Below are 57,671 nucleotides of genomic sequence, written 5' to 3'. Positions count from 1 at the left end.
CATCACCAGCACCTTTGAACTGGTGGAGATCATCAAGTCGGCACTGCCGGCAGCGGTGCTGCGCAAGCAGAAAAACCCCGCCAAGCAGAGCTTTCAGGCCATTCGTATCGAGGTCAACGGCGAACTCGACGCGCTGGCTCAGGGCCTGGCCGATATCTTCGATATGCTGGCCACCGGCGGCCGGCTGTGCGTCATCACCTTCCACTCGCTGGAGGACCGGCTGGTGAAAAAGCAGTTCGTGCAGTGGACGGTGGGCTGTACCTGCCCGCCGGATTTTCCCGTCTGCGTGTGCGGCGGCAAGCCAAAGGGCAAGCTGTGCCCCAAAAAGCCCATTTTGCCCAGCGAAGAGGAGCTGGCCCAAAACCGCCGCAGCCACAGCGCCAAGCTGCGGGTCATCGAAAAACTGTAAGCGGGGCAGAGGCCCCGGTATAGAATAGACGCTCTCCACCCGGAGACACAGATAGAAACAGCACCCCAAATACCCCACACAGAGAGGATGAAACCAGATGAAAAATGCAGGCCAGGCCTACGACTTATCCCTGTTTGAAAACCGGGAGCCCAAAATGCGGGTCATCAAAAATGAAAAGCCCCAACCCAAGAAAAAAGGAGCCCCGGCCGGTAAGGTGCTGCTGGCGGCCATTGCCATCTGCGTCACCGGGCTGATGATCTACAGCCGGGTGGTCCTCACCGAGCTGGGCGACCAGCTCAGCACCGCCAAAGACGATCTGGCTACCCTCACCTCCACCACCAAGCAGCTCGACATGCAGCTCGAGACCCGCATGAGCTTAAAAAATGTCGAGCAGTATGCCAGCACCCAGCTGGGCCTGGTGCGGGTCGACAGCAAGCAGGTGGAATACGTCGACCTCGAGCAGCAAAACAAGATCGAGGTGTCCGAGGAGAAGTCCCCGGTGGCCAGCTTTTTTGGTGGGCTGGCGGCCAAGATAAAGGAATACCTGGGCCTGTAGGGCCATACTCATATAACGTCACCAGCTGTCTGCGTACAGACGGCCGGTACGCCCGCAGCGGCAGTGGGCAGGGGCGGGCAGAGGTGTGCAGAGGGCTGCACCGCCGGGCCCCGCACCCGATACCGTGCACCCGAGATCTGGATGATTGGGCATAATGCAGAGGGTCAAGAACACAGATCTTGACCCTTTTTTTGGTAAAGGAGGCCATTTCACACCTATGAAACCGACCAAGAGGATGAGCACCCGCACCATCATCGTGCTGGCGCTGACAGTCGTCATCGGCTTTGGCACCGTCTTTGCCAATCTCATCAACGTGCAGATCGTCAAGGGCAAAAAGTACTCTGAGCTGGCTATGGAGCAGCAGCTGCGCGACACCCCCATCAGCTCGGTGCGTGGCGATATCACCGACTGCAACGGCAACATACTGGCCACCTCTTCCACCGTGTGGACGGTGTACATATCGCCGGCCGATATCAAAAACGACGAGCAGCGCGAGCTGATCGCCGAGAACCTGGCCTCTATCCTGGAACTGGACAAAGACGCCATTCTGGAAAAGACCAAAAAGAAAAACTACTACGAGATTATCAAGCGCCGGGTGGAAAAAGAGCCGGTGGACAAGGTACTGGCTTTTTCCAGCGAAAAAGAGATCGCCGCCATCCACGTGGAGGAGGACACCAAGCGCTATTACCCGCAGGGCAATTTCCTCTCGTCGGTGCTGGGCTTCGTCGGCAACGACAACCAGGGCCTGGAGGGGCTGGAGGCCTACTACGACAGCTATCTCAGCGGTACCCCCGGCCGGTCGGTGGCCATTAAAAACAGCTGGGGCCTCGACATGCCTTTCGACTACGAAAAAGAGTACGCCGCCAAAGACGGCGACACCTTGGTGCTCACCATCGACGAGGTGCTGCAACACTACCTGGAAAAGTACCTGCAGGAGGCGGTAGACGAGCACAACGCCACCAAGCGCGGCGCCGGCATCGTCATGAACGTCAAGACCGGCGAAATACTGGCCATGGCCACCAAACCCGACTACGACCCCAATGAGCCCTTCGAGATCTACGACCCCGAGGCCAAGGCCCGCATCGAGGCGCTCAGCGGTGAGGAGAAAGAGAAAGCTGAGGCCGAGGAGCTCTCGCTGCAGCGGCGCAACAAGGTCATCTCCGACCTGTACTACCCCGGCTCGGTATTCAAACCCATCACCGTATCGGCGGCGCTGGAGGAAGGCGTGGTCAACGCCAACAGCGGCTTTTACTGCCCCGGTTACGAGATTGTAGACGGCCAGCGCATCAACTGTGCCTCGGTCGGTTCGGGCGGTCACGGCCAGCAGAACCTGATGGAGATCCTCAAGAACTCCTGCAACCCCGGCCTTATGCAGACCGCCGCCAAACTGGGCAAAGAGAAGTTCTACCAGTACTTCCAGGGCTTTGGCCTCACCGAAAAGACCGGCATCGACCTGCCCGGCGAGGCACAGAGCATCTATGCCGGCCTCGACAAACTCTACCCGGTGGGCCTGGCCACCTCTTCTTTCGGCCAGACCAACAAGATCACCCCGCTGCAGATGGCCACCGCCTTTAGCGCCGTGGTCAACGGCGGCTACCTCTACCAGCCCCACATCGTCAAAAAGATCGTCGACGCCGACGGCAACGTGGTCGAGAACTTCCAGCCCAAGCTGGTGCGTCAGGTCATCTCTGAAGAGACCTCCAAAGAAGTGGCCGAGTTCCTGGAGCACGTGGTGGCCGACCCCGACGGTCAGGGCAAGCGCGCCTACGTCAAGGGCTACCGCATCGGCGGCAAGTCGGGCACCTCGCAGAAGATCGACGAGGAGGGCGGCGAGACCAGGTACATCGCCTCTTTCTGCGCCTTTGCCCCGGTGGACGACCCGCAGATCGTCTGCCTGATGTTCTTAGACGAGGCCGACAGTTACAGCATCTACGGCTCTACCCTCATGGGCCCGGCAGTGGGCAAATTCATGGCCGACGCGCTGCCGTACCTGGGCATCGAGCCCACCTACGAAAAGGGCGACGAGGGGATCGAGCAGTCGGTCCCGGCCCTGGCCGGGCAGGAGATCGGCACCGCCGAGAGCACGCTCATGTCCAGCGGCTTTAAGGTCAACCGGGTCGGCAGCGGCACCACCGTCGTCTCCCAGTACCCCAACAGCGGGCAGAAGGTGCCCACCGGCTCCACCATCACCCTGTACACCGAGTCCGACACCTCGCAGCAGATGGTGCAGGTGCCGAACTTCATCGGCTACACCCCGTCGGTGGTGCAGCAGATGGCGGCGAGCGCCAACCTGAACATAAAAGAGACCGGTGGCGGCAGCGACGCCTCGGCGGCCGCAGCCAACAAGCAGAGCATCCAGCCCGGTGAGATGGTGCCCGCCGGCACCGTCATCACGGTGGAATTTTACGACAACACAGTTTCCGGCGACTAGCGCGGTGCGCCCCCGGTGGGGCGCGCGGCGCTGTCCGCCGCGAGGAGGCTTTTGATGGACTTACAGACATTGCTGCGCGGGGCCGCACTGGAGCCCGACGGCCTGCAGGACCTGCAGGTGACGGTGAGCATGGTCACCTCCAACTCGCGCAAGGTGACCGAGGGCGCTGTGTTTTTGTGCCTGATGGGCCGCTCGTCCGACGGGCACGCATACGCCGCCCAGGCGCTGGAAAAAGGCGCGATCTGCGTCGTCGCCCAGCGCGATCTGGGCCTGGGCGCGCGCCAGCTGGTGGTAGGGGATACCCGCCTGGCCTACGGCCTTTTGTGCAGTGCCTTTTACGGCCACCCGTCTAAAAAACTCAAGCTGGTGGGGGTCACCGGCACCAACGGCAAGACCACCGTCACCACGCTGGCCAAGCAGGTGCTCGAGCAGGCCGGCCACAAGGTGGGCCTTATCGGCACCATCCAAAACCAGATCGATACCCTCAGCCTGCCGGCCAAGTTCACCACCCCCGAGCCGGAGGACCTGCACGCGCTGTTTGCCAGCATGGTAACTGCCGGCTGCGACTGCGCGGTGATGGAGGTCAGCTCCCAGGCGCTGGATCAGGGGCGGCTGTGCGGCGTCACCTTCGACGCGGCCATCTTTACCAACCTCACCCAGGACCACCTGGATTACCACGGCGATATGGAGCACTACTTCTCGGCCAAACGGCAGCTGTTTTTACAGGCCCGGTCGGCGGCGGTCAACGCCGACGACGCCTATGGTCGCCGGCTGCTGGCCGAGGCGGTCTGCCCCATGAGCGCCTACGGCACCGCCGCCGGCTGCGACTTTGCCGCCGCCGACATCCAGCAGCGGGTAGACGGGGTGTCGTTTACGCTGGTGCACGGTGAGCAGCGCATCCCGGTGCAGTTCGGCATGCCGGGCCTGTTCTCGGTATACAACATCTTGGCGGTCATCGCCGCCTGCCGGGCGCTGGGCTTAGAGCTGGACGCGATCTGTCGGGCGGTCGCCGGCTGCCACGGGGTATTTGGCCGGGCCGAGGTGCTCTACCGGGGGGCGTTCACCGTCATCTGCGACTTCGCCCACACCGCCGACGCGCTGGAAAACCTGCTCTCCACCCTGCGGCCCTTTGTGCCCGGCCGGCTGGTGGTGCTGTTTGGCTGCGCCGGTCAGCGCGACCGCACCAAACGCCCCAAAATGGCCGGCACCGTGGCCCAGTACGCCGATGTGATGGTCATCTCGTCCGATAACCCCCGCAACGAGGACCCGTACGTGATCCTGGAAGATACCGTCTCCACCATCCGCGACCGGGGCGTGCCCTACCACCTGGAGGTGGACCGCTACTATGCCATCCGCTGGGCCATCGAACAGGCCCGGCCCGACGATGTGGTGGTGCTGTGCGGCAAGGGGCACGAAAACTACCAGGTCATCGACACCTGCACCGTGTACTTCGACGAGCACGAGATCGTGGCCGAGGCGGTAAAAGAGTGGGAGCGCGCCCACCAGAACTAGGCGCCGCCCCGTACAGAGAAGACGAAAGGAAAGGCGTGAGCGTGATGATGAGATCTTTGCCACTGGGCGATATCGCACGGGCCATCGGCGCCCAGCTGCCGGGCGGCTGCGACCCCGCCCAGCAGATAACCGAGATATCCAGCGACACCCGGACCATCGTGCCGGGCAGCCTGTTCGTGGCCATCGAGGGTGAGCGTTTCGACGGCCACGCCTACGTGCAGGCGGCTTTTGACAAAGGTGCCGCGGCGGCGGTGGTGGCCCGCCCGGTAGAGCGAGCCGGCGGCCCGCAGCTGGTGTGCCAAAACACCAAAAATGCCCTGATCGCCATGGGCGGCCTGTACCGCGACCTGTTCGAGAGCTGCCGTTTTGTGGCGGTCACCGGCAGCGTGGGCAAAACCACCACCAAAGAGATGATCTACGCCGCGCTGCGCCGCTTTGGCAAGACCCTCAAGACAGAGGGCAACCAGAATAACGAGATCGGCATGCCCGCCACCCTGTTTCGCCTGCAAGACGATACCCGGCTGGCGGTCATCGAGATGGGCATGAGCGGCTTTGGCGAGATAGCCCCCATGACCCGCGCGGTGCGCCCCGAGGTGGCGGTGGTCACCAACATCGGCGTCTCCCACCTCGAGGCCATGGGCACCCGCGAGAACATCTTGCACGAAAAGCTGGATATCGCCCTGGGCCTGCAGGGCCCCAAAACGCTGGTGCTGTGCAGCGACAACGACCTGCTCTCCACCGTGACACAGGTGCCGGGGGCAGATCGCATCCTGCGCTATGCCATAGCGGACAAGTCGGCAGATTTTGTGGCCGGATCTATCCATTCCGACAGAGTCAGCACCTTTTTTACCGTACACTGTAAGGAGGGGGATTTCCCGGTGCAGATCCCCTGCCTGGGCCAGCACAACGTGCTCAACGCGCTGGCGGCCATCGCCGTCTCGGCGGCGCTGGGGCTCTCGGTGGCCACCGCCGCCGCCGGCTGCGCCGACTACCAGCCCGCCGGCATGCGCCAGCGGCTGGTGCAGTGCGGCGATATCACCTTTATCGAGGACTGCTACAACGCCAGCCCCGACTCGATGCGCGCCTCCATCACCCTGCTGGCGCAAAACTTCCCCGGCCGCCGCAAAATAGCGGTGCTGGCAGATATGCTGGAGCTGGGGGAGCACAGCCAGCAGATGCACCGCGACGTGGGGCAGATGCTCTGTGACAACGGCATCGACTGCGCCTTTTTGTACGGCCCGCAGATGCTGCGCTGTGCCGAGACCGCCACCGCCGGCGGGGTAGAGGTGCGGCACTTTGCCGACAAGCCGGCCCTCACCGCGGCGTTGATCGCGGCTTTGGCACCCGGCGACTGCGTGCTCGTCAAGGGCAGCCGGGGCATGAAGTTAGAAGAAGTTCTCGAGGAGATCTACCATACAAACGGGGGGACGTGCAGATGAGTCAAATACCGGTGATCCTGGCAGCGGTGCTGTCTTTTGCCATCACGGCCGTGGGGGGGCTGTTCATCATCCCCTTTTTAAAGCGGCTGCACTACGGCCAGACCATTAAAGAGATCGGCCCCACCTGGCATAAGGGAAAACAGGGCACCCCCACCATGGGCGGGCTGATGTTCATCATCGGCATCCCGGTGGCTACCCTCATCGCCTATTTCGCCATGCAGGGGCTGGATAAAAACACCTTTGCCACCATATTGCCCAGCCACCGGGCGCGGCTGTTCTACGGCCTGCTCATGGCGCTGGCCTTTGGCTTTCTGGGCTTTTTAGACGACTATATCAAGGTGGTCAAAAAGCGCAACCTGGGCCTGCGCGCCCGCGAGAAGATGCTGGGCCAGCTGCTCATCGCCGCGGCCTACATCGCCGCCTGCTACCTGTCCGGCGACCGCTCCACCTCGGTGAAGGTCCCCTTTGCAGGCGATATCGAGCTGGGGCTGTGGTATTTTCCGCTGGCGCTGTTTGTCATCGTGGGCACCGTCAACGCCGTCAACCTCACCGATGGGCTCGACGGGCTCTCCAGCTCGGTCACTTTCTGCGCCAGCCTGGGCTTCATCGTCATTTCCGGCATGCTCGGCTTTGCCGGTATGAACATCCTCTCGGCGGCGCTGGCCGGCGGCTGTATCGGCTTTTTGCTCTATAATTTCTACCCGGCCAAGGTGTTCATGGGCGATACCGGCTCGCTGTTTTTGGGGGGGCTGGTCACCGCGCTGGCCTTCGGCATCGGGCTGCCGGTGGCGCTGGTGCTGCTGGGCATCATCTACGTCATCGAGACGGTATCCGATATCCTGCAGATCGGCTTTTTCAAGCTCACCCACAAGCGCATCTTTAAAATGGCCCCCATCCACCACCACTTTGAGATGTGCGGATGGAGCGAGGTGAAGATCGTCACCGTGTTCTCGGTCATCACCCTGATCGGCGCGGTGCTGACAATCATCTGGGTCAGCGCCCTGTAGACATCGATATAAACTGTATAAATGCGGCGGGGCCCGGCCCCGCACCAAAATTTTTCCTGGCCGGCGCCGGGAGAGCGAGAGACGAGGTGAGGACCTTTTGAACAGAAAGGCGAGAAAAGTACGGGCACAAAATGTCGGTGGTCAGTCGCAGGCCGCTGTACAGAGCCGTCCGCCGCGCAAAAAGAACAGGCCCTTCGACGCCACGTTTTTGATACTGGTGCTCATCCTGGTGGCTTTTGGGCTGGTCATGCTGTTTTCGGCCAGCTACGCCTACGCCTATTATAACGAGGGCAACAGCTTCCACTACATCACCCGCCAGGCCATCTTTGCGGTGGCCGGCATCGCGGCTATGCTCATCATCTCCAAGATCGACTACCACATCTACGAGCGGTTTTGCTACGTCATCTGGATCGTGGCCGTGGCGCTGCTGGTGGTGGTGCTGTTCATGCCGCCCATCAACTTTGCCCGCCGCTGGATCATCATCGGCGGCATGACCTTCCAGCCCTCCGAGATCGCCAAGTTCGCCGTCATCGTGGTGTTCGCCCACCTCATCGACCGCAACTACAAGCAGCTGAAGACCTTCCGCTACGGGGTGCTGCCGTTTATGGCGGTGCTCAGCATCACCATCGGCCTCATGGTGCTCGAGCCCCATCTGTCGGGAACCATCCTCATCGTCACCATCGGCTTTGCCATGATGTTCGTGGGCGGTACCGGCACCAAGTGGTTTCTCATCGGCGGCGGTCTCATCGCCGGCGCGCTGGTCTGCCTGCTGCTCTTCACCGATGTGCTCGAGCACGCCATCCCCCGCCTGCAGATGTGGAAAGACCCCTTCATCGACGCCAAAGGCGACGGCTGGCAAACAGTGCAGTCGCTGCTGGCCATCGGCTCGGGTGGGTTCTTCGGGCTGGGCCTGGGCAACTCGCGGCAAAAGCACCTCTACGTGCCCGAGCCCCACAACGACTTTATTTTCTCTATCCTCTGCGAAGAGCTGGGGCTGGTGGGGGCGCTCATCGTCATCATCCTGTTCATCCTGCTGGTGGTGCGCGGCTTTGCCATCGCCATGAAGGCCAAAGACCGCTTTGGCAGCATGCTGGCCATGGGCCTCACTTTCCAGGTGGGCCTGCAGGCGCTCTTAAACATCGCCGTGGTCACCAACACACTGCCCAACACCGGTATCTCGCTGCCGTTTTTCAGTTACGGCGGCACCTCCCTGCTCATGCTGCTGGGGCAGATGGGAGTTGTGCTCTCGGTCTCGCGCTTTAGCCGGCTCGAGAAAAAATAGCCCGGCCGGGCCCCAGCAGCCCGGCGGGTGAGCAGCGGCCCGCGCCGGGGACATGAGCCCCGGTGCGGCCCCTCTCCAGCCACTGCCGCCGGCAGTGGCTGTACGAGGTTTTATACAACACAGAAAGCGAGGACAGCGACATGCGTTTACTACTGGCAGGCGGCGGCACAGCGGGGCATATAAACCCCGCTCTGGCCATCGCCGAAGCGGTGAAACGGGCCCGACCCGACGCCCAGATCGCCTTTGTGGGCAACCAGAACTCCATGGAGGAGCGGCTGGTGGGCCGGGCCGGCTACCCCTTTTATACCATGCGGGTGCGCGGCTTCTACCGCAGTTTTTCCCCCTCGGCCATGGCCCATAACTTCGATGCAGTGCGCTGCCTGGTGGGCGCGCCGAGCCGGGCCAAAAAGATCCTGCGCGAGTTCTCTCCCGATATCGTGGTGGGCACCGGCGGCTACGTCAGCGGCCCCATCGTGCAGCAGGCAGCCAAGATGGGCATCAAGACTGCTATTCACGAGCAAAACGCCTTTCCCGGGGTCACCAACAAGCTGCTGGCCAAAGAGGTGGACAAGGTGCTTTTGGCGGTCCCCGCCGCCGAGCAGTACCTGCACCCCAAGGGCCGCTGCGTCATCACCGGCAACCCGGTGCGTCAAAGCGTGCTGGCCGCCTCTAAAAAAGAGGCCCGGCGCGCGCTGGGCCTGGGCGAGTGGGAGACCTGTATCCTCTCTTTCGGCGGCAGCTTGGGGGCCCGCCCCATAAACGAGGTGGTGGCCGACCTGATGGCCTACACCCAGAAAAATTGTCCCCAGGTGCGCCACATCCACGCCTACGGCGGCAGCGGACGGGCGGCGTTTATGGAGCGGCTGCGCCAAAACGGGGTAGACGCGCAAAATGAGCGGCTGGATATCCGCGAGTACATCGAGGACATGGACCGCTGTATGGCCGCCGCCGACCTGGTCATCTGCCGGGCCGGGGCCATCACCCTCAGCGAGCTCGAGGCCGCGGGCAAAGCGGCCATCCTCATCCCGTCCCCCTATGTGGCCGAAAACCACCAGTATCACAACGCTATGGTTCTGCAAAAAGCCGGTGGCGCCGCCGTTATCGAGGAAAAAGACCTCACCGGCGAGCTGCTCATCAAAAAGGTGGCAGCCCTCATCGCCGACCCCGGCGAGCTGGCCCGCTGGGGCCACGCCAGCTCCCGTATCGCCATCATCGACGCCGCCCAGCGCATCTGCCGCGAACTGCTGGCCATGGTGTGATCCAAAGCGCCCATTTTCAGCGCACCCATTGCGGCATAGGAAAAAAGCGGCCCCCACCCCCAAGCGCCTGCCGTCTACCCAGCGTTCTGCACAGCAGTTGCCGGGCAAGGCCCGGCAAAGCGGCCGTTTTTCTGCCCACTTATAATCAGTGCGCGCACTGCCGTATAGAAAAAGAGCGAACCCCAATCTCAAAGCACCTGCTGTCTGACCCAGCGTTCTGCGCAGCAGTTGCCGGGCAAGGCCCGGCAAAGCGACCGTTCCCTGCTCACCTATTTTCGGCGCCCGCGCTGCCGCATAGGAAAAAAGCGGTGCCCGGCCTCCAAGTGCCTGCCGTCAAACCCAGCGTTCTGCGCAGCAGTTGCCGGGCAAAGCTCGGCAAAGCGGCCGTTCTTCTGTCCACTTATAATCAGTGCGCGCACTGCCGTATAGGAAAAGAGCGGTGCCCGATCTCCAAGTGCCTGCCGTCAAACCCAGCGTTCTGCGCGGCAGTTGCCGGGCAAAGCCCGGCAAAGCGGCCGTTCTTCTGAACGACCCTAGACAGCATGTATTCGACCCTATCTAAAAGGACCCCATACATAAGTAGGATCCTAGAGCGGGAGCAGAGAACGTAAAGAATGGCGGTGCCGCTTGCGGCTTGCAGGACGGTGTCCTGCAAAGCGATTCTTTACCGCTTTTGCGTAACATCCCCAGAGCCACACGCGTAAAAATTCCCAAAAACGTCAGTATTTTCTCACGCAAAGGAACGCTAGAGCGGGAGCAGAGACCGTAAAGAATGGCGGTGCCGCTTGCGGCTTGCAGGACGGTGTCCTGCAAAGCGATTCTTTACCGCTTTTGCGTAACATCCCCAGAGCCACACGCGTAAAAATTCCCAAAACGTCAGTATTTTCTCACGCAAAGGAACGCTAGAGCGGGAGCAGAGACCGTAAAGAATGGCGGTGCCGCTTGCGGCTTGCAGGGCAGTGCCCTGCAAAGCAATTCTTTACCGCTTTTGCGTAACATCCCCAGAGCCACACGCGTAAAAATTCCCAAAAACGTCAGTATTTTCTCACGCAAAAGCCCCTTCACGCAAAACTGCCCCCTTTCATACACTGGTGCATGACATGTATGAAAGGATGCGTTTTTATGGACAGCTATATCATAAGAGGGGGGCGGCCGCTGCGCGGTATCACCCGGGTGCAGGGCTCCAAAAACAGCTGCCTGCCCATCATGGCGGCGGCGCTGGCTACCGGCGCGCAGGTCGTGCTGCACAGCTGCCCCGACCTGACCGATGTGGCCTCGATGGCCCGTATACTGGTGTACCTGGGTTGCCGGGTAAAGCGTGAGGGCAGCACGCTCACCATCGATACCGCCCCCGCCGCCTACCGGCCGCTGCCAGAGGACCTGATGGGGGGCCTGCGCTCCTCCTCCATTTTTATGGGGGCCATGTTGGCCCGCTTTGGCCGGGTACAGCTCTGCTATCCCGGCGGGTGCGCGCTGGGCCGCCGTCCGCTCGACTACCACCTCAGCGGGTTCGAGGCGCTGGGCGCCGTCAGCGACTACGATCAAAAGCAGATCAGTCTGGAGGGCAGGCACCTGCAGGGGACCGATATCTTTTTGCCTTACCCCAGCGTGGGCGCCACCCAAAACCTGCTCATCGCCGCCGTCAGCGCCGACGGCCAAACCGTGCTGCACGGCGCCGCCCGCGAGCCGGAGGTGGTCGATCTCATCCAGTTCTTGACCGCCTGCGGGGCCGGCATCCAGGGTATGGGCACCGATACGGTCACCGTGTCCGGCGGCGGTGGGCTGCACGGCTGCGAGTACCGCATCATGCCCGACCGCATCGCCGCGGTCACCCTACTGTGTATGGGCCTCATCACCGGCGGTCAGGTCACGCTGCAGGGCATCACGCCCATGGGCCTCTACAACGTGCTGCCACTGCTCAAAAAAATGGGCGCCCAGCTCGATCTGCGCTACGACCGGGTGGGGGTATCCCCCTCCACCATACGGGGGCCGGGCCTCATCTGCACGGCGCCCCATCCCGGGGTCCCCACCGATATCCAGCCGCTGCTGTGCACGTTGCTGGCCACCGCCCGCGGCACCACCACAGTGGTAGACACCGTGTTTGAAAACCGCTTCGTCTACGTGCGGCAGCTGGAAAAGCTGGGGGCCGCCATCCAGCTGCCCCACCCCCAGGTCGCCTACATAGAGGGGGGCAGCCGCTACCGGCCAGCCAGTGTACGGGCCACCGATCTGCGGGGCGGGGCAGCGGTCTGTATGGCCGCGCTGGCCGCTCCGGGAGAGAGCAAGATCACCGATATCGACCACATCCTGCGGGGGTATGAAGACCTGGACGGCCAGGTCTCGGCCCTGGGCGGGGAGATGAAAAGGGTTTAGAAGATGAAAAAACAGGACAAAAAAAATCGGGCGCCCAGCCCGGCCGACCGGCTCGACCGGCTGGCCGGCAGCAGCCCACCTAAAAAGCGGCAGCCGGTGGTGCCTGCCGGCGCGCAAAAACGAAAGAGTGCCAAACCGCGCCCGGCCCCCGTTTTCGACGACACTCCCGGCCGCGACCGGGCCCGAGAAAAGAGCATGTCGCTGGAGCGTGAGAAGCGCAAGCGCGAGGCGGCCCAGCGCCGGCAGCAAAAGCGCAAAAAAAAGCTGGTGTTTCGCTTTGCGCTGCTGTTCGTGTTTGTTCTGGTGGTGGGGCTCACCATGTGCATCACCGTGTTTTTTAACATCGAAAAGCTGCAGTTTAAAGGCAGCATCACCGCCTACACCGCCGAGGAGGTGGTGGCCGCCAGCGGGGTCGAGGTGGGGGAGAACCTCTTCCGCCTGAACACCGACAAGATCGCCGAGACGCTGTACCGCCGCTTCCCGCTGCTCGACGATATCCAGGTAAAAAGAGTGCTCCCCAGCACTCTGCAGATCAGCGCCAAAGACGCCGCCGCCACCATGGCCGTACAGACCGAGAGCGGCTATATCCTGCTCAGTGCCTCCGGCCGCATCATCCAGATCGCGGCCCCGCAGGCGCCCGACGGGGTGCATGTGGTGGCCGGCGTCAAGGTGGCCGGGGTCGAGGTGGGGGCCAAGTTGTCCTTTGACAACGACGAGAAATACCAGCTGCTGCAAAAGCTGCAGCAGTCCATCAAAAAGTACCAGCTCGAGGACGTGCGGCTCATCGATCTGTCCGATACCGCCAACATCACCATCCAGGTGGGCGAGTTCTACAAGGTCAAGCTGGGGTCCGACTACCAGCTCGACTACAAGGTGCAGATGGTCAAAGAGGTGCTGGCCCAGAAAAATCTGGCCCTGCAGCGCACCATCCTCGATGCCTCCATTCCCGGCAAGGTGACCGCCAAGGCCGATACCACCCCGGTGGAAGAGGCGCCCGCCCCGGAGCAGCCGGCCGAAGACAGTGGCGATGGCGGCGATAGCGGCGACCAACAACCGGCCGCAGACGCCGGCGAGCAGCTGTCCACCGGCGGGGAACCCGCCGCCGACGGCAGCGCCGACACCGCCGCACAGACCCCGGCAGAGCAGCCGGGCGGGGAATAGCTGCCAAAAAGGTGAACAGAGCGTTAAAAATGGTGCAAAAACAGCACGTGGACCGGCAAAAGCTCTTGCTATTTTGGCCTGGTTCTGCTAAATTTAGAATAAGTGAAAATAAGTATGCTGGCCATAGAATACGCTTTTGCCGGCACGGCGGGTACTGCGCGGCCATACAGCGGCGGGTACCGGCTATAAAACTTTGTCAAATGACGTGCGAAAAAGGCGCCCTAGACCTTTTTTCGCTGCTATAGGGGGATTATCAAGTGAGCTTTATTCTGGATGACGATTTCGAGCAGGTTGCCTGCATCAAAGTAGTTGGCGTGGGCGGCGGCGGCGGCAACGCCGTCAACCGCATGATCGACGACGGCATGCGCGGGGTGGAATTCGTCTCGGTCAATACCGACCAGCAGGCCCTCAACCACTCCAAAGCCACCCACAAGATCCGCATCGGCGACAAGCTGACCCAGGGCCGTGGAGCCGGTGGTTTCCCCGAAAAGGGCCAGCGCGCCGCCGAGGAGAGCCGCGATGCCATCGTGGCCGCCCTCAAGGGCTCGCAGATGGTGTTCATCACCGCCGGCATGGGCGGCGGCACCGGTACCGGCGCTGCCCCAGTAGTGGCCGAGGTGGCCAAAGAGCTGGGCGTGCTCACCGTCGGCGTAGTGACCAAACCCTTTATCTTCGAGGGCAAACGCCGCATGGACCAGGCCGAGACCGGCATCGCCGCCCTGCGCGAGAATGTCGACTCGCTGGTGGTCATCCCCAACGAGCGCCTCAAGCTGTTGGCCGATACCCCCATCACCCTGATGAACGCCTTCCAGGCCGCCGACAACGTGCTCAAGCAGGGCGTGCAGTCCATCACCGACCTGATCAACGTCCCCGGCCTGGTCAACCTCGACTTTGCCGATGTCACCACCGTCATGAAAGACGCGGGTCTGGCCCACATGGGTATGGGCCGCGCCGGCGGCAAAGATAAGGCGGTCGACGCCGCTGCCGCCGCCATCTCCAGCCCGCTGCTCGAGACCTCGATCAACGGCGCCAAAGGTGTTATCATCAACATCACCGCCTCTACCGATATCAGCCTCGACGAGGTGTCCATTGCCTCCAGCGAGATCACCAAGGCCGCCGATCCCAACGCCACCATCATCTGGGGCGCGGCTTTCGACGAGTCCTTCCAGGACGAGATGCAGATCACCGTTATCGCCACCGGTTTCGACGAGAACACGCCCAACCAGTTCGGTATTCCCAACTACCAGTTCAAGTCGGGCGAAAAAGAGGGCGAGGAGAACGAGTACATCGACGATATCCTCAAGATCTTCAATACCAAAAACAACCTGTAAGTGGTAAAGTAAGGCAGCCGGCGCCCCTTTTGGGGGTGTGGGCTGTTTTGCGCACCACCAGCTAAACGATACGGCGCGCATGCCGAGAGAGGGGGGCTTTTCATGGACGGGCAGTTTCGCAGCGCGGTGATGGGCTTTCACAAAAAAGATGTCATCGCCTACCTGGAAAAACTCAACGATCAAAACGACGCCATGAAGGCCCAGCTGCTCGAGCGCATCGACGCGCTGGACGGCGAAAAGCAGCAGCTCGTCGAGGAGAACGCCGTCATCCACGACCGGCTCACCAGTCTCGACGACATGCTCACCCAGCAAAAGCAAAAGACCAAAGAGCTGGGCGACAAAGTCATTTTGCTCAGCTCGCAGGTCAACCAGCAGCGCGACAAGCTGGGCCAGCAAGATCGCGACCTGCAACAGGTCCAGGGCGAGCGGGACGAACTCACCGCCATGGTCCACCAGTACGAGGACAAGCTCAAAGACTACGAGGAAAAAGAGTTCGAGATCTCCACCGCGCTGGTCGACGCCAAGATCATGGCCGGCAACCTGGTGCGTCAGGGCCGTGAGCAGGCCGAGCAGCAGCGCCGGCAGATATTGGCGGGTATCGAGATGCTGGGCGGCGAGATGCTCTCTTTTCAGCAGGAGCTGGGGCAGATCAGCCAAACCGTCAGCGACACCGCCAGCGAGCTGCAGCGCCGGCTGGACGCAATGGGCGATACCATCCAGCTCTACCGCGATCGCCTGCAGCAGCTCGATGCCGCTACCGCTCCGCTGCCTGAATCAGCTCCTGCGCCCGCTGCCGCGCCGGCCCCCAGTCAGCCGTCAGCCGCGCCCCAGCCCAACCGCGAGAATGTCCGCCCCGCCGCGCCGTACGGCGGCCAGGTGCGGCACAACCGCATGTACACCTCGGTAAAAAAACAGCCGCCAGCCAGCGGGCTGCTGCGCTCCATCGGCCGTATGCTGCAAAAAAAGTAGCGGCCATTCCTCTTCCACTATAAAAGGGGCGTGTAACAGCGCCGGTACCCGCTTTTTTTCGCGCAAAACAGTGTGGTAAAGCCCCAAGTTTACAGTTTCGTTACAATTGGCTACTTCCAGCTCATGCGACAATAGGGCGCAGACGTCCAGAGGTCACACCGCAAGCAGGGTACATAAAACACGTCAAAATAGGTTTTGATTGCCCCCCAATACCCTCCAATTTACAGTTTCGTAACAATTTAAAAAGGCACCTGACACAGTTGTGTCAGGTGCCTTTTTGCGCGCCGCCCCTTTGGGCGCAAAGAAACAGGCCCGCCTATCGGGCTGGTATTTTTTGCCGCCCGGGTGAAATTTTGCACCCGTCGCCGGGCACACTACCTACAGAGAATGCGGTGGTATGCGGCATGACACCGCCAATTTTTATAAATGAAAAAGACTGGGGATGGAGCGTTTGGTACAGATCATACTGCTGGGGGATACCGAGGACCGCCGCCTTGGCCGGGCCATGCGGCGCTGCCTGCTGCCCGGATGGAAGCAGACCTACCGCGAGCGGCAGTTAGAGGTATACCGCCGCGGCGGCACCGCACTGCTGCTGCGCGAGACCAGCTGCATCCAGCGCCTGCAAGACGTCCGTGCCGTGATAGCGGTCAAGCAGGGGGCGGGCAAGCTGCTCCCCACCGACATGCGCGCCTGCTGTACGATCCTGCCCCACGCCGAGCCGCTGCCGCCCGGCCGCCGTCACACCCAGCTGCTCACCTGCGGCATGTCGCTGCGCGACAGCCTGACCATCTCGGCGCAAAACAGCGAGCAGGCCACCGTCAGCCTGCTGCGCCCGGTCACCGGTGTGTTTGGCCACCTGATAGAGCCGCAGGATATCCTGTTGCCCACTGCCGCTGTGCTCGACAACTACAGCCTGCTCACCGCCGGCGCGGTGCGCCTGCTGCTCGGCCTTACCTGAGCGCTTGTTTTGGCCAATACGTCTTTGCACCTGCGTTTATAAAACAGTTCTATTACATGAAATTACCAGTTATATAAAATCGGCTGCAGCTCATACTACTACTGCAAACGCAAAACTTAAACTTTTAACAAGGAGTGTTTACAAATGGCTAACAGCAAAAGCAGCAATAACCTGGTAGTTCCCGAGGCTAGAGAGGCTATGGATCGTTTCAAGATGGAAGCGGCCAACGAAGTGGGCGTAAACCTGAAACAGGGTTACAACGGCGACCTGACCTCTCGTGAGGCCGGTTCTGTCGGTGGCCAGATGGTCAAGAAAATGATCGAGGCTTACGAGAACTCTGCCAAATAACTTTCCTCTTTGGATAGAGAGCGCCCCGCCAATAGGCGGGGCGCTCTCGCTTTGTGCGGCCTGTTTTGGCAGCTCGGTACCGCCGGCCCTGTGTCATGACCTTAAAGTGCTCTATCTATAGAAAAAGAAATAAGAAATTTTAAAAAACATCTTGACATTTTTGTGGTTTGGGTTATAATAATAGCTGTCGTTGCGGAATTGTGTAAAGGTAGCACGGCAGACTCTGACTCTGTTTGTCTGGGTTCGAATCCTAGTTCCGCAGCCAAGAGAAAGTGCTGGAGACAGCGCGGATAAGCGAAAGCCGTTTGTTCGTACAAATGTTTTAGATTTTAGAGCGTTTGTACGAATAAGCGGTTTTTTCGCGTACTCGGAAAATAGCTGGTTGTGATATCCGTCTGTTATTTGTGATCTTCGGCGCACTAAAGCGGTATCTGGCCAAAATATCCATATACCTGATGTGCACCCCTTTTTGGCCGCACAGCGCGATCAAGCAATGTGCATATCCCCATCTATGTGTTTTATGGAGTTTGACCCACTATGGGCCGATTTTGTGTGCTGAGAGACCCCCATATCAATCGCTTATCCTACTGGACAGTATTTAGTAGGAGTTTTGGCGAGTAGCGCACGACCGCCGCCGAGCTTATGTGTAGAGTTGCCGGCCACTAGGTATGTGCAAACCGATGGATAGTATGAGTGGCCATCTACCGGCTATGTATAGCTGGACATGAAGTTTGTGGTAATCAATGTGTATGGGCATCTGTAAGAATATATAGTAGGGGTAGTTACCTATTTTAAAACCAATGACCAGATATAGGCCTCAATACGTTCAGCCACGCGTATTGTGCAGATCGTTTGTGACGCGGACCACAACTCTTGACAGAGTGACGGTCCTTTGAGGGTCAACTTTTCCTTTACACTATAGCAGATTGAAGGTGGTTTGCAAATTAGAGTAAGGCAAATGCCTAAAAAAGGCTTTATGATGCGGTATTTTGGAGTAAATGATACGGTCAACATCCGCCTCAAATCTATCCGAAGAGTGTTTCAGGTTGCAACCTGGAGCACACTATTTTGTTTTTTATAAATATAAAGGACTGCTCGAAGACAGACGAGCAGTCCTTTCATTTGGGGCAAAAGATCGGCGATGTATCTGTTTTATATATCCTCTTCCAGCTCACCCTCCATATAGAGGTAAATCTGCTGTAGAGCGGTTAGATCTTCTGGTGGGGCTTCCCATATATCTCGCTGAGCAGCCTCGAGTAGGCGCTCGCTCATAGCGTGCAGCGCCCAGGGGTTTTCGCTTTCTAACCATTGGCGCACCGCATCATCAAAAAGGAAACACTGGGCTACCCGATGATAGACCCAACCCGGCACCTGGCTGGTAGTGGCTCCCCAGCCGAATAAAATATCTACGGTGGCCGAGAGCTGCTGAGCACCGCTATACCCGTGTCGGCGCAGACCGGCTAACCACTGGGGATCTAGTATCTTACCTCGAACGATACGATCGATCTCCTGACGGAGCGGACGGGTAGTGAGAGTTTGCGGGTCACGGGAGTCTCCTATATAAGTTTGAGGCGCGCTACCCCTCTCTTGACTGACAGCGGCCACCAGACCGCCAAAATAGCTGTAAAAGTCATCATTATCCAACACATCGGATTCAGGGACGGGGTCATTTTTAACTGCTGTAGAACTGCTTTTTAAGCGTGCCGACAATACATCGCGTGCTATTTGACCTGAAAGGCCCCGACCATAGGCGTAGCCACTCCAGTTTAAATAGGACTGGGCCAGATCTCCGGTGTCTTGCCAGTCGCCACTGCCTAACAGCAGATCAGTACCGGCACCGTATGCACCGGGTGGGCAACCAAAAATGCGCATGGCTGCCTTTTGTTGTGCCTGCTGCAGTGATTCCCCCCGTGCCTGCCATATTTTGATATCGGCTAAAACGTGTTTACGCACGTAATTCATATCGGGGTCCTCGGGTAGAGCGGCCACCAGGTTGACCGCATCCTCCACCCGTTCGATCAGGTTGGGGAAGGTGTCGCGAAATACTCCACTGATGCGCACCGTCACATCGATCCGCGGACGCCCCAATTCAGAGAGAGGAATAGTTTCCAAGCCGATGACTCGGTCAGTATCGGCTAACCAGATAGGCCGTACCCCGTAAAGATACAAGATCTCAGCGATGTCATCGCCCCGTGTCTTCATCGTCTCACCGGCGTATACGACGATTGCGATCTCCTCCCCAACATGGTTTTTTAAGAGCTGTTGTGCTAGACCGACGCCGACCTGCCATGCAGTGCGTGTGGGTATCTCACTAGGATCGGTGGTGTAGAAATTATGTCCGGTAGGTAGCGCATTGGCCCCACCACGGCCGGGGCTGCCAGAGGGCCCTGGTGGGATAAAGCCGCCGTCTAGAGCGTGTAGCAGATGGTGGCGCTCGCATTTTAACTGGCGCAGAGCAGGAACTAGCCTGTGGCAGATCAGATACAGGCAGCGCTCGAGAGCCTGTGGCTGGTTGACAAAAGCCGCTGACAGTTCCAATATCTTATCGATTGCTGCCGGACTGAAGTCATAGGTATCGAGCTGAGTGAGCAGCCAATTTTCAATCTGTTCGATCCGTTGGCGCAGAGCAGGGGAACCTAACTGCGTAGCGGGTAGATCGAGTGAGCTGCATATTGCCTGCGGCAATGAAGGGGTGCTGCCGTTGGGTACCTGTACTAGCAGACGCAGCATATCAGTGAGTTGGCGGCCGGTCGGTGACTGTCCCAAAACGTGCAGACCATCTTTGAAGGCTACACATCCGATATCTTCCAGTTGCCGGTGCAACTGGGGGACCCAGATATCGGGATGAGCACAGAGAGAATCAGTATCGGTCTGTAGGCTCTCTAGCAGACCTTCTCTTAGGGCCAATTGGGCGATATCTTCCAACAGAAGCGGTAACTTGCGCCGGTCAGCCTGTCGTGCTGTCTCGTACTGGTTGATGAGCGTATCGAGCCGCGCCAGATCGCCGGAGAGGCTTGTCTTATGCATAGGTGGCACCATGTAGCTGATTACTGCCGCTGCTGTGCGGCGTTTAGCCAGAGCTCCTTCGCCGGGCACATCGACACTGTAGGGGTAGAAATTGGGCACCCCATCGATGACCTGCGCGGGAAAGCTGTCGGGCGATAGCCCTACCTGCTTGCCGGGTAGCCACTCCACCGTACCATGCGTGCCGAGATGAATGATGGCATCAGCGGAAAATGTCCGGGTGAGGTAGCGGTAAAAGGCCAGATACTGGTGGGAGCAGGGGAGAGCCAGTTCATGGTAGGCCCAGGAGGCCTGTTGCTCAGGTGCGCGGGGCGGTTGTATGCCAATAAAGAGGCTTCCGTTTTGTAAACCGGGGATGAGCAGCTGTTGATCTACCGCCATGAAGGTGCCGGGGGGAGGCCCCCAATGAGCGATCATCTGCTCTTGCAGATACTCTGTCAGTTGACTGAACCAGGAGCAATAGATGCTTTTGGAGACAGTAGCGGCGCTTTTTTTCTGCATCTCCTGTGAAGAGAGGTAACCGCTGTCACCAGTGAGCCCTGCAGCTAACTCGCGTATGATCTGGTCTCCGCTGTCAAATGTGCGCTCTAGAGGTAGCCCTGCCCGAGCTAAATCCTGCACTAGCAGGTAGAGTGATTGGGCTGTATCAAGTCCATAAGCACAGCCGATCATGTCGCGGCGAGGTGGCATATTGTGTAGGATGACAGCGACCTTCTTTTGAGACATTGGTAACTGACGCAGTCGACAAAAGCCCAGGGCGAGCTGTACTAGCATCTGGATGTGTTCGGTGAGCGGCCAGAATACGCTTATACTGCCGGTTGGACCAGATATCTCTTTGCGGCAGGCGATTGGAATGGTGATGAGCTGACCGTCCACCTCTGGTTGGTAGATGCTGCTACAGAGCAGCATTGAATCGATACCCACAGGAGAATCGCACCACTGCTGCTGAGTAAAGTAGGTGCTCATAGCCTGCAAGACCGGTATATCCAGTGTGGCAAACACGCTGTGCCGGTCACTGCGCATCTCTCCTGGTGCCGAAACAACGCTGAGTGAAAAGCCGGTAGTGACGATAAGGATATCGGGTACCGTGTGACCGCGGTAGATGAAAAAACGCTGCAATACAGAGGGGAGTCCCTCGCTAGTTTCACTGGGGACCATATCGGCGTAAACGGGGATAGCCAGAGCGCCGGCGCTCTCTATCTGCTCGATCAGCGCCTGAATATGCCGCAGATCGCCGCTCTGTACCAAAGTATAGTGCAGCAGTATGCCGATTTTGGGACGACTATCGGCCATCAGACTGCGCAGATAATCCTGGGGATCTTGTTCGATTTGGAAAAGACCGCTATAGGCAGGTTCCTCTACTGGTGCGTAGCTACAGGGAAGCCCCCCAATATGTGCTGCTGCCCAGAGCAGTAGATTGCGGCAGTTTTGAGGGCCGCCGGCGTGCAAGTAGCGCAGCAATTCTGTCCGTTCACTGGGCTGTAGTGTAGAGTGGCGCATTACGGTATCGGTCTCAGCATCTACACCAGAGCAAAAAAGTAGTGCGCGGTCTTGAAGACAAGGCCTTATCTGGTTAAATTTGCGGAAATAACTGATGCCACCATGTAGTAATATGATGATAAGGTCGGCCGTATCCAGTTCCTGCTGACAACGCTGGCACATCGCGCCGTCGCCGTCGATATCTTCTGTTCGAAAGCAGTGCAGGTAAAGCAGATCGGGCTGTTCTTGGGTGAATAGATGAGCCGCAGCGACAAAATCTTCTTCTCGCTCTCCGTTTTGGCAGAGCAGTACCACTGAAAACATAGGTCCCCCTATTTCTGGTCTAGAGCCTGGCATACCGTTTCGGCGATCTGTGACGCAGGCAGCACGCCCTGCTCAAATGGATCGCGCCGCATGCGGTGAGGTAAGACAAACTGAGCCGCTTGCTGCAAATGCACTATATCGGGACGATCTTTTCCCTCCCACGCAGCTAGCGCCTGAGCGGCGCGGATCATCCCGATATCAGCCCGGTGCCCCTCTACCCCCAGAGCCAGCGACACCCTAGCGGCAGCAAGCAGTAGCTCTTGCGGGCACTGTACTTTAGAGAGACGGCAGCGGGCAGCAGCAATGCGACCGGCCAGCTGCTGCTGCGACACAGTATATTGGCGGGCAAAAGCCTGAGGATCGGCCTCGTATGCCAAGCGGCGTCGTACCACCTCGACCCGACTCTCTAGATCGTGCTCGCCAAGTACATCCACCACCAGGCCAAAACGGTCTAAAAGTTGGGGGCGCAGCTCCCCTTCTTCGGGATTCATAGTACCTACCAGTGCAAAGTGGGCTGGGTGTGAGTGGGATACACCTTCCCGCTCAACGGTGTTTACGCCCATGGCCGCGGCATCGAGCAGCAGGTCGACCAGATGATCCTCCAGCAAATTGACCTCATCGACATAGAGGATGTTGCGGTTGGCCTGCGCTAAAATACCTGGCTCGAATTGCTTTTTGCCGGTCCGCAGCGCCTGTTCTATATCCAGCGTGCCCACCAGGCGATCCTCGGTGGCCCCCACCGGCAGATCGACAACGCGCATATGGCCTTCGATACTGGTGCGGTCGCTGTTTTGGCGACAGGCTTCGCACATAGTATCTTCGTTGGTAGGGTCGCAGCTGTAGGGGCAGTTTTGAACCTGCTGGCGCGCCGGCATCAGGTGGGCCAGTGCCCGTACGGCGGTAGATTTGGCCGTACCTTTTTCACCCCTGATCAGCACACCACCTAACTGGGGGTCTATAACGTTTAAAATAAGGGCTAGTTTCATCTGTTCCTGTCCCACGATGGCGGTGAAGGGGTATCCCTCGAGCTGAGTCATTGTTGGTCCTCCTCTATCTATCAAGGTCTGCTATCTTTTGTACGGCCTGTTTGAGATTTGTAGCCTGCAGCTGGCCTAGATCGAGCAGCGGTGCATTCATATGGCGGGCAATCTCTGCTGCCAGCCCCAATCGCAAAACGCCCTGTTCAGTATCGATGACCACTGCGGATATCTTTTCGGCGGCTATTTGGTCTGCTGCTGAAAAGGCCGCCGTCAGGGGGTCACCCTGCGGCGCGCTGGTGGCACGGCCGTCTGACAGTAGGACCAGTACTACTGGGGTAGATGGATCTCTGGCACGGGTGGCAAGAACGATCTGTCGAGCACGGTGCAGCCCAGTTGCCAGAGGCGTTTTGCCGCCAGTAGGCAGTGTCTTTAACTGCCGTTGGGCGCGCTCTACACTACTGGTAAAGGGGAGCAGCACTTGGGCATCAGTCCCGCGAAAAATGAGCAAGCTCACCTGGTCGCGCTTTTGATATGCCTCGCACAAAAGCGAATAAATGGCCCCCTTGACAGCGACCATGCGCTGACCCGCGCCCATAGAGGCGCTGGCATCTACAGCCAACAGGATATTAATTCCAGTCTTGGGGCGCCGCAGTTTTAACCGGAGATCTTGTGATTGTACCTGCAGTGGTAGACCGGCGTGTTGTAGGCCTTGTCGAACAGCAGAGTGCAGTACAGTAGGGATTAGAGCAACATCTGACGGACAGCTGGGCCTGCCTGCAAAACTGCCCACGCAGCGCCCCCATTGAGCAGTACCGGCATTTGATCGGTGCTTGCCGCTGCGGCCCGCTCGCGACCACTGAGCTGGGAGCCAATTAGTCGCTGGTGGTGCCGCGCCGATAGGAGAGATACGCTCCTTGGAGAGTGTGCTGCCGTCAGGAGTAGGAAAAGGGGTGTGGTCATCCTTTGGCGAATCGGCGGACGCGGGGACGTTTTTCTGGGGGATAGAATGGTCAGATGAGAGCGTATCGAGAAAATTCTCTTCTGTATTGGGCAGAGGTATGGGTGGGGTAGTACCTTGCTTTTGTTCTTGGCGCAGGCGGTGGGGCAAAGTATAGCCAGCAGCCTCACGTACCATAGGCGCAGAGACCAGACGATGACCGGCCAGGGCTGCTAAAGCGCGGGCAACCCGGATAGTAGCGATCTCAGCCCGGTTGCCGGCGCACTGTGCCTGTTGGGCCAAAGTGCCGGCCAGAGCCAGCGCGTGATCGGTGACCTCAACCTGCGGGAGTCGCTGTTGCGCGCGGCTGATCTGTTCTATAAGAGCGGATGTCTCACCTGCGAATCGCTCGATCAACTGCCGCCTGTTTTGTCCCCATAAAAGCGCGTGCTGGACGATCTGAGTACGCAGACGAAGGTCGTGCTCCGGCTGCATTTCGACATATAGATCGAAGCGATCGAGTAACTGCGGATCAAGTCCGCCCGCCGATGGGTCCATGGTGGCGATCAGCAAAAAAGAAGGAGAAACCGACGGTACAGCCTCTCCGGTCGGTTGGGGTTGTAATCCAGCCAGGAGCGTATTGGTGCTGGGCCCCAACAGATTGATCGCGTCGGCGTATAAGATCCCATCCGCCGCCCGCTGTAGTAGACCAGCTGCCTGGCGGTGGGTATGTCGGTGCAAGATAGCCTCGAGATCGATATGATCGGAAAGTTGACTGGGCGGCGTGCCGGGAGGCAGTTCGGTCCAGCGACGCTGCGGGCAGATCGTCTGTGCGGACCGCGCCAGCAGGGACTTACCTACACCCGGGCAACCCGCCAGTAGGACACCACCCATAGCAGGATCGACCAGAGCGATGAGCAGCGCCTTTTTGGCTGCCTGTTGCCCCACTACAGCAGCATACGGGTATGGTATCATGTGGTACCTCCAGTCATTTAGAAGCTAGTTCCAGTTTGCTAGTATCTCGGCGGCAGCGGCAGTTTGGCCATCGGGTGGTCCGTGTTTTGCCCCGTCGGGAAAACATACTGCGGCGATCTGTACCTCAGCCGGTACCAGTCGTTGAAGATAGTATTGTATCTGCTGCAGTAGCTGCTGTTGCACTTGGGGAAGTATTGCGCGCTGGTCGAGCAGTTGCCACGCAGCGCCCCAATTAGAGCACCGATCGAGGCACTGCAAAAGTTCCAGATCAGCGCCGGCGCGCAGAGCGGCGCAGATAAGAGCCTCTATTCGCCCGTCGCCCCGGTCAGGGCGCGTGTTGGTAATACCCAGCGCCAGCTTGACCAGTTTGCCCCAATGACCGACTAGCAGGAGCCGTACGAATCCCTTTTCTATGGCGGCACTGATCGCACTTCCTAACAAATCGCCGCATTTGACTGCTTTGGATCCGTCGAGACCCCATTCATTTTGGGCGCACATAGCTCCCTGTTTGCCCGGCACCAATAGTGCACTGTGAAAGCCCTCGCTGTGTAGCACCGATAATTCACTGCGGATAGCTTGTGCAAAGGCAGTCTCGTTCATAGGCTCCTCTATCCCGCTAGTACCCAGAATAGAGACCCCGCCTACGATGCCCACATCGCTATTGAGAGTGCGGTGGGCCAGGTCTTCCCCACCAGGCACTGAAATTTGAGCGCACAGGCCACCGGTATAGCCGTACCGTTTGGCTACCTGTTGCAGGGCGTCGGCGATCATGGCCCGAGGGCCGGAATTGATGGCGGCCGCACCTACCGGCTGGTCGAGACCGGGGCGTGTGATGCGACCAATGCCCGGTCCAGCCAATACAGTGAACCCCTTTTGGCAGCGCTGTACCTGGGCACAGATGCGCATTTCCCAAAAAGCGCCGATACCGGAACTGGACTCTTTGCAGACGGTGCCGACAGCACACGTGGAATCACAGAAAACATCTTCGACCGGGATATGCAGCTGTTTGCCGTCGGGAGATGTGACAGCAGCGACAGAGACGATGTCGCCACTTAAAAGTAGGGTAGCCGCCGCAGCAGCTGCTGCCGCTGCACTGGCGCCACTAGTATAACCGCAGCGTATAAGGCGCCCGTTCACATAGCGCATTTCTTCCAAAATATCACTCCTTGGGCTATGTGACCTACCGGTACATGCCGTATTTGATCTTCACCCGCTCGATCTTGCGGATGACTTTTTCGCCGAATAAGAAAAGAAAGAAGGCGGTCCCCAGGGCGTGGGTGAAGTCATAAGGGACCCCTGAGATATAGAGGGCAGTGAGCGACTTCCAACTCATATCGATCTGGGTGCGGTCGATGGCGCTGGACATGACCATGGTGCAGATGTTCATGATGCCGCCATAGATGATAAAGGTGCTCATGAGGCCGAAAAGGGACAGGGTAAGATCGTCGATGGGCAGCCGGTCGCGCTGGATCAGCAGGCCAACTAGCAGGCCTATCGCCCCAAAAATGTAGAGGCGCCAGCCCAAAAACGGCCCCTTGCCCCACCAGCGGTAGGAGAGGTAGGCAGCGCCGATGGCACACAGTACACAGAGCACCGGCCCGCGCACGATCTGAAAACTGCGGGACTTCATCTTTTCCAGGTCTACCTTGTTGAACACCACACCGGCCAAAAATCCCAGTATGCCCCAACAGAACATCTGCCAAGGGGTCCAGGGCCCCTGCCCCAGAAAGAAGTTGCACACGAAACGGGCGATGGCACCCACCAGAAAGCCGGATTCAGGCCCCATAGAGATACCGGCCACGATGACCAGCGCAGTGCCCGCTTGGAAGGGGATCATCATCGAACAGGCCAAAGTGCCAAAGGCGGCCAGTGCCGACATCACGGCGATCATCACCAGTTCTCTGGCCCGGGGACGGCGCCGCTCAAAGACCATAAAAAAGGGGAGCAGCGTATACAAGATGATGAGCAGGCTGATAAACATGTACTTGCGGTCGCTGAGAAAGCGTACCCCTACAAAAATAGTCAGGGGAATACACACGAGAATGAGTACAGCGGTTATGTAAAAACGCTTATGCCGCGTTACCTCGTACTGGGTCATATCCCGTTTTGTCTGCATAGCTCTACCACATCCCTGTAAGTTACTGCGCCCTCAAATACCCCGCGGGACATTCGGTCAGCGGCGGTGGTATAAAAGCTGTTGCCGCTGAAAAATGCGCGCGGGCGGCCCTGCGAGACGATCTGCCCGTCGAAGAGCATGGCGCAGCGGTCGGCGTGTTCAGCGGCAAATTCGATATCGTGGGTCACCATCACCACTCCTATGCCCTGTTCGGCCAGCCCCTTTAAAATATCGGCCAGCACCGCTTTGAAAAACGGGTCAAGACCTTTAGTGGGTTCGTCGAGCAACACCAGTTCTGGCTGCAAGAGCAAGATCTTGCCCAGGGCCAGGCGCTGCTGTTCGCCCCCGCTGAGGTCGTAGGGGTTGGCGCGCCGCAGTGCCTGCAGCTCCAGCTGGGCGAGCATCTGTTCGATGCGCCGCTCTTTTTCCCGGTCGGGGCACCTGCTGTCGCCCAGAGCATCAAACAGTTCTTCTTCTACGGTGATCTCGGTAAACAGCGCCTGGGGGTCTTGGGGCAATAGGCCTACGCGCAGGCTGTTTTTGTTATTGGCCATCGCAGTGCCCCGGTGCAAGACCTTGCCCCGGTAGGGCCGGTAGATGCCCCCCAACAGCTTGAGCGCGGTGGTCTTTCCGACCCCGTTGCCGCCGATGAGACAGTACAGCTCACCGCCATATACCTGTGCGTCTAGGCCACGGACGACATCGACGCCGCCCCGGCTATAGCGAAACCATACGTCTTTGGCCTCTGCCAATACCGGCTTTGGGTGTGTGCGGCTCTCTGCCGGCTGGGGCAGGGCGGTGACGGCTGCCCGGGGCGGCAACAGCGACTGCAGCCACAGCCGCCCCTCGCGCACAGTGAGGGGACACATGCCGCCAGTGCCGATCTGGGCGTAGATCTTCATCACAGCCGGCAGTCCTTCGAACATGCGGTCGCGGCCCTGGCCGCGGCTTAAAAAATCGCCGACCTCGCGCGCGGGGCCGCTGCAGGTGATGTGGCCGTCCTCCATGGCGATCACCCGGTCGGCCAGTGGGAATACCTCCTCCAATCTGTGCTCGGAGAGGATGATGGTGACCCCCAGCTCTAAGTTGATCTTGCGCAGCGCCTGTAAGAACTCGCCGGCGGCAATGGGGTCCAGCTGTGAGGTGGGCTCGTCGAGGACCAGCACCTGTGGCTGCATGGCCATGACCGAGGCCAGATTGAGCAGTTGCTTTTGCCCCCCTGAGAGCTCGGACACGCTGCGGCGAAACCAGGTCTGGATGCCAAAAAAGCTGGCCATTTCAGCCACTCGCCGCCGTATGGTCTGCTGGTCGTATCCCAGGCTCTCGAGCCCGAAAGCCAACTCGTGCCATACCTTGTCGGTGACGATCTGCTCGTCGGGGGATTGGCGCACATAGCCGATCTGCTGGGCAGCTGCCCTGCGGTCGAGCTGTGCGAGCGATCTGTCGCGATACAGGACTTGTCCCTCCCGTTTGCCATAGGGGGCGATGCTGGGCTTTAAGTGGCGCAGCAATGTGGTCTTACCGCAGCCGGAGGGGCCGCACAGCACCACGAATTCTGCCTGCTCGATCTGTATCGTCACATGTTGCAGGGCCGCCCCGTCAGACATCGGGTACCAAAAACTCACATCTCGAAATTCCACTTGCGCCATCTGCGCTCCCCCTCTATATCTATGAAGATCGGCAGTGCCAGCAGTGCCAAATGTGCCGCTGCCACTGGCAGTATATCGGTCAGGCGGTGTGTACAGACTACACTAGGATAGTAGTAGACCTCGGTGATCCCGCCGACGAGACCAGCTGTCGCCACCGCCGACAGCACGGCGATCACCGCCAGAGCCCAGCCGTCGCGCCGCGTAAAGCGGAAGATGTGAAAGCTGGTGCGGCCGGGGAGACCGTAACCACGCGCCTCCATCGAATCTGAGGTCTCGATGGAGCTCTCGAGCGACCAGGCGATGAGGATAGACACCTCGCGGGCCACCTGTCGCAGGCGGCGAATGGGCTGTCTGGCCCCGTATACCCGCCCCATACAGCGTTGCCCCTCGGCAATCTGCCGGTACCGCTGTCGCAGCATGGGGATATAGCGCAGGCACATAGACAGCACCAGTGAGATGGAGGGCAGTACCCGGCCAAACAGATAGATGAACTTGTCGGCTGTGACGATGCGGCCAAAGCAGCCGAACCACAGGATGACCCCCACTAGCATAGATGCGGCGGCCAGACCGTAGAGGATGGCCTCTAGCGTGACAGCATTGTCGTTTAGGTAAAATAGCACGGTGGCCCCGCGGTGGTTGAAGAGCGGGTTTAAGAGCACTGTAAACACCAGCAGCGGCAGCGATACCAGCAGGGCACCGCGCAGAGCTTTGCCGCCGCCCAAAAGAAAGGTGTACGCCGCACCGGTCGCCACCGTCAGAGCCAAGATCAGCGGGTGCATGGAGAACATGCCCAGCCCCAGTACGGCGGCAAAATAGGCAAAACTGACCAGCGGATGGAAACTGGAAAAACTGCTCTTATCGCCCAGACCTTCGCGGGGCATCAGAAGTACGCCCCCACGTCACTGCCCAGGTCGCAGGTGTAGCACCACAGGATGCGGTCACCGTTTTGTACCTCGTAGGCGGCGCAGCCGTAGTTGGGGAACCAGCCGTTTACACTGTACATCCAGCCGGACAGGTCTCCGCCGTCAAACTCGTATAGGTGGTTGATGCCCTCGATATACACCCCGCCGGTATAGCCGCCGTCGCGGCGGAACTCCATCTGGATGCCGCTGTTGCGGGTAACTCGTTTTAAAATGTCAAACACCGTTTCACCGGGCGTGATCTCCACCTGGGTGGTGCCCAAGATCACGCCGCTGGCGGGCACATATCCGGCCAGGGCGGGATTTTTTAGCTTGCTCATATCGCTGGCCAACGTGTCACAGCGTATTTCGATGGTGCAGGTATTGGCCGGCGCCGGCGGTGCCTCGGGCTCGACCGGGGCAGGGGCAGGGGTGCCATCTGGTGCCTGCTGGGAACTTGACTGGCCGCTGTTGGGGGTACCGCTAGAGGGCTGAGCCGAAGAGGAGGGGGAGCTCTGACTGGCGCCGCTGCTGCTCTCCTGGGCAGCTTCGCTTCCTACCGGATCCTCTGGCTGCGGCGTTTCTGGCTGCGGCTCCTCCACCGACTTTTTGATCAGTATGTAACTGCCGCCGCTCTGTAGGGGCAGTTGCAATTTGCCTGCAGTGACAGTGCCCTTGATCATCGGCCCCAGCGCACCGCTCTCGGGGTCGTAGCGGTAGACCTGAATGGCCGGCAGATCCCAACTGCACGGCAACTCGACTGTGGTGCCGGCCGGCAGCGCCCCATCGTGCAAAAAAGTGACAGTTTGCCGCTGGCTCTGCTCGGCGACCAGCAAGGCCTCTATCTGCTGGGCGTAGGCACTCTGTTTCTGTATCTCTAAATTTACTGCCGCCGGCTGTTCGATGGTGGAGCCGCGCAGCCTCCAGGTGGCCGTACCGCCCTCAAAAGAGACATCTTTTGTAAAGTCTTCTTTTTTCTGTGCGATCTGCTCAACTTTTTCCTGTGAGAGACAGTCTTTATTTTGTGCCCTCTTAAAGTCTTTCTGTTGTTCTTGCAGTTTTTCGGCAGCGGCCTTGAGTTGCTCATATACCTGCTCTTGGTCGTCAACCACAGTTTTGGCAGCGGCGATATCCTGCTCAAAAAGTAGGACCCGCTGTGGGGCATATTGACCTTTCTCGTTGCCGACCTTTACGGACTCTAATAGCGTGTTGGCACTCTTTATATCATCTTGTAGGGATCGGCGATAGTCGGCGGGCTCGATCTGCAAGCTCAACAGCCCGGCAACGGCCACCGCCACTAGGATACCGCCCAGAATGATCTTTCGTACCCAGCGTTTTTTCTTCATCTAAATACTCTCCCGCGGTGTGCTGTATCTTTTGTGTCCAGTTGCCCAAAAGCCCTCCCGCAGTGAGCGAGAGGGCCAAATAGGGCTGGAAAACAGGTTTTATTTTACCGCTTTTTTGCGCAACAGGCCCAGTGCCACAGCGGCGGTGGCCAGTGCAGCGAGCGAGGCGGCTACCGGCAACACGTCGCCGGTCTGTACACCGTTGTCTTTTTTGTCCTGCTTGTCTGTTTGGGCATTTTCGTTTTGATGGGACTTTTGGTAGGCCTCCAGCTTGGTGCTGGCAGCTTCGATATCTTCGGCCCCCTGCAGGTACTTGGCACTATCTTCGGGGATCAGTGCGCGATATTTCTCGATCTCCTCTAAGAGAGACTGCACTTTTTCGGCGTTGGAGGCATCGACGCTCTGGGTACCGCCGGTCTTTTGCAGCTCTTGGATGAGCAGATTGGTGTAGTCGACTGCCGCCGGCACAAAGTACTGCTCATAGCTGCTCAGAGTCAACAGATCCTCCAACAGCAGGCCATCGGTCAGCTTGGCCGCTCTTTCCATAGCTGTTTTACTGTCTAAGGTGATGGGGCCGGTAAGCGTATCCTTGATCAGCGTGTCCAACTCGTTTAGCTGAGTATGGATGGCCTGGATGTGCGCGTGTAGAGTGCGCAGCTTAGCGGCGTTAGGCACTTTTGCTTGTGCCTCGGCTGAGAGCGCCTCGAGACGGCTCATAAGAGCCGTGATCTCGCCCTCGTGTTTTAAGCTGACTTTTTCGACTGCGGGCAAAACGTCGATCTCTGTAGACAACGCCGCCGCTTGACTTTCTTGCTGTAACTGACCGATACGGGCGTAGGCAGCAAGCAGCTTGTCGGCACCCACTACATCGCTCTTATCACTCTTCTTTTGATACTCAGTGTACAGCCGCTCGATCTGATCGGCATGTTCCAGCGTGATCTGGTCGAGCGCAGGTAGACTGGCGATCCCGCTGTTGAGTTGCTGTAACCGTTCTTCCGGTGTCATGGATGAGACGCTGAGCATTTCAGTAAGCTTATCGAGGTTAGTCACTTTGGCCTGCTCCGCGGCGCTCAGATTATTGTAGCGCTCCTGAATACGGCGCAGCTCAAAATCGTTATAGTAGGGATAATCTGCCGGATCGGGCATCCGGTCGATCTGGTTGTACACGTCGGTGCCGGCAATACTGGTGTCTTGTTTGTTGCCGAAGCAGAAAACGTAATTGCTGTCGAGATAGATGGTGAGATTGCCGTTTTTATCTACAGTAAAGGTTTGGCTGCAGAACTCACCATCCTGACCCTGCATCTGATCATCGCCTTCACCCACCAGATTTACCTTTTCGTAAACCGGCTCAGTTTGTCCCTGGCGGTCACGGACGATATACATGTAAAAGTTTTCGTAGTATTTTTTGTTTTGAAAACCTGGGTGGTTTGTGACATACTCGTTGCGGTAAGGAATGATATACAGATAAACTTCCTGTCCATTTTCTTTAGTCGCATAGGCAGTGCTCAATACGACCGAGCCTTTGGCTTTTATTTCAGGGATATTATAGATCTCGTGGAGATCATTGGCATCCAGCACTCTCATAGGCGCACCACTGCCGCCGTGGCCACCGCCACCGCACACATATACACGGTCATTATAAACGACAACAGAAGATTTAATGGCAGTACCACTGGTAGTATCGACAAATTTGATGATATCATCTTGGTCAAATGATCCGTCCGGGTTCATGCGTATGCCGAGTACACCACCGTTTGTACCTGCAGTGGCAACATATAGACGATTATTTTTGGCGTAATAATAAGGAGTTGTGGTAAGCTTTTCGCCGCCCTGCATCTCTGTGGGGATCTGGTACCGGTCGATAAAATCACCAGTTTTTTTGTCGACAGAGGTGATGTAGCCGTTGGTGTTGGTAAATACACAGGCATCGTCGACAAATTCGACTCCCGACCACAGGAAGAATGCGCTGTCGTCCGCTTTGTACGACCACTCGGGAGACACTTCCTCACCCTGATTTACTGTGGGGCGGGCATTAAAACAGTACAGGCGACCTTGGTTTGTGCCGTAGGTAGCAGCATATACATACCCGTCGTGATACATGATAGGTGATTCTATCTGTGCCCCATCTAAATCTACGCTCTCGTATACCTTGTCCAGTGTTTCTGCATCGAAAGCGATCAGTTTGCTTTTAGAGCTGCCGCCAAAGACAAAGATCAAACCATCACCCGAGCCGATCTGCGGTAGTAACTGCCCACTGCAGGAGAACTCGGCTGACTTTTTTTGCACAGTCCCGGTCTGAGCATCGGCCTTGACCAAAGTGCGATTGCTAGCTGAGGTATAGGTCTCATCGGGGTCGGTAAGATAATAGTAGATGGAATCCCCCACCACAACAGTGGGAGAGATATGGTTCATCATGGTATTTCCACTGTGTAAGCTGCTTTTCCATTTTAGTGCGATGTCGTCACCCGTTTGGGGTGTTTTGGCGTCAGTTACCCCCTTTAGTTCCTCGTTTCCCAGAAACTGACCCCAGTTTAGCGTTGTCTCATCTGTTGGTGCGGCGGCAGCAGGGGCAATACCCAGCGCTGAAAATAGAATTGCCGCGACCAGCAGTAGAGAAAACTTTTTGCAGTTGCTCTTTTTCATATGTGCTCCTCTTTTTCTCTCTTGTATAATGTGTATGGCCAATAAAAAGAGGCTGCCTTTTGGCAGCCCGTAAAAATTTCCAACATCAAAATACATGACAAAAAGCCCACTACCTAAAGCGGTCAGGGACTCTGCTCTCGTATTTCAATTGCCCGGAAATTCTTTTCCCACCGAAAAGGATTTTTCCAATACCTGCGCAGGTCTCCTGGCTTGAGATCATCCTACTAACCCTCTCCTTCCCAGACCCCGTGGAGCCCAGTGGCAGTGTTCTGCAAACAGATCACTAGAGAGTGTTCGTCCTTCTTACAGTAGCGGAGGAACTGCTGCGGATTTGCACCGCATTCCCTTTTCATGCATCAAAGAAATGCAACGCAGATATTTTGAACAATATTTTGAACAGTTTACTATAATTTTTCGTTCAAATACGCTTATAACTGAAAATGCATATTTCTCTTTCTTTTTTGTGCAGACCTGCTTTGAGTAGGTCTGTTTTTTTATACAAAAAAGCAAAAATTTGTCTGAACGGAAACTTATATTTTCACTATAGCAGGTGCGGCAAATCTTGTCAATTGTAGAGGCATACAACTGTCAGGAAGACTTATATAAAATGTTGCAAAAGTTATAAATGTTGCAATCGATCGGCGTACCGATCTAAATACAGGTATCGGCTGTTCTGGGTACACCTTTGAACAGCTTTTTCAGCAGATGATCCCATACAGCAAAATGCAAGATGCCCCTACGCGTCAATCACCTGTTTTGGGGCCGGCGGCATAATCACTTTTCCGTAGCCACTGAGAACAGCAGGGATACAGCTATACCGATCCTTAGAGAATAAAAGGATGAGATTGAAGCATGTTTCGGGGCCGTAAGAGCCTGTTTGACAGAACGGCACCGTATAAACAGGCAAAACTACAGGTCCTCGCAAGCCGCGAAAAAAAGTCAGCTTGATACATCCGCACCGCGGTGCAGACGGTGGCTGCGGCCACGTTTTGAAAGAGCAGTAGTTGGTCGTTGCGTGGCACTTTTAGCTCAACAAATAGCTCCCGGCCTGGGGCAAAGGTAGAGGAGACGGACAGTTCCCCGCTGGCGGGGCGGTGAAAGACCCGCACATTTCTCTGCAACAGAAGATAGCTGCCTAAGATCTATCACCGCCACGCAGTAAACAGGAGTCTCCTTCGAAGCAAACATATGAGCCGCGGCTCTTTTTTGCGGATTGGTCAGCAATCAAAACTTCTATACATTGTGCCTATGTAGCGCTACCTCTCTAAACCGTGTTCTCTCTGCCTCTTATATCGATAACCCTGTATCCTATTAAATAAAAGGGGCCGATCAGGGGTGGTCTGACAGAATTGGCCAATTCTTTTTGGATGTAGAGCTGCAGTCGATACAGCAGGACGATATATTTTTTGACCTTGCGCCCAGAGTTACCCGATAGCGGCCGCGTTTGACCTTTAGCCGGGCGATAAGAATGCGCACACAGCGGCGCTGTATGCGGCATCTGCAGCTCACTGCACGGGGTCTCCATTCGGTCGGCCATAACAGTGGATCGGCGTATGCGCCAAAACACAGCGAGTCGCGGACAACAACTGTGTTTTACTCCATTTTTTATCGCCTGTGGTAACCTCAATTTTGCTGCACAACTTTGAAGGTGACATCTGGAACTGCCTACACTACCTCGGGTCCTTAAATGTAGTCGGCGGGTTTTGGTCGTCCATACGCGTCTCACCGCCATATACAGGGTCTGACTGCCCTTGGGGATGATACGCGGGTGCATGGGTGCACCGTAGTCGAAGGGGGCGAAGCGGCATCGGTGTAACGTGTAGCGCAAACCATCCAGCTCTGCCATTAGGGTACTATTGAGCCAACTGGCAGAGTTTTTACTTCTCAGCTTTTTTAGCGGTGGGTAGAGGTCAATCGGGTGCCGGGTGCTAAATGCAGTTTGCTCAATATTGTCTGGACGGATGTCTTACAGGGGAAGATCTTTTTGCAGCTGCAACGCACAGGAGGACCGGGAGTGCGGGGGCCTCTAGCGAACAGGACCGATATCGCCCGCCAGTTCACACAGATGCGCGATATGTTTTCGGCGGTGACAGGTGACGCGCAGTTGCAAAAATAGGGTGCCGCAGATGAAAAATGAGCGGGGAGATGATCCTTTTGACAGGCAGATAAGACGACTTGCTTACAGTGTTCGGGGCACCGCATTGTAGGCCTGACAGTGGTGTGCTGCGCCGCGCCGCCGGCACTTATACTGACAAGTGTTGCTGCCAAAAGCGGCCGTACCCGCACAGACAGGTCCCTGCTATCATTTTTGTACAAAGTTTGCAGTATTTATTGTGGCACAGCACCAAGTCCACTTAGCCAGTGTGGATGATTTTTGCCACTAGATTTCTATTAGGAGGCGGAGACCTTTGCTGCTATAATGATGTTGTAGAGATATAGGTGGTCTGAGTGCACCGGCGATCTGCTATAAGGGGTGTTGCCGCCATGGCGAGCGCAATGGGCGCGGCGACAGACAGATCATCTACCAGATAGGATCTGGGGCAAGATGCTTGCCGTGCGACATGTTTCCCCGCTATCAGCAGGGCTGGTAAGAGCTGTGGAGCTCTGTCGATGATGTTGTCATTCGGCGCTTTGCGCATACACATATTGTTCTGCTAAAAGGAGGAACTGTCATGTCTTACAGCTTGCAAGATCGCATTCTCGGCTCGCTCGTGGCCGCCGGTATGGGGGACGCGATGGGCGCGCCCACCGAGACCTATAGCCGCCGGGAGATCATCGCCCATTTTGGGGGCTATGTAGAGAAATTTGAGGACCCCAAGGATAACCCTTTGGTCGTCGGCAATATAACGGCCGAGGTAACCGACGACGCCTCGCAGATGTTTGAACTGGCCAAAGCGGTGGCCGAGACAGGCGGTCACCTGACCGTAGAGGCCACAGCTCGGGCGATCGTGCGCTGGTCTGAGTCCTACCCCAAATACTATCCGCGCAACGCTGGCCCCACCACTTCGCGGGTGATCGATGATCTCAGGGCCGGCAAAGATCCCGTCGTATTGGGACAGACCGGTGGCTTTTACGGGCGCGGCACCTCTAACGGTGCAGCAATGCGGGTGGCTGCTTGCGGGCTGTGTAATCCCGGTGATCTGGATGGGGCGGTGAATACGGCCATCACCTCTTGTGTGCCCACCCACGGTACACAGCACGCCTACAGCGGGGCAGCTGCCATCTCGGCGGCTATTGCCGAGGCGCTCACCGAGCAGGCCACGGTAGAGACGGTAGTTGAGGCGGCGATTTACGGTTGTTTAAAGGGGGAGCTCATCGGTGAAAAAGAGGCGAGACCGGCGTACGGTCCATACTGCCTACCGCTGCTCCACCGCGCGCTCGCGGCTGTTGACGGGGCGGAAAATATGGAGGAGGCGATCATACAGCTCGACAGAAATATCGGGTGCAATGTAGATATCCAGCCCACGGTGGCCTGTGCTGTGGCCCTGTTTAAAGCCGCGCGGGGCGACTGGAAAAAGGCCATTCTCGGCGGCGCCAATCTCGGCGGCGATACCGATACGGTAGCCTGCATCGCTGGGATGATCGCCGGGGCCTTTTGCGGTTTTGCGGAGATCGACCAGCAGTGGTACCGCACATTTAAGGCGGCTAACCCGGCACTGGATCTGGAGGCGGTGGCCGCTGCTCTGGCTGCGCTGTAGCGGCGGTGCCGAAGAGGTGTTACCATGTTTGATACGATGATCGTCAACAATCCCCAAGTGGATCTGATCACTCCTTTTGAGGGTACCTTTCCCATCGTGGCGGGGCCGACCCGCATCGTCGAGAGCGTGACTCCCGAGGCTGGCGGCTGTGGGAACACCATGTTGGCCGGCAGCCGCTTGGGCCTGTCATGCATGCCTTTTGGCGGCATAGGCAACGACCTGTTTGGGGAGTTCATTCTGGATGTATACCGCGCAGAAGGTATTTGTACCGATGCGATCACCGTGCTGCCCGGCACCGAGACCTGCAAAGTAGTGGTGCTGGTAGACGGGGAGGGGCGGCATGTGCTGGCGTCCATGATCGGCGGGTATTTGGGCGATATGGACCTGTTGGATAAGTGGATCGGCGAGGTGCGCTCTATCTATTTTACCGGATACCTGCTGGCTACCGAGATGATGCGGGACGACATGCTCAAAGTGCTATACCGGGCAGCGGCGATGGGACGGGAGATCTTTTTTGATCCCGGACCCATGATTCCGCAGATCGATCGGGGCGTATTAGAAAAATGTATGTCGACGGCGACGGTGGTGAGCCTCAACGACGAGGAGGCTGCTCTTATCACCGGTGAGAATACCGCCGAGCGCGCCGCGCCGCTGCTGCAATGCAGATACGGCGGTGTCGCCATCGTAAAAGACGGGCCTAAGGGGTGCTGCATCGCCACACCGGAGGATACTGCCGGGACTCGATACCGCGGCTTTTCGGTGCCGCTGGTCGACACCACTGCTGCCGGTGACGCCTTTTTAGGGGCTTTTATGTTTGCCTATCTACACGGTTGGGCGCTGTGCGACTGCGCAGCGCTGGCCAATGCCACCGGTGCCGCCGCTGTGGCCAAAATGGGTAGTGGCACGCATGTGCCGACCAAAAGTGAAGTGCTGAGAGTCCTGCAGTCTGCAAATATTATGTATGACCTTTGAGAGAGCGGCCGCCCGGCAGCACAAGATAGAAGACGACGGGCTATAAGGCGTATGTACACCAACTGCAGTTGCCCGTGCGAATAGAACTGGGCTATCAGACTCGCGATCAGGTTATGAGATGCTCTCTGGTAGGGGCTGCAGTGGGTCGCAGTAAGTTGCGGCGGAGAGAATGGACCAGCCATCTATTAGAATTAGAGTGTCGCCAGCGACGGGATACGAAATATCGGTACCTCGGTCCGGGCATTTGGCCGCGGCTGGGCGGCGGCGCCGTATCTGCACCAGAGCCTGCCGGCAGTCGACAGTGGAAAATTCCATATCTGTTTTAAGGCCGGTACTGCGGGTGCTCCGCGCAGTACCGGCTTTGGCAGATGGAAAAGATTTTGCGCAAAAGCTCTTGCATTTTTCTGGGTTTCTAGTATAATGTTTTAGGTAAGATAAATCGAGGTGTGGCTCAGTTTGGTAGAGCGCTGCGTTCGGGACGCAGAGGCCGCAGGTTCAAGTCCTGTCACCTCGACCATGTCGATAGGTCTCGATGCGCAGTTTGCGATCGGGACCTTTTAATGTCTATATATGGTTATGGTGATATCTGCGCCGGAGACGGCGCTTTTTTAATGAGGAAAGAGACCTACTACGGTGCTCTTTAAAAGATTGAAAAGCTCTGGTCGGCCCAGTTCGGTGTACAAGATAGCCGCTGTTTGATGATGGTACCTATATAGATGGCGATAGCGGGCAAGCTGATAGAGAATTAGTGGAGGGTATTATTTAAAGAGCGGAGGTGGCCCCGATGCGCAGAGTTGTAGTGTATATCGGCATGAGTTTAGACGGCTATATCGCCGACCGAAACGGCGGAGTAAAATGGATGACCGGCGACGGTTCAGAGCCGGGCAGTGCGGGCAGCTACCAGCAGTTTATCGAGACGGTGGACACAGTGCTGATGGGCTACCGCACCTACCACCAGATCGTCACCGAGCTCTCTGGCGGCAGCTGGGTATATCGCGGAAAAAAGAGCTATGTGTTGACGCACCGCGATATGGAGTCGACCGGGGAGATCACCTTTACCCACCAGGACCTGGCCGCGCTCATCGGTGCGCTCAAGGCGCGGCCAGGCGGTGATATCTGGGTGTGCGGCGGGGCTGATATCATCTGTCAGCTGATGGCCGGGCAGCTGATAGACCGCTACCACGTCACGGTGTTACCGGTGATATTGGGCGGCGGCTTGCGCCTTTTTGCCCCACAGGAGCGGTGCTGTCGGCTGCGCCTTCTATCGACGGCTGTATACGGCGGGATGGTGGACCTGGTATATGAGAGGCGGTAATGACTGTAATACTACTGTTTGGCGGTCGTTTTTACAGCTGGGACGAAAAGGCCGGTGGCATAGAGCTGCTGGCCTTTTCATGTGAGAGGTATTTGGTGTTTTTACCAGCCCCCGTCAGCCAGTTTTAGAAAAAAGCAAAATAGGGGTTTTAGTATCAATCTGAGCTGCTATACTGGGGATAACGGTACCGTGAATCTACTAAAAAGGAGGATGTTTTATGCATCCATTCGTGTGTTCACCGGTGGGCAGTATATGCTTTGACGGTATTCTGCCCTATATACAGATAGACGCCGCCTACCGGCCGGCTCTCAGCGGGCTGAAGGGCTTCGGTTTTATACAGGTGCTGTGGTGGTTTTCGGGCTGCGACGACCCACAGTCGCGCGCCGCGCTGACCGAGCAGCGCCCCTACACGCGGGGCCCGCGACAGATGGGCACATTTGCCACTCGCTCGCCCCGACGCCCCAATCCGCTTGGGTTGAGCTGTGCCCAGGTATTGGATATCGATGAAGCGGGCGGTGTGATCCGGTTGGCCTATATCGATGCCGACGCAGGCACGCCGGTACTGGATATAAAGCCCTATACGCCCAGTTTAGACCGGGTAGAGTACCCACAAGTCCCCACCTGGTGTGCCCATTGGCCCCAGAGCATCGAACAGTCCGGCGAATTTGACTGGTCGAAAGAGTTTTGCTTTTAGTGCCGGGCCAGACGGGGCGTTTTAGCGACAATAGAGGAGAATCATTCTGCGGTCGGCGAGGTTGGCACAGCTTTTTTGCATGGGGCTTTGCCCCGCGCGGATCGTTTTTAAAAAAGGCGGGCAGCAGATGATCGTCTGTTGTGCGCTCTGCCCCGGATCTGCGATCTTGCGCTGACTATCATAAAAGAGGACCGGACGATTCGTCCGGTCCTCTTTTGGTAGCTGTAAGGTGATTTTAGCCCTGTATCTGGTGGGCGATGTTGGCGGCCATGGTGGCAAAATCGTAGCTGCCGACCGCACTGACGAGCTGAATATCTGCCGGTGAGAGCGCTTCGGGGTCGAGCGCCCCGACCAGAGCCCCTGCCATAGCGCCCATCATATCGGTATCGTTGCCCAGATTGACGGCCATTGTCAGCGCTGCGGCGCTGCCACCGGTGGCGGCCAGGCAACCAAATACGGCGGGGACCGACTCATTGGCAGCAGAGCTGTTGCCCACACAGGCCTCGATCTCGGCTATGGCGCGATCGAAGTCATTTTGATATTTGAGCCCGATCTCGATGGCCAGTTCGATGCGGCGGCTGACCAGGGGACAGGCGGCGGGCTGAGCGCGGTAGCTGTCGGCGATATCGTAGCCGCGACGGGCGCCGTGTACGGCAGCAGCCAGCACCGAGTGACAGGTGGCGCTTTCGCGCAGCGCCTCGCTGATAGCAGCGGCCATAGCGCCAGCACCAGAGAGCGAGACCATGTTGTTGTAGATGTTTTTATACACCATGATCGCTTTCTGGCAGGCTGTCTCGCAGTCGCCGGGGTAAAATACCGCCACAGCTGCGGTGCGGGCCGCCGCCTCGTTTGAGATCTTGTGGTGGTCGAAAGTGAGAAACGGGTAGCGGTAGCCGGTATCGATGCCGGCCAGCGCGCAGTACGACTCGCGGGTCACATAGCCAGCGCTGTCTAAATGGTCGGGATCGGCCCCCCAGGTGAGCAGCTCCTCGGCTGCGGCGTGTTCGCCGTGTATCTCGCCGTCGGCCACAAAGCGGCCCAACAGCTGCCAGGAGAAGGTAAAGGCGTCACCGGGCTGCCCGGCGACAAAGCGGCCCTTACACTTGGTGGAGACCGGCGGCTTTTGCAGGGTGGTGAGGTAGCCGCCGTGGGCGGCGCGGATCATGTCGGTGGTCCAGGTGGCGGTGGCGGCGCCCATGGCTTCTCCCACCGCGGCACCGGCGATACAGCCGTACAGTTTGCGTTCTATCATGCCGGTATCCTCCTTTTATCGATGATCGCGTCCAGCTGATCGGCCATGCCCAGGATGTCGAAGTGACGGGTGAGGTCGCGGTCGCTGAAATTCATATGTTCGATGAGCTGTCGGTCGGCGTCGGAGAAGGAGCCGGGCCCTTCGTAGGCGCCGTAGATGGCCCCGCCGATAGAGGCCATCGAGTCGGTGTCGCCGCCGGCATTTACCCCCAGTACCACCATATCGAAGGCGTTCTTGGCGGCGATAAACAGCCCGAATAGAGCGGCAACCGACTCGGTACAGACCAGTGAAGTACCCACCAGCGAGGCTAGCTCCCACAGCAGGCGCTCGGTGTCGTGACAGTAGCGCAAGCCCAGCTCAACGGCCATTTCGATGCGGCGGTCCATCTTGGCGCCGGAGACCTGGTAGGCGGTATCCCGCACCCGCCGGCAGGACTCTTTGACCCCGTAGAGGGCCGCCTGTATGATCTTGTCTTTACTGGTGCTTTCGGTCATGGCCTCAGATACGGCACAGGAGACAGCGGCCGCCGCCGAGATGGCCACATCGGTGGGGTGGGTGGGCATACACATGGCGATGGTCTCGGTGATGGCACGATCGTAGTCGCCGGGGTTCATAAAGCCCATAGGTGCCGCCTTCATGGCTGTGCCGTTGGTGATAAGGTGGTTGCGGGTCTTTAAGTGGGCGTATTTGTCTACCGGAATCTCGCCTTTTAGGCGCAGGATCTCGACTTTGGTGTTGGGGCCGGAGTGGTCGAGGAAATACTGGTCGAGCATCGACCAGTCGATGAGCACCTGCTCAAAAGTTTTTTGATCGACCCGGCCCTGCTCTTTGATATAGGCCAGACCAATCAGATAGACCAGGCTGAAGTCATCGGTCACCATGCCCCGGCGGTTGTTGTGGGCAAAACAGTCGCACACCGGGTCGACCAGACTGGTCACGAAACCGCCGTGACGCTGTACGATGGCTTGGGTCGTCTTGGTCTCGGTGACGGCACCCATCGCGTCGCCGATGGCCGCGCCCAGCAGAGCACCCAAGATTTTGTCTTTTCTCGTCAAAAAATCCATCTCCCATCTTGAAAATTTTATAAATATATTCTATCATTTTCGCAGAGGACCCACAATATAAAAGCGGTCTATGCGGATCAATTTCGCCTTTTGCGACAACAGAGACCGGTCGTTTTGGTGTGAAACGCGGCAGTGGCAGGCCCCGCGGCACAAGTTGGCAGGCCCGCTTGGCGGGCGCCCCCTGGCGGGGCGCCAGAGAGGAGATGGCTCTATGTGCAGCCACTCGGTGATGTTTGTGGAGGACCAGAAAAAACCGGACCTATACCGATTTAGAGATCTGACGCTCTGCCGCGCGGCAGGGCAGCTATTGGCGTTCGCCTGCGACTCGACCGGGGCAGTAGGAGCGCTGCCGGAGGACGATTTTGCCACCGATGCGCGGCGGGCCGGCGTGTTTTTAGTAAAGGTGGCGCTGATGGAGGTGATCGCCAGCGGTGCGGTGCCGGTGGCGGTATATGCCGATTTTTGCTATGCGCCTTCGCCCCACACCGAGCGGGTGTTGGCCGGGGTGCTGGATGAGGTGCGCTCGGTGGGGGTCGGCGGGGAGATCGTGCGCCCGGGTTACGGCACATACGGTGCGCCGCTGTGCACCGCCACCGGGGTGGTAGTCGTGGGACAAGCCCCGCCGGCGGGGCTGCAGGTTGCCTGCTCGCAGCCGGGCGATCTGGTGTGTACCGTGGGCCGCCCCATGGATAAGCGCAGCCACATAGGGCAGCTGACCTGCACTGCGGTAAAAGCGCTGCGGGACTGTGCCGCCGTGCACGAGATACTCCCCTGCGGCTCGAAGGGCTTTCGCTACGAGGCAAATACGCTGGCCGATACCAGCGGCCTCGATTTCTGTGAGTCAGAGACATACCCGATCAAAGAGCAGGCCCAGATCAGCTGCGGCGCCTGTGCCTGCGCAGTGTTTACCGTGGCGCCAGAGGACCTGCCGCAGGTACGGGCACTGGGTATCCCGTATTTTATCTGCCCAATTGGCCGGCTGACCGGCACGCGCCGACAGGAGGCGCTGGCCCCGCCGGCGCGCTGGGCTCCGCTGCGGCTGACAGCGGACTGCAGCTTGCACTTTTGCACCGGCCAGCGGATACGGACTGCTGGTGCGATGAGCTATGCGGTGGGACGACGGCCCCGGGACGAGTGGATCTGTGCGCCGGAGCAGCGGGCGGTAGAGTTGCTCAAACAGCTGGCGGCCAGCTTGCCGGCAGTTCCCTTTTTGCTGATCGACGACCTCAACTTGCCCATGCGGCCGGACGGAGAGCGGGTGATGGCGGCTCTGCGACAACAGCTGACCAGCTGCGGCATCGACCCCGAGACGGGTTTTACCGGCAGTACCGAGGACAATCACCCCGGCCCGCAGACCGGTATGGCCCTGCGGCTATTTGGCTGGCGGGAATGAGTGGCGGTGACGCTTATCAAACGGCCCGACTCATCCGGTTCATCTGGCTCGTCCGGCCCACCCGACTCTGCGCCGCGCTGCGGTGTAAAAACGCGGTTGGGGACCCAGAAGAAAATGGCTCTTAGCGGGAGGACTCTACATGGACAAAAAGGCGATCTGATCTGCAGATAGCAGGAGACATTATCAGATCGCAAAATATAAAAAATAGCGGATATTGTATATATTTATGAGACAAATTGTGCGTTGTGTTGCCGGCGACTTGTTGGCGGTGCACAAAGATCGGCATAAAAAAAGCCCGCAGTACGGTACACAACCGTTCGGGCAAAGATATTTTTGGTATACTGAGACTGGTGAGATCGCACAGTTACCGGCCGCAGAAATTTTCGTACACGGCGTCGCGCAGTGCGTCTAAAAACTGGTTGGGGGAGAGCTGGCAGCGATTAAACAGCTCCACTACCCGCTCGGCGCTGGTGGGGTCGGCAAAAAACAGCGGTGACTCCTGCCCGGTGGTACAGCGGATACCGTATACAACGTTTCCCGGACGGGTGACCATCTCATAACTTTTTTGACTACAGATCATTTTTCGTATCTCCTTTTTGGCTGGCTGTTTATCTAATATGGACATTTTAGCAGCCTGGAAATACCTGTCAATATGTGGGGAGGATTTATGCAAAAAATAAAAGAAAATTGCCCGTGTGCGGATGATTTTGACCACACAGCGCCGCTGGATATATCGCAAAAACTGCAATTTTTGAAACACAGAGAAGGGCTGACAGTACAGAAGATCGCCGACTACTCCGGTGTGCCGGTGGGGACGATCAACAAACTGCTGCGGGGCGACACCAAAGACCCGACCCTCTCCACCATCGAAAAGCTGGCCCGCACCTTTGATGTGCCGATCCGCTATTTTTCAGACACCTACCGCGCCGATGGGCTCCAGTACGATATTGGGCTGTTTGCGGCGGAGGAGCAGCTGATCAGCATCAGCCACCAGGAATACGCGCTGCTGCAGCAGTTTCGAGCGGCCACAGCGCACCAGCGGCAGATCCTCTGCCGCATGGCTGAGCTGTTTTTGCAGGTGGGGGAAGAACTGGATCGAGGCGTGGTGACGCTGCCCTATTATGTGACGGTAGCTGCGCAAGACGACAGGCACCAGACAGGACTGCAGCTGGACCAGCTCAAGATCCGGCACATCCAGGTAGAGGCCAGCGATATTGCCCGGCAGGCGGATTTTGTGGTTCGCATGTACGGCAGCGCTATGGAACCGGTGTGGTACGACGGCTATCTGTTGGCCGTACAGGCCGGGCAGGTCTCATCGGGAGAGGTGGGGGTATTCAATTTGAACGGCCGGGGCTATATTCGCCGGTTGCACAGAGACCGGCACGGGTTGCGGCTGGCCACCGTAAACCGGCACGCACAGAACGTGTGCATACTGCCACAGGATAAGCTGCGCCATCTGGGGCGGGTACTGGGACCGGTGGTGCCGGCTGATCAGCTGGTGCGGTGAACGTGGGGTCGGGCATTACCACCGCGACAGGCGTGCGGACCGACGATAGTATGTGCCTCGATACACAGAATGTGAGAGCAGCCGCAGGGCGGCTCTTTTTTTATTGTTGGGGGGCAGGCAGTGGGCGGTAAGGCCTTATAATTCGACGGGTTACGGTATAGGGCCGTGCTAGACTAGACGGTATCGACTTTTGGTGCCTGGCGGACAGCGGGCGTGACACGGCTTTTGCCGCACGCCAGCGGTGTGCGCGCACTGCGCAGAGGAGCAGGAGACAGATGGATATGACGGGAGCGGGGGACCGGGCGCTGCTGGATGTACTGTGCCAGACGGCAGACGCAGTGTGGGAGATAGACCTGCCACGACAGACCGTACAGGTGTGGCAGGAGCTCGACGAGCGGCAGAAACCCTGTGTGCAGCTGCCGCTGGAACAGGCGCTGCAGAGGGCCGAGAGCCGGGTGAGCCCTGTAGACCGGCCGCGGTGGCGTGCGGTGTGGACACAGATACGAGATCGGGAAGACCCGGCCACTGGCGGTGGGGCAGAACTGCACTTTTTGCGCGGTACGGCGCAGTGCGGCGGCACAGTGCAGTGGCGGCGGTGCGCCGAGGGACATGTGTGGCTGACGGCGCGCTGCCGCGCCCCCGAGGCCGACAGCCGGCTAGAAGATGAGTGGCTGTGCCACCACTTTGGCGCGATGCCCCTGCCTGCCGGGGTAGTGAAGGTGCTTTTTGACCGGGAGGGGCACCCGGCAGACCTGCTGTTTTGCCGGGTGAACCTAGCCCTGTGTCAGCTGCTGGGACAAAAGGAGACCCGGCAGCTGGAACATCGGCCGCTGTTGGAGGTACTGCCGGAGGCCGATCTGCTCTGGCTGCGGATGTGCCACCGGGCCAACACGACGAAGCGGCCCCAGCACAGTGTGCGCTACAGCCAGCTTTTGCACCGCTACCTGGAGATATGGACCTACCCGCTGGACGGGGAGCGCTGTGGCTGCGTGCTGCAGGATGTGACCCGCGAGGTGGAGCAGGAGGGGCAGCTGAAAGAGAGCTGGCAGCGGCAGGCGCTGCTGCTCAAAAACACCACCGATGCAGTGTTCCAATACGACTTGGCCCGGCGGACGCTGTTCATGAGTGAAGGCGCTGCCCAATGGTGCCGGCCCCTGCCTACAGTGCCCGATATGCCTTGGGGCCTACTGGAGCGGGGCATGATCCAGCAGGCAGGGGCCGAGGCGCTGCGGCAGGTGATCGGTCACCTGGAGGCCGGTGGGGAGAGTGCCGGGTGTGATATTTTGGCCCGGCTGGCACCGGATGAGACATTTGGCTGGTACAATGTTACTTTTTGGCGCTACCGGGACCGGAATTCCGGTAGCTGGCAGGTGATGGGCTCTTTTAAAAATATACACCAGGAGGTGCTGCGGCGGGAGCAGCTGGAGCGCGCCGCGGCACAGGATCCGCTGACCGGCGTGTACAATGTGGCTACCGGGCGCCGGTTGGTAAAGCAGCAGTTGAAACAGCACCCAGGCGGCAACGGGCGCTACAATGCCCTGTTTATCATCGATCTGGACGACTTTAAGGGCATCAACGACAGCTGTGGACACCACACCGGAGATGCGGTGCTGCAGGAATTTGTGTGCGCGCTACAGCGGGCGTTTCGCAGCGGCGATATCGTGTACCGGTTGGGAGGCGACGAGTTTGCCGCCTTTATCGGCGATCTGCAGCGCCCCTACCGGGTGGTGGACCGTGTCAGCAGGCGCCTGCTGAACGACCTGAGCCGAGAGAACCGCTGTGGTGTTCCGGTGCGCGCCAGTATCGGTGTGTTTATCGGCTGTGGGCCACTGACTTATGAACAGTATTACAAAAATGCCGATCGGGCGCTGTACGCCGCCAAGGAGCGGGGGAAGAACCGGGTCGTGGTGGTGGAGGACAATCTGTTTTGAGAGACCGGACTCCAGCCCTGGCTCCCCAGCTCTCAGCCCAATACTGACTCGACATGAAAATAGAGAGCTATGAGCAGATACATAGAGGTACAGGCCAGAGGCCCGGTACACGCGATCGCACGTGCCGGGCCTCTGGCCTGTTATATGGAATAAAAATAAATAGGAGGCAATTTTTTATTGCGGTGCGGGCGAGAACACGGGCTTTGCTGATTTGAAGATAGAGCGGTGGCAGCGAGCGCCTGCCCGCATAAAAGCAGAGGTTGTATAGCGGCAGCCTCTCTACTTGCTGCGCTGCAGGGTCTCGACGAGCAGGTCGACATATTTTTCGCGGTCGGCGCTCAAGGCCACATAGCAGTTGGGGGGCAGCGCGTCGAGCCGGCCGTTAAAGATGTCAAAAATAGTCTGCCCGTAGGCCGCCCCGCCACCGCAGTCGATCTCGCAGTGGGCGTGGACTACGTCCTGCAGCACGGTGGGGTCGAGCAGGGCCATGACGCACAGCGGGTCGTGCAGGGGGGTGGCCAGCTCGTCGGTATCCACCATTTTTTGCCAGGTGGAGTAGCCCTTGATGCGCTGCTCGATCAAGCTGGCGCACACGTCGGAAGCCGGAGTGCCGATGGCGCGGATGCGGGCGGCATCATCGGCCAGCAGATAGGCTTTGTGAGTGGCGTCGAGCGGGACGAAGGTGATCTTTTTAAAACCGGCCGACAGCACCACTTGGGCGGCGTCGGGATCGAGCCAGACGTTCATCTCGCCCACGGCGCTCTTGTTGCCGATCTTGTAGCCGCCGCCCATGTACATGATCTCGTGTACCTTGTTTACGATCTTGGGCTGGATGGCCACCGCGTGGGCGATGTTGGTTAGCGGCCCCAGGGGCACCAGCGTGATCGAGTCGTCTTCGGCCTCCATCAGCGTTTTGACCAGCCAGGAGACAGCGTCTATCTCCTGCTCTTTGATGGTGGCCGGCGGGCACTGGTCGATAAAGTCGCCGTGGACACCGGCGTTGTTGGCCGGGCCGGAGCCGTCGCGCCGGGGATAGCCGGGCCGGCGTCCCAGCATGATGGAGATGTAGGTGTTGGCACAGCCGCGGTATACCGGCGTAGTGCCCCCCATCAGCTCGGAGATGCGCAGCGTGTTCTCGGTGGTGTAGTCGACACAGCGGTTGCCGTTGACGGTAGTGAGACCCAGCACCTCGAACTCGGGCCGCAGCAGAGCGCAGATAATGGCGACCGAATCGTCAGATCCGGTATCCACGTCTAAAATGAGCTTTCTCTTTTCCACAGGGGTGACCTCCTCTAGATCGTATCGTGTGCAGCTTTCTGTTTTCAGTATAGCTGGGTATCGGCGCGGAACAAGGACAACGGTCCCACAGGAAAAAGTTGAGAGGAAAGCACAAAAGTAAGCGGATATTTTTGGCAGAGTTTATGGACTGCCTGCTTGCCGGCCCGACCGATCGCCCATACTCAGCACAGATACAAACAGCCCGGACCGAAATGAGGGGGATATAGATGAACAGCTACTGGCAGTACGAGAGCCACCAATTGGGAGATGTAAATACCGGGGCCCGCAGAGGGCCGGTGCAGCGGGAACTGGCGGCCCAGTATATCGTGGTGGGCGGCGGTGTAGCCGGGCTCACGGCGGCGCTGCTCCTGGCGCAGAAAGGCAAACAGGTGCTGGTGCTGGAGACCGGCGCGGTGGGCAGCGGGGCCACCGGCCACAATACCGGCAAGGTGACGGCCCTGCACGGCGGTGACCTGCTCACGGTGTCGAGGGGCGGCCGTGCCCGCGCCCGCGCCTTTTACAGTCAGCTGCAGGCGGCCAAAGAGTGGATCGCCGCCACTGCCGTGCAACTGGAGCCGGGCCTTTATCACCGGATGAGCGATTACCTGTACACCCAACAGCCGGGCCAGGTGGGGCGGCTGCGGCAGTTGGCGGCACTCATCGGGGCGCTGGGCGGCGACTGCCAGCTCACCTCGTCGGTACCGGCACCGCTACCGATGGCTGCGGCGGTGGTACTGCCCGGCCAGGGGCAGATAAACCCCCGCCGCTATTGCCAACTGCTGGCGAAAGAGATCACCGGCCTGGGCGGCCAGGTCTATGAGGGGTGCCGGGCTATAGGGCTGCAGCGGGACGGAGCGCAGGTGCTTTTGCAGGTCGAGGGGGGCGGCACCGCCCGCGGCGAGCGGGTACTGGTGTGTACCCACTACCCGTTTTGGGAGGGGGATAAAGCGCAGTTTATGCGCCTATACCCCTACCGCTCCTACGCGGTTGCGGGTCACTGCCCGCTTGAGTTTAGCGGCAGCTATATACGGCTGGAAGGGCCGACACGCTCCTTGGTAAAGGTGCCGGGAACCGATATCCTGGTGCTGGCCGGCCAGAGCCACCGCACCGGGCAACAGGGGCCGGGTTACGGCGCCCTGCAGCGCTGGGGCAAAGAGCAGTTTCGCATGAGAGACGTCTTTTGGCAGTGGACGGCACAGGACTATGATACCGCCGACAAAATGCCTTATGTGGGCCGGCTGGATGGGGCTGACGGCCGGGTGCTGGCCGCTTTTGGCTTTAGCAAATGGGGCATGACCGGCGCCACGGCTGCTGCCCACCTGTTGGCCGAAGACTGTTTACAGGGCGGTGGACAGTACGGGCCGCTGGCGCTGGCGCGCCCAGCTTGGCGGCAGCAGGGCTTTTGGCGGGAGAACGCCGCCACCGGTGCAGCGGCTGTCAAGAGCCTTTTTTTCGATGGCGAGTGCCCGGGACGGCGGGGAAGAAGTGACGCTGCAGCCGGGGCTGCCCGCAAGGTGCGGGTGGTAAAGCTGGCGGGCAAGACCTACGGGCTGTACCGTGATGCCGGCGGCAGCTGGCAGGGGGTGCGCCTGAGGTGTACCCACATGGGCTGTAAATTGCGCTTTGACCTGACCGAGCAAACCTGGGAGTGCCCCTGCCACGGCTCGCGCTTTACGCTGGATGGGCAGGTGCTGCAGGGGGTGGCCAAGCGGCCACTGGAGCCCATAGACCCGCATATTTTAAAGCTGTACAGCGAAAAAGCGCGCCTTTTGTAGGGGGAAGTATTGACAAGGCCCCCGTCCTCTATCATAATAAAAAGACAGCGAGGCGGCGGGCCCGAGAGGCCCAGCCGCTATCCGTGTTTGGGCGGGTATGTACCGGCAAAGGCGGAGCAGAAAATAGGAGGAACACACATGGCAAAAGAGCTGGACAAAAAATACGACCCCAGTCAAGTCGAGGACCGCATCTACGACTTTTGGCTGTCTGGCGGGTATTTCCACGCCGAGATCGACCCCGATAAAAAACCGTATACCATCGTCATTCCGCCGCCGAACATCACCGGCCAGCTGCACATGGGCCACGCCTTAGATGAGACGCTGCAGGATATTCTCATCCGCTACAAGCGCATGCAGGGGTACAGCGCCCTGTGGATCCCCGGCACCGACCACGCCTCCATCGCCACCGAGGCCAAGATCGTGGCGGCGATGAAAGAGGAGGGGCTGTCTAAGGCCGACCTGGGCCGCGACGGCTTTTTAGAGCGCGCCTGGCAGTGGAAAGAGCAGTACGGCGGCCGCATCGTCGAGCAGCTCAAAAAATTGGGCTCCTCCTGCGACTGGGATCGCGAGCGCTTCACCCTGGATGAGGGGTGCTCGCAGGCGGTAAACGAGGTGTTTTGCCGGCTGTACGAAAAGGGGCTCATCTACCGGGGCGAGCGCATCGTCAACTGGTGCCCCAACTGCCAGACCTCCATCTCTGACGCCGAGGTGGAGTACGAGGAGCAGGACGGCCACTTCTGGCACATCCGCTACCCCTACGCCGACGGCAGCGGCGAGATGATCACCGCCCCCACCCGCCCCGAGACCATGCTGGGCGACACGGCGCTGGCGGTACACCCCGACGACGAGCGCTATGCCGCTATGGTGGGCAAAAAGGTGATACTGCCGCTGGTGGAGAAAGAGATCCCGGTGGTGGCCGACAGCTATGTGGACATGGAGTTCGGTACCGGCGTGGTGAAGATCACCCCCGCCCACGACCCCAACGACTTTGAGGTGGGGGCCCGCCACGACCTGCCCATCATCAACGTGATGAACGCCGACGGCACCATCAACGAGCTGGGCGGCAAGTATGCCGGCATGGACCGGTATGTGGCACGGAAAGCCATTGTGGCCGACCTGGAGGCTGGCGGCTATCTGGTGAAGATCGAGGATCACAAGCACAACGTGGGCGCCTGCTACCGCTGCGGCACCACGGTGGAGCCAATGACTTCGCAGCAGTGGTTCGTGAAGATGGAGCCGCTGGCAAAGCCCGCTATCGAGGCGGTGCGGTCGGGCGAGACCAAGTTCGTGCCTGCCCGCTTTGACAAGATCTACTACAACTGGATGGAGAACATCAAAGACTGGTGTATCTCCCGCCAGCTGTGGTGGGGACACCGCATCCCCGCCTATTACTGCGACGACTGCGGCGAGACGGTCGTCGCCAAAGAGGCCCCGGATCGCTGCCCCAAATGCGGCGGTAAACTGCGCCAGGACGAGGACACGCTGGACACCTGGTTCTCCTCGGCACTGTGGCCGTTTTCCACCCTGGGCTGGCCGGAAAAAACGGCTGATCTCGACTATTTCTTCCCCACCGATACGCTGGTCACCGGCTACGATATCATCTTCTTCTGGGTGGCGCGGATGATCTTCTCCTCCATCGAGCAGATGGGCGAGGTGCCGTTTAAGACGGTGTTCATCCACGGCCTGGTGCGCGACGCCCAGGGGCGCAAAATGTCTAAATCACTGGGTAACGGCATCGACCCGCTGGAGATCATCGACCAGTACGGCGCCGACGCGCTGCGGCTGACGCTGGCCACCGGCAACAGCCCCGGCAACGACATGCGCTTTTCCGACGACAAGGTAAAGGCCAGCCGCAACTTCGCTAACAAGGTGTGGAACGCCGCCCGCTTTATTCTCATGAATATGGACGGTACTGCCGACGAGTTGGGCCTGCCCGATACGCTGGAGATCGAGGACAAGTGGCTGCTGTCTAAATTTAACGATGTGGCAGCGCAGGTGACGGCCAACCTAGATAAGTACGAGCTGGGTATGGCGGTGACCAAGGTGCACGATTTCGTGTGGGACATCCTGTGCGACTGGTATATCGAGATCGTTAAGCTGCGGCTGGCTACCCCGGGCCAGACCAAGACCAATGCGCTGAAAGTGCTGTGTTACGTGTTCTCGGGAGCGCTGAAGCTGCTGCACCCGTTTATGCCCTACATCACCGAGGAGATCTACCAGGCACTGCCCCACGAGGGCCAGGCACTGGTGGTGGCTCAGTGGCCGAAATACGACGAGGCGCTGCACTTTGCTGAGGAGGAGGCCGCTTTTGAGAAGATCATGGGGGCTATCCGCGCCATCCGCAACCGGCGCAGCGAGCTGGGCGTACCGCCTTCCAAAAAGGCCAAGGTGTACATCGAGACCGCCGAGGTAGAGGTCTTTAAGAGCGGCGAGGAATTCTTTGGCCGCCTGGCCTCGGCCAGCGAGGTAGAGGTGGCGAGCAGCCTGCCGCTGGAGGGCATGGTGATGGCCATCACCGACGCGGCCAAGATCGGCATCCCCATGGACGAGCTGGTGGATAAAGAGAAGGAACGCGCCCGGCTGGAAAAAGAAAAGGCCGGATGCGAGCGCGAGATACAGATCGTCAGCGGCAAGCTGCAAAACGAGAGCTTTGTGGCCAAGGCACCGGAAAAGGTGGTAAACGCCGAGCGGGACAAGCTGGCACGCGCCCAGGAGAAACTAGCCAAGATCGAGGAGAGCCTGGCTGCTCTGGTATCATAAAAAAGAGGGGCGGAGAGCAGTTCTCCGCCCCTCTCTGTATAGAAGAGGGAGGGAATGACCGTGAAAAAGTGGCAGGGTTTCTTTTTCGCCACCTGGTTTATGATGTTGGGGGCGCTGCTTGGCTTTTTGCTGGCGCCGGTAAAGAAAGGTGTTGTGATCGGCAGCTATAACGACTGCCAAAAGTTGCCGGCGGACGACGGCGCGGCGGAGGAGCTGTGTTAGACTGGCGCCAGGCAGAGGCGTATGTGCAGGGGCGCGACCGCTTTGTCAAAAAGCCGGGCCTTGCGCGCATGCGCCAGCTGATGCACCGCCTGGGAGACCCGCAGGACAGACTGCGCTGCATACACATCGCCGGCACCAATGGCAAGGGTTCCACCACCGTGATGACTGCCGGTATCTTACAGGCGGCGGGCTACCGGGTGGGGATGAATATCTCACCCTACGTGCTGGAGTTCAGGGAGCGCTTTCAGGTAAATGGGCAGATGATTTCCCGCCAGGAGCTGGCACAGCTGGTGACCGAGATCAAGCGGGTGTGCGACGAGATGGAGGCCGCCGGCGACTACGTGACTGCCTTCGAGATCACTACCGCCATCGCCTTTTGCTGGTTTGCCCGGCAGGACCTGGACGTCGTCTGCTTGGAGGTGGGGCTGGGCGGCCGCTTTGACGCCACCAACGTCATCAGAGAGCCGCTGTGCTGCGCCATCACCTCCATCAGTCTGGATCACACCAAAATATTGGGGGACACGGTGGAGCAGATCGCCGCCGAGAAGTGCGGTATCTTAAAGCCGGGCCGCCCGGTGGTGTGTTACCCCGACCAGCCGGTGGGGGCGCTGCAAGTCATCTGCGCGCAGGCGGCGGCACAGGATTGTCCGCTGGTACTGCCGGACATGGCGGATATCCAGGTGCACAAGAGCGATCTGCTGGGCAACGACATAGCTTACCGCGGCCAGCAGCTGCGTATCCCATTTGGCGGGGCGCACCAGATAAAAAACGCGGCGGTGGTGCTGGCTGTTATCGAGCAGCTGCGGCAGCAGGGCTTTGAGATACCGCCGACGGCTGTGCAGCAGGGGCTGGCGGCGGCCAGGTTCCCCGCCCGGCTGGAGGTACTGGGCCAAAAGCCGCTGGTGGTGCTCGACGGGGCGCACAACCTCTCGGGCGCACAGGCGCTGTGCCGGGCGGTAGAAGCGGCGCAGCTGCCGCCCGGTGGGCGGCGCATTGCCGTAATGGGCATGTTAAACGACAAAGATGCCGCCGGTATCGCCGCTCTGGCCGGCCCACTGTTTGACGAGATCCTGCTGGTGGACATCCACAACAGCCGTGCGGTGAATAGCGAGCAGCTGGCCGCCATCTTTGCCGGCCACTGCCGCCAGGTGAGCAGCTGGCACCAACTGGACAGAGCCGTGCAGGCCGCCTTTGAGCGATCCGGTGCAGACGACCTGCTGGTGTTCTGCGGGTCTTTGTATCTGGCCTCGGAGGTGCGGGGCCTGCTGGTGGCCCGGCAGAAAAAATAGCGAGAGCGCCGGTATTCGGCAAAATATTTTAAAGCGACCCTCTACTATAGTCGGTAGAGGGTCGCTTCTTTTTTTGTTTGGCAAAAATAGGACAGGCAGTGCTGGCTGCCAGGCCCGGATGACAGAAAGGAACGGAGAGCGCATATGCATGTACACATAGAGGGCGACGAGGTGCTCACCTGCTATCTGCAGGGTGAGATCGACCACCACAGCGCCGCCTATTTTCGCGATACCATCGACCGCCAGATCGAGCGCAAGCAGCCCAAAGTGGTGATACTGGATTTTTCTGACGTGGGGTTTATGGACTCGTCGGGCGTGGGGCTGTGCATGGGCCGCTACCGGCTGCTCGCGCAGACCGGCGCCGAGCTGCGGGTACAGGGGGCCGGCGGCAACATCCGGCGGGTATTTCTGCTGTCGGGCCTTAACAAGCTGATGAGCATCGATTAGGAGGATTTGATGAAAGCGATCAACGAGATGAAGCTGACCTTTGAGAGCCGGTCGGCCAACGAGGGGTTTGCCCGGGTGGCGGTCTCGGCCTTTGTGGCCCAGCTGGACCCCACCGTGGAGGAGATAAGCGACATAAAGACCGCCGTCAGCGAGGCGGTGACCAACAGCATCGTGCACGGGTACAAAGACCAGATCGGCAGAGTGTACATATCGGCCCGCATCTATGCCGACAGTGTCGTGCGCCTGACTATTCGCGACACTGGTTGCGGCATCGAGGATGTGCAAAAGGCGGTGGAGCCACTCTACACCACCTGCGAGACGGGAGAGCGCGCCGGTATGGGCTTTGCGGTGATGGAGGCGTTTACCGACAAGATGAGAGTGAGAAGTACGCCCGGAAAGGGGACGACGGTCTATCTTGAAAAGAGGATCCGTTCAAAGGGATGACTTTATTGCGCAGAATATGGGGTTGGTGCACGCCTGCGCCGGCCGGTTCCGCGGCCGCGGCGTGGAGTACGACGACCTGTTTCAGGCCGGGTGCATGGGGCTGGTAAAGGCCTGTGACGGCTTTGACCCCGGCCGGGGTTTTAAATTCTCCACCTATGCCGTGCCGGTGATATTGGGGGAGATCAAGCGGCTGTTTCGCGACGGCGGCGCGGTAAAGGTGAGCCGTTCGCTGAAAGAGACCTCGATGAAGGTGGCCCGCGAGCGGGAAAAGCTGGCCCACCAAAAGGGGTGCGAACCCACCGTGACCGAACTGGCCCAGGCACTGGAGCTGGACGAGGAAAAGGTGGTGGAGGCCATCGGCGTATACAATCCCACGATATCGCTGACGGCCACCGACGAGAGCGGCCAGGTCATCGATATCCCCGTACACTCGATAGAAGAAGAGGTGGGGGATCTCATCTCGCTCAAAGAGGTGGTGGACAAGCTGGAGCCGGTGGAGCGGCAGATCATCGTGCTGCGCTACTTCCAGGAAAAGACGCAGGCCGATGTGGGCAGTACGCTGGGCATGACCCAGGTGCAGGTATCGCGGCGGGAAAAGAAGATCCTCACCCGCATGAAAGATCTCCTGTCCAGGTGATATCCTTAAAAAGACAGCAAAAAGCGCTCTGTGCCGTGTATAGGCACAGAGCGCTTGATCACTATATCTCCAGCTGGCGCAGCTGCTGCAGGTCGTAGGGGGTCTGCTGGTACACAAAGTAGTTGAGCCAGTTGGTGTAGAGCAGGCTGCCAGCTGCACGCCACACAAAGGGAATCTCCCCCTCGGGGTCGTCGCCGTCAAAGTAGTTTTGCGGCAGCGCGATCGCAAGCCCCTGCTCCCGGTCGCGAAAGTACTCGCCGGCCAAAGTGGTGCGGTCGTATTCCGAGTGGCCGGTGACGAAGAACTGGCGCCCGTTTTTGCTGGCCACGATGTGCACGCCCGCCTCGGACGACCAGGTCAGCAGTTCCAGCCCCGGCTCAGCATCGATATCTTCCCGTAAAATAGTGGTGTGGCGGGAGTGGGGGGCATAAAAGTACTCGTCAAAGCCGGTGAGCAGCGGATGGCTGGGGGCGAGCACCTTGTGCCGAAATACGCCAAACATCTTTTGCGGCAGCGGTACCTTGCCGATACCGTAGTGGTAGTACAGACCGGCTTGCGCCCCCCAGCAGATGTGGAAGGTGGAGTACACGTGGGATTTTGACCACTCCATGATCTCGCAGAGTTCTGGCCAGTAGTTTACCTCCTCAAACTCCATCTGCTCCACCGGGGCGCCGGTGATGATCATGCCGTCAAAGCGCTGGTCTTTGATGTCGTCGAAGGTCTTATAGAATTTGAGCAGGTGGTCGCCGGGCGTATTCTTAGAAGTATAGGTGGCGGTTTGCACCAACTCCACGTCTACCTGAATAGGGGAGTTAGAGAGCACCCGCAGCAGTTGAGTTTCGGTCTCGATCTTTTTTGGCATCAGGTTGAGGATGGCGATCTTAAGGGGACGTATATCCTGCGAACAGGCTCGCTCCTGCGACATGATGAAAATGTTTTCGGAGATGAGCGTCTGTACCGCCGGCAGTGAAGCGGGTATATTGATGGGCACGGGATCACTTCTTTCTATATATAGGGAACTCAAGGGGCCATACGCGGCTCCGTATGGGAGCAAGTATAGCAAAAAACAAAACCACTGGCAATAGAAGCACAGTACAGTTATCCAGATAGTAGATAAATGAGCCCCAAATGGGGCATGTAACGGGGCTTGATTTTACTTTGCGTATAAGCGGTCAAAAAAGTTTGCTCTCTTGCAAAAAAGATGTAAAAAAGGCGTTGACAGGTGGTAAGGGGTGTGGTAATATAAACAAGCTGTCAGCGACAGAGGGTCAAGAAAACGGCCTAACAGTCAGGTTTGTCGGCAGGGGCGAAAAGCTCCGGCGAAAAAACATCTCAAAAAGGTGTTGACAAACTGGCGGTCGCATGATAGAATAGGGAACAGCGCTAAACGAGGCGCTGGACCACACGGACCTTGAAAATTGAACAATACTAAAGCTTGAACGGAACCCAAGATTCTAGGTTTCTAGATAAAGAAATCATTCAAGTAATTTTAAACGTTAGAGTTTGAAATGAGCTAGATTTGGACAGGCGTGAGTCTGTTTAGATACAACTATGATAAAGAGTTTGATCCTGGCTCAGGACGAACG

The 57,671-nt window shown here is 58.6% G+C and carries 43 protein-coding genes, 2 tRNA genes and 1 riboswitch (1 of these 46 running past the window's edge); of the genes, 31 read left to right on the top strand and 14 right to left on the bottom strand.

Features of this window, described 5'->3' with window-relative positions:
* The 15 genes from rsmH to C6Y32_RS10620 all read left to right on the top strand — a co-directional run.
* Nucleotides 1-409 carry the 3' portion of a 16S rRNA (cytosine(1402)-N(4))-methyltransferase RsmH gene (gene rsmH, locus C6Y32_RS10695; RefSeq protein WP_105205256.1) on the top strand. 524 nt of this gene lie to the left of the window's left edge, so only the last 409 of its 933 coding nucleotides appear in the window; its start codon lies off the left edge, out of view; it ends in the stop codon at nt 407-409.
* Nucleotides 410-506: 97 nt separating this feature from the next.
* Nucleotides 507-965 carry a hypothetical protein gene (locus tag C6Y32_RS10690; RefSeq protein ID WP_105205255.1) on the top strand — a complete coding sequence of 153 codons (459 nt, stop codon included), beginning with the start codon at nt 507-509 and terminating at the stop codon, nt 963-965.
* 217 nt (nt 966-1,182) lie between these two features.
* Nucleotides 1,183-3,396, top strand: a complete 2,214-nt coding sequence (locus tag C6Y32_RS10685) for a penicillin-binding transpeptidase domain-containing protein (protein WP_164998235.1) — start codon at nt 1,183-1,185, stop codon at nt 3,394-3,396.
* A 54-nt stretch (nt 3,397-3,450) separates the two neighbouring features.
* Nucleotides 3,451-4,908 (top strand): UDP-N-acetylmuramoyl-L-alanyl-D-glutamate--2,6-diaminopimelate ligase, encoded by a 1,458-nt coding sequence (locus C6Y32_RS10680; protein ID WP_105205253.1) that lies wholly within the window; start codon nt 3,451-3,453, stop codon nt 4,906-4,908.
* 44 nt (nt 4,909-4,952) lie between these two features.
* On the top strand, nt 4,953-6,347 hold the full coding sequence (locus C6Y32_RS10675) for a UDP-N-acetylmuramoyl-tripeptide--D-alanyl-D-alanine ligase (protein WP_105205252.1): 1,395 nt from the start codon (nt 4,953-4,955) through the stop codon (nt 6,345-6,347).
* Nucleotides 6,344-7,354, top strand: a complete 1,011-nt coding sequence (mraY, locus tag C6Y32_RS10670) for a phospho-N-acetylmuramoyl-pentapeptide-transferase (protein ID WP_105205251.1) — start codon at nt 6,344-6,346, stop codon at nt 7,352-7,354. Before C6Y32_RS10675 ends, mraY begins: the two co-directional genes overlap by 4 nt.
* Nucleotides 7,355-7,451: 97 nt before the next feature.
* Nucleotides 7,452-8,636, top strand: coding sequence for a putative lipid II flippase FtsW (gene ftsW, locus C6Y32_RS10665; protein WP_105205250.1), 1,185 nt, complete (start codon nt 7,452-7,454; stop codon nt 8,634-8,636).
* A gap of 140 nt (nt 8,637-8,776) precedes the next feature.
* Nucleotides 8,777-9,895 carry an undecaprenyldiphospho-muramoylpentapeptide beta-N-acetylglucosaminyltransferase gene (gene murG / locus C6Y32_RS10660; protein ID WP_105205450.1) on the top strand — a complete coding sequence of 373 codons (1,119 nt, stop codon included), beginning with the start codon at nt 8,777-8,779 and terminating at the stop codon, nt 9,893-9,895.
* Between the two features lie 1,122 nt (nt 9,896-11,017).
* Nucleotides 11,018-12,268: a UDP-N-acetylglucosamine 1-carboxyvinyltransferase gene (murA, locus tag C6Y32_RS10650; protein ID WP_164998234.1), complete on the top strand. Its 1,251-nt coding sequence runs from the start codon at nt 11,018-11,020 to the stop codon at nt 12,266-12,268.
* Between the two features lie 3 nt (nt 12,269-12,271).
* Complete coding sequence (locus C6Y32_RS10645; protein ID WP_105205247.1) at nt 12,272-13,429, top strand: cell division protein FtsQ/DivIB; 1,158 nt, start codon at nt 12,272-12,274, stop codon at nt 13,427-13,429.
* A gap of 257 nt (nt 13,430-13,686) precedes the next feature.
* Nucleotides 13,687-14,760: a cell division protein FtsZ gene (gene ftsZ, locus C6Y32_RS10640; protein WP_105205246.1), complete on the top strand. Its 1,074-nt coding sequence runs from the start codon at nt 13,687-13,689 to the stop codon at nt 14,758-14,760.
* A 102-nt stretch (nt 14,761-14,862) separates the two neighbouring features.
* A complete protein-coding gene (locus C6Y32_RS10635; RefSeq protein WP_105205245.1) occupies nt 14,863-15,729 on the top strand; it encodes a hypothetical protein in 867 nt (288 codons plus the stop codon).
* A 451-nt stretch (nt 15,730-16,180) separates the two neighbouring features.
* Nucleotides 16,181-16,687 (top strand): hypothetical protein, encoded by a 507-nt coding sequence (locus C6Y32_RS10630; RefSeq protein WP_164998233.1) that lies wholly within the window; start codon nt 16,181-16,183, stop codon nt 16,685-16,687.
* A gap of 144 nt (nt 16,688-16,831) precedes the next feature.
* Nucleotides 16,832-17,035: an alpha/beta-type small acid-soluble spore protein gene (locus C6Y32_RS10625; RefSeq protein ID WP_105205243.1), complete on the top strand. Its 204-nt coding sequence runs from the start codon at nt 16,832-16,834 to the stop codon at nt 17,033-17,035.
* Nucleotides 17,036-17,226: 191 nt separating this feature from the next.
* Nucleotides 17,227-17,300 (top strand) — tRNA-Gln (locus tag C6Y32_RS10620).
* Nucleotides 17,301-18,187: 887 nt separating this feature from the next.
* Here the strand turns inward: C6Y32_RS10620 and cobN are convergent.
* The 9 genes from cobN to C6Y32_RS10575 all read right to left on the bottom strand — a co-directional run bounded on the left by cobN (nt 18,188) and on the right by C6Y32_RS10575 (nt 33,407).
* Nucleotides 18,188-21,862: a cobaltochelatase subunit CobN gene (cobN, locus tag C6Y32_RS10615; protein WP_164998232.1), complete on the bottom strand. Its 3,675-nt coding sequence runs from the start codon at nt 21,860-21,862 to the stop codon at nt 18,188-18,190.
* 8 nt (nt 21,863-21,870) lie between these two features.
* Nucleotides 21,871-22,899 carry a magnesium chelatase ATPase subunit I gene (locus C6Y32_RS10610; RefSeq protein ID WP_105205449.1) on the bottom strand — a complete coding sequence of 343 codons (1,029 nt, stop codon included), beginning with the start codon at nt 22,897-22,899 and terminating at the stop codon, nt 21,871-21,873.
* A gap of 13 nt (nt 22,900-22,912) precedes the next feature.
* A complete protein-coding gene (locus C6Y32_RS10605; protein ID WP_105205241.1) occupies nt 22,913-24,754 on the bottom strand; it encodes a VWA domain-containing protein in 1,842 nt (613 codons plus the stop codon).
* Nucleotides 24,755-24,778: 24 nt separating this feature from the next.
* Nucleotides 24,779-25,900, bottom strand: a complete 1,122-nt coding sequence (cbiD, locus tag C6Y32_RS10600) for a cobalt-precorrin-5B (C(1))-methyltransferase CbiD (protein WP_243562716.1) — start codon at nt 25,898-25,900, stop codon at nt 24,779-24,781.
* Nucleotides 25,901-25,934: 34 nt separating this feature from the next.
* Nucleotides 25,935-26,870, bottom strand: coding sequence for an ECF transporter S component (locus C6Y32_RS10595; RefSeq protein WP_164998231.1), 936 nt, complete (start codon nt 26,868-26,870; stop codon nt 25,935-25,937).
* The gene (locus C6Y32_RS10590) at nt 26,849-28,519 is read right to left on the bottom strand and encodes an ABC transporter ATP-binding protein (RefSeq protein ID WP_105205238.1); all 1,671 of its coding nucleotides are present in this window, start codon (nt 28,517-28,519) and stop codon (nt 26,849-26,851) included. The genes C6Y32_RS10595 and C6Y32_RS10590 overlap by 22 nt, the downstream gene beginning before the upstream one ends.
* Nucleotides 28,492-29,400, bottom strand: a complete 909-nt coding sequence (locus C6Y32_RS10585) for an energy-coupling factor transporter transmembrane component T (RefSeq protein ID WP_105205237.1) — start codon at nt 29,398-29,400, stop codon at nt 28,492-28,494. Before C6Y32_RS10585 ends, C6Y32_RS10590 begins: the two co-directional genes overlap by 28 nt.
* On the bottom strand, nt 29,400-30,764 hold the full coding sequence (locus tag C6Y32_RS15665; protein ID WP_243562699.1) for a DUF4430 domain-containing protein: 1,365 nt from the start codon (nt 30,762-30,764) through the stop codon (nt 29,400-29,402). The genes C6Y32_RS10585 and C6Y32_RS15665 overlap by 1 nt, the downstream gene beginning before the upstream one ends.
* A 99-nt stretch (nt 30,765-30,863) precedes the next feature.
* Nucleotides 30,864-33,407 (bottom strand): PQQ-binding-like beta-propeller repeat protein, encoded by a 2,544-nt coding sequence (locus C6Y32_RS10575; RefSeq protein ID WP_105205236.1) that lies wholly within the window; start codon nt 33,405-33,407, stop codon nt 30,864-30,866.
* 178 nt (nt 33,408-33,585) lie between these two features.
* Nucleotides 33,586-33,797: riboswitch (cobalamin riboswitch) on the bottom strand.
* A 2,282-nt stretch (nt 33,798-36,079) separates the two neighbouring features.
* Between C6Y32_RS10575 and C6Y32_RS10565 the strand changes: the two genes are divergently transcribed.
* The 6 genes from C6Y32_RS10565 (at nt 36,080) to C6Y32_RS10545 (ending at nt 40,086) form a co-directional block, all read left to right on the top strand.
* Nucleotides 36,080-37,105 carry an ADP-ribosylglycohydrolase family protein gene (locus tag C6Y32_RS10565; RefSeq protein ID WP_105205234.1) on the top strand — a complete coding sequence of 342 codons (1,026 nt, stop codon included), beginning with the start codon at nt 36,080-36,082 and terminating at the stop codon, nt 37,103-37,105.
* Between the two features lie 24 nt (nt 37,106-37,129).
* Nucleotides 37,130-38,077, top strand: a complete 948-nt coding sequence (locus C6Y32_RS10560; RefSeq protein WP_105205233.1) for a carbohydrate kinase family protein — start codon at nt 37,130-37,132, stop codon at nt 38,075-38,077.
* Between the two features lie 440 nt (nt 38,078-38,517).
* Nucleotides 38,518-38,594 (top strand) — tRNA-Pro (locus C6Y32_RS10555).
* A gap of 267 nt (nt 38,595-38,861) precedes the next feature.
* Nucleotides 38,862-39,392 carry a dihydrofolate reductase family protein gene (locus tag C6Y32_RS10550; RefSeq protein ID WP_105205232.1) on the top strand — a complete coding sequence of 177 codons (531 nt, stop codon included), beginning with the start codon at nt 38,862-38,864 and terminating at the stop codon, nt 39,390-39,392.
* Nucleotides 39,392-39,520, top strand: coding sequence for a hypothetical protein (locus tag C6Y32_RS15770; RefSeq protein WP_279386212.1), 129 nt, complete (start codon nt 39,392-39,394; stop codon nt 39,518-39,520). The genes C6Y32_RS10550 and C6Y32_RS15770 overlap by 1 nt, the downstream gene beginning before the upstream one ends.
* An 89-nt stretch (nt 39,521-39,609) precedes the next feature.
* A complete protein-coding gene (locus C6Y32_RS10545) occupies nt 39,610-40,086 on the top strand; it encodes an SAM-dependent methyltransferase (protein ID WP_105205231.1) in 477 nt (158 codons plus the stop codon).
* 235 nt (nt 40,087-40,321) lie between these two features.
* Here the strand turns inward: C6Y32_RS10545 and C6Y32_RS10540 are convergent, their stop codons facing one another.
* Both C6Y32_RS10540 and C6Y32_RS10535 read right to left on the bottom strand, forming a co-directional pair.
* Nucleotides 40,322-41,338 (bottom strand): ADP-ribosylglycohydrolase family protein, encoded by a 1,017-nt coding sequence (locus tag C6Y32_RS10540; RefSeq protein ID WP_105205230.1) that lies wholly within the window; start codon nt 41,336-41,338, stop codon nt 40,322-40,324.
* Nucleotides 41,335-42,393: an ADP-ribosylglycohydrolase family protein gene (locus C6Y32_RS10535; RefSeq protein ID WP_164998230.1), complete on the bottom strand. Its 1,059-nt coding sequence runs from the start codon at nt 42,391-42,393 to the stop codon at nt 41,335-41,337. Before C6Y32_RS10535 ends, C6Y32_RS10540 begins: the two co-directional genes overlap by 4 nt.
* Before the next feature lie 220 nt (nt 42,394-42,613).
* Here C6Y32_RS10535 and C6Y32_RS10530 point away from each other — a divergent pair, with 220 nt between their 5' ends.
* Complete coding sequence (locus C6Y32_RS10530) at nt 42,614-43,795, top strand: AIR synthase related protein (protein WP_105205228.1); 1,182 nt, start codon at nt 42,614-42,616, stop codon at nt 43,793-43,795.
* Nucleotides 43,796-44,159: 364 nt separating this feature from the next.
* Here the strand turns inward: C6Y32_RS10530 and C6Y32_RS10525 are convergent, their stop codons facing one another.
* Nucleotides 44,160-44,375, bottom strand: a complete 216-nt coding sequence (locus tag C6Y32_RS10525; RefSeq protein WP_105205227.1) for a hypothetical protein — start codon at nt 44,373-44,375, stop codon at nt 44,160-44,162.
* A gap of 87 nt (nt 44,376-44,462) precedes the next feature.
* Here C6Y32_RS10525 and C6Y32_RS10520 point away from each other — a divergent pair, with 87 nt between their 5' ends.
* Both C6Y32_RS10520 and C6Y32_RS10515 read left to right on the top strand, forming a co-directional pair.
* Nucleotides 44,463-45,302: an XRE family transcriptional regulator gene (locus tag C6Y32_RS10520; protein WP_164998229.1), complete on the top strand. Its 840-nt coding sequence runs from the start codon at nt 44,463-44,465 to the stop codon at nt 45,300-45,302.
* 275 nt (nt 45,303-45,577) lie between these two features.
* On the top strand, nt 45,578-47,233 hold the full coding sequence (locus tag C6Y32_RS10515; RefSeq protein ID WP_105205225.1) for a GGDEF domain-containing protein: 1,656 nt from the start codon (nt 45,578-45,580) through the stop codon (nt 47,231-47,233).
* A 279-nt stretch (nt 47,234-47,512) separates the two neighbouring features.
* Here C6Y32_RS10515 and C6Y32_RS10510 read toward each other — a convergent pair whose 3' ends face one another.
* Nucleotides 47,513-48,511, bottom strand: a complete 999-nt coding sequence (locus C6Y32_RS10510; protein ID WP_105205224.1) for a nucleoside hydrolase — start codon at nt 48,509-48,511, stop codon at nt 47,513-47,515.
* Nucleotides 48,512-48,738: 227 nt separating this feature from the next.
* On the opposite strand from C6Y32_RS10510, the gene C6Y32_RS10505 reads away from it, so the two are divergent.
* The 7 genes from C6Y32_RS10505 to C6Y32_RS10480 all read left to right on the top strand — a co-directional run bounded on the left by C6Y32_RS10505 (nt 48,739) and on the right by C6Y32_RS10480 (nt 56,085).
* Nucleotides 48,739-50,286, top strand: coding sequence for an FAD-dependent oxidoreductase (locus tag C6Y32_RS10505; RefSeq protein WP_105205223.1), 1,548 nt, complete (start codon nt 48,739-48,741; stop codon nt 50,284-50,286).
* A gap of 138 nt (nt 50,287-50,424) precedes the next feature.
* On the top strand, nt 50,425-53,046 hold the full coding sequence (locus C6Y32_RS10500; protein ID WP_105205222.1) for a valine--tRNA ligase: 2,622 nt from the start codon (nt 50,425-50,427) through the stop codon (nt 53,044-53,046).
* A 60-nt stretch (nt 53,047-53,106) separates the two neighbouring features.
* Entirely contained in the window at nt 53,107-53,268 is a 162-nt protein-coding gene (locus C6Y32_RS15400; RefSeq protein ID WP_164998228.1) for a hypothetical protein, read from the top strand.
* On the top strand, nt 53,262-54,557 hold the full coding sequence (locus tag C6Y32_RS10495; RefSeq protein ID WP_105205221.1) for a bifunctional folylpolyglutamate synthase/dihydrofolate synthase: 1,296 nt from the start codon (nt 53,262-53,264) through the stop codon (nt 54,555-54,557). Before C6Y32_RS15400 ends, C6Y32_RS10495 begins: the two co-directional genes overlap by 7 nt.
* Nucleotides 54,558-54,701: 144 nt before the next feature.
* Entirely contained in the window at nt 54,702-55,004 is a 303-nt protein-coding gene (locus tag C6Y32_RS10490; RefSeq protein ID WP_105205220.1) for an STAS domain-containing protein, read from the top strand.
* Between the two features lie 9 nt (nt 55,005-55,013).
* Nucleotides 55,014-55,448 (top strand): anti-sigma F factor, encoded by a 435-nt coding sequence (spoIIAB, locus tag C6Y32_RS10485; protein WP_105205219.1) that lies wholly within the window; start codon nt 55,014-55,016, stop codon nt 55,446-55,448.
* Complete coding sequence (locus C6Y32_RS10480) at nt 55,420-56,085, top strand: sigma-70 family RNA polymerase sigma factor (RefSeq protein ID WP_105205218.1); 666 nt, start codon at nt 55,420-55,422, stop codon at nt 56,083-56,085. The genes spoIIAB and C6Y32_RS10480 overlap by 29 nt, the downstream gene beginning before the upstream one ends.
* Before the next feature lie 61 nt (nt 56,086-56,146).
* On the opposite strand, the gene metA is transcribed toward C6Y32_RS10480, so the two are convergent.
* Nucleotides 56,147-57,076, bottom strand: a complete 930-nt coding sequence (gene metA / locus C6Y32_RS10475) for a homoserine O-acetyltransferase MetA (protein WP_105205217.1) — start codon at nt 57,074-57,076, stop codon at nt 56,147-56,149.
* Between the last annotated feature and the right edge of the window lie 595 nt (nt 57,077-57,671).

The sequence above is a fragment of the Neobittarella massiliensis (ex Bilen et al. 2018) genome (genome assembly GCF_900289145.1).
GTDB classification, from domain to species: Bacteria; Bacillota; Clostridia; order Oscillospirales; family Ruminococcaceae; genus Neobittarella; species Neobittarella massiliensis.
Note: the sequence above shows the minus strand (reverse complement) of the source record. Positions and strands in the feature narration are given on the sequence as shown.

Excerpts from the sequence above, each read along its gene's own strand:
- C6Y32_RS10690 (WP_105205255.1), top strand. The coding sequence starts at position 507 with ATGAAAAATGCAGGCCAGGCCTACGACTTATCCCTGTTTGAAAACCGG.
- C6Y32_RS10685 (WP_164998235.1), top strand. The coding sequence starts at position 1,183 with ATGAAACCGACCAAGAGGATGAGCACCCGCACCATCATCGTGCTGGCG.
- C6Y32_RS10680 (WP_105205253.1), top strand. The coding sequence starts at position 3,451 with ATGGACTTACAGACATTGCTGCGCGGGGCCGCACTGGAGCCCGACGGC.
- C6Y32_RS10675 (WP_105205252.1), top strand. The coding sequence starts at position 4,953 with ATGATGAGATCTTTGCCACTGGGCGATATCGCACGGGCCATCGGCGCC.
- mraY (WP_105205251.1), top strand. The coding sequence starts at position 6,344 with ATGAGTCAAATACCGGTGATCCTGGCAGCGGTGCTGTCTTTTGCCATC.
- murG (WP_105205450.1), top strand. The coding sequence starts at position 8,777 with ATGCGTTTACTACTGGCAGGCGGCGGCACAGCGGGGCATATAAACCCC.
- murA (WP_164998234.1), top strand. The coding sequence starts at position 11,018 with ATGGACAGCTATATCATAAGAGGGGGGCGGCCGCTGCGCGGTATCACC.
- C6Y32_RS10645 (WP_105205247.1), top strand. The coding sequence starts at position 12,272 with ATGAAAAAACAGGACAAAAAAAATCGGGCGCCCAGCCCGGCCGACCGG.
- C6Y32_RS10635 (WP_105205245.1), top strand. The coding sequence starts at position 14,863 with ATGGACGGGCAGTTTCGCAGCGCGGTGATGGGCTTTCACAAAAAAGAT.
- C6Y32_RS10625 (WP_105205243.1), top strand. The coding sequence starts at position 16,832 with ATGGCTAACAGCAAAAGCAGCAATAACCTGGTAGTTCCCGAGGCTAGA.
- cobN (WP_164998232.1), bottom strand. The coding sequence starts at position 21,862 with ATGTTTTCAGTGGTACTGCTCTGCCAAAACGGAGAGCGAGAAGAAGAT.
- C6Y32_RS10610 (WP_105205449.1), bottom strand. The coding sequence starts at position 22,899 with ATGACTCAGCTCGAGGGATACCCCTTCACCGCCATCGTGGGACAGGAA.
- C6Y32_RS10605 (WP_105205241.1), bottom strand. The coding sequence starts at position 24,754 with ATGATACCATACCCGTATGCTGCTGTAGTGGGGCAACAGGCAGCCAAA.
- cbiD (WP_243562716.1), bottom strand. The coding sequence starts at position 25,900 with ATGCGCTATGTGAACGGGCGCCTTATACGCTGCGGTTATACTAGTGGC.
- C6Y32_RS10595 (WP_164998231.1), bottom strand. The coding sequence starts at position 26,870 with ATGCAGACAAAACGGGATATGACCCAGTACGAGGTAACGCGGCATAAG.
- C6Y32_RS10590 (WP_105205238.1), bottom strand. The coding sequence starts at position 28,519 with ATGGCGCAAGTGGAATTTCGAGATGTGAGTTTTTGGTACCCGATGTCT.
- C6Y32_RS10585 (WP_105205237.1), bottom strand. The coding sequence starts at position 29,400 with ATGCCCCGCGAAGGTCTGGGCGATAAGAGCAGTTTTTCCAGTTTCCAT.
- C6Y32_RS15665 (WP_243562699.1), bottom strand. The coding sequence starts at position 30,764 with ATGAAGAAAAAACGCTGGGTACGAAAGATCATTCTGGGCGGTATCCTA.
- C6Y32_RS10575 (WP_105205236.1), bottom strand. The coding sequence starts at position 33,407 with ATGAAAAAGAGCAACTGCAAAAAGTTTTCTCTACTGCTGGTCGCGGCA.
- C6Y32_RS10565 (WP_105205234.1), top strand. The coding sequence starts at position 36,080 with ATGTCTTACAGCTTGCAAGATCGCATTCTCGGCTCGCTCGTGGCCGCC.
- C6Y32_RS10560 (WP_105205233.1), top strand. The coding sequence starts at position 37,130 with ATGTTTGATACGATGATCGTCAACAATCCCCAAGTGGATCTGATCACT.
- C6Y32_RS10550 (WP_105205232.1), top strand. The coding sequence starts at position 38,862 with ATGCGCAGAGTTGTAGTGTATATCGGCATGAGTTTAGACGGCTATATC.
- C6Y32_RS15770 (WP_279386212.1), top strand. The coding sequence starts at position 39,392 with ATGACTGTAATACTACTGTTTGGCGGTCGTTTTTACAGCTGGGACGAA.
- C6Y32_RS10545 (WP_105205231.1), top strand. The coding sequence starts at position 39,610 with ATGCATCCATTCGTGTGTTCACCGGTGGGCAGTATATGCTTTGACGGT.
- C6Y32_RS10540 (WP_105205230.1), bottom strand. The coding sequence starts at position 41,338 with ATGATAGAACGCAAACTGTACGGCTGTATCGCCGGTGCCGCGGTGGGA.
- C6Y32_RS10530 (WP_105205228.1), top strand. The coding sequence starts at position 42,614 with ATGTGCAGCCACTCGGTGATGTTTGTGGAGGACCAGAAAAAACCGGAC.
- C6Y32_RS10525 (WP_105205227.1), bottom strand. The coding sequence starts at position 44,375 with ATGATCTGTAGTCAAAAAAGTTATGAGATGGTCACCCGTCCGGGAAAC.
- C6Y32_RS10520 (WP_164998229.1), top strand. The coding sequence starts at position 44,463 with ATGCAAAAAATAAAAGAAAATTGCCCGTGTGCGGATGATTTTGACCAC.
- C6Y32_RS10515 (WP_105205225.1), top strand. The coding sequence starts at position 45,578 with ATGGATATGACGGGAGCGGGGGACCGGGCGCTGCTGGATGTACTGTGC.
- C6Y32_RS10505 (WP_105205223.1), top strand. The coding sequence starts at position 48,739 with ATGAACAGCTACTGGCAGTACGAGAGCCACCAATTGGGAGATGTAAAT.
- C6Y32_RS10500 (WP_105205222.1), top strand. The coding sequence starts at position 50,425 with ATGGCAAAAGAGCTGGACAAAAAATACGACCCCAGTCAAGTCGAGGAC.
- C6Y32_RS10490 (WP_105205220.1), top strand. The coding sequence starts at position 54,702 with ATGCATGTACACATAGAGGGCGACGAGGTGCTCACCTGCTATCTGCAG.
- spoIIAB (WP_105205219.1), top strand. The coding sequence starts at position 55,014 with ATGAAAGCGATCAACGAGATGAAGCTGACCTTTGAGAGCCGGTCGGCC.